40 protein-coding genes and 4 tRNA genes (2 of these 44 cut by a window edge) are annotated in these 57,671 nt (G+C 63.5%); 16 read left to right on the top strand and 28 right to left on the bottom strand.

All coding sequences use genetic code 11. The annotated features are described in order from the left end of the window. From FHS03_RS15055 to FHS03_RS15065, 3 genes are all read left to right on the top strand, one after another. On the top strand, nucleotides 1-445 hold the end of the coding sequence (locus tag FHS03_RS15055) for a glycosyltransferase (RefSeq protein ID WP_183441777.1). 812 nt of this gene lie to the left of the window's left edge; the window shows 445 of its 1,257 coding nt (coding positions 813-1,257); the start codon falls outside the window, past its left edge; the stop codon is at nucleotides 443-445. A gap of 68 nt (nucleotides 446-513) precedes the next feature. Then, nucleotides 514-1,014, top strand: coding sequence for a VOC family protein (locus FHS03_RS15060; RefSeq protein ID WP_183441778.1), 501 nt, complete (start codon nucleotides 514-516; stop codon nucleotides 1,012-1,014). An 81-nt stretch (nucleotides 1,015-1,095) separates the two neighbouring features. Further along, complete coding sequence (locus FHS03_RS15065) at nucleotides 1,096-1,452, top strand: translation initiation factor Sui1 (protein WP_183441779.1); 357 nt, start codon at nucleotides 1,096-1,098, stop codon at nucleotides 1,450-1,452. Between the two features lie 94 nt (nucleotides 1,453-1,546). Here the strand turns inward: FHS03_RS15065 and purL are convergent, their stop codons facing one another. Beyond that, the gene (gene purL / locus FHS03_RS15070) at nucleotides 1,547-5,593 is read right to left on the bottom strand and encodes a phosphoribosylformylglycinamidine synthase (RefSeq protein WP_183441780.1); all 4,047 of its coding nucleotides are present in this window, start codon (nucleotides 5,591-5,593) and stop codon (nucleotides 1,547-1,549) included. A 285-nt stretch (nucleotides 5,594-5,878) separates the two neighbouring features. On the opposite strand from purL, the gene FHS03_RS15075 reads away from it, so the two are divergent. Then, a complete protein-coding gene (locus FHS03_RS15075; protein ID WP_183441781.1) occupies nucleotides 5,879-7,516 on the top strand; it encodes a response regulator in 1,638 nt (545 codons plus the stop codon). Between the two features lie 62 nt (nucleotides 7,517-7,578). Here FHS03_RS15075 and FHS03_RS15080 read toward each other — a convergent pair whose 3' ends face one another. After that, nucleotides 7,579-11,160 (bottom strand): hydantoinase B/oxoprolinase family protein, encoded by a 3,582-nt coding sequence (locus FHS03_RS15080; RefSeq protein WP_183441782.1) that lies wholly within the window; start codon nucleotides 11,158-11,160, stop codon nucleotides 7,579-7,581. 135 nt (nucleotides 11,161-11,295) lie between these two features. Here FHS03_RS15080 and FHS03_RS15085 point away from each other — a divergent pair, with 135 nt between their 5' ends. Next, complete coding sequence (locus FHS03_RS15085; RefSeq protein ID WP_183441783.1) at nucleotides 11,296-12,804, top strand: NAD(P)H-hydrate dehydratase; 1,509 nt, start codon at nucleotides 11,296-11,298, stop codon at nucleotides 12,802-12,804. A gap of 8 nt (nucleotides 12,805-12,812) precedes the next feature. Here the strand turns inward: FHS03_RS15085 and FHS03_RS15090 are convergent, their stop codons facing one another. Further along, on the bottom strand, nucleotides 12,813-13,553 hold the full coding sequence (locus FHS03_RS15090) for an ABC transporter ATP-binding protein (RefSeq protein WP_183441784.1): 741 nt from the start codon (nucleotides 13,551-13,553) through the stop codon (nucleotides 12,813-12,815). Between FHS03_RS15090 and FHS03_RS15095 the strand changes: the two genes are divergently transcribed. Together FHS03_RS15095 and mnmH are read left to right on the top strand one after the other, a co-directional pair. Next, nucleotides 13,552-14,193, top strand: coding sequence for an arylesterase (locus tag FHS03_RS15095; RefSeq protein WP_229426233.1), 642 nt, complete (start codon nucleotides 13,552-13,554; stop codon nucleotides 14,191-14,193). The two genes, FHS03_RS15090 and FHS03_RS15095, sit on opposite strands and share 2 nt — an antisense overlap. Continuing rightward, entirely contained in the window at nucleotides 14,190-15,245 is a 1,056-nt protein-coding gene (gene mnmH, locus FHS03_RS15100) for a tRNA 2-selenouridine(34) synthase MnmH (RefSeq protein ID WP_183441786.1), read from the top strand. The genes FHS03_RS15095 and mnmH overlap by 4 nt, the downstream gene beginning before the upstream one ends. Before the next feature lie 188 nt (nucleotides 15,246-15,433). Here mnmH and FHS03_RS15105 read toward each other — a convergent pair whose 3' ends face one another. From FHS03_RS15105 to FHS03_RS15160, 12 genes are all read right to left on the bottom strand, one after another. Further along, entirely contained in the window at nucleotides 15,434-17,320 is a 1,887-nt protein-coding gene (locus FHS03_RS15105; RefSeq protein ID WP_229426234.1) for a SurA N-terminal domain-containing protein, read from the bottom strand. 238 nt (nucleotides 17,321-17,558) lie between these two features. Continuing rightward, nucleotides 17,559-17,635 (bottom strand) — tRNA-Asp (locus FHS03_RS15110). 29 nt (nucleotides 17,636-17,664) lie between these two features. After that, nucleotides 17,665-17,741 (bottom strand) — tRNA-Asp (locus tag FHS03_RS15115). A 32-nt stretch (nucleotides 17,742-17,773) separates the two neighbouring features. After that, nucleotides 17,774-17,849, bottom strand: a tRNA-Val gene (locus FHS03_RS15120). Nucleotides 17,850-17,889: 40 nt separating this feature from the next. After that, nucleotides 17,890-18,162, bottom strand: a complete 273-nt coding sequence (hbs, locus tag FHS03_RS15125; RefSeq protein WP_050412381.1) for a non-specific DNA-binding protein Hbs — start codon at nucleotides 18,160-18,162, stop codon at nucleotides 17,890-17,892. Nucleotides 18,163-18,369: 207 nt separating this feature from the next. Next, nucleotides 18,370-20,781 carry an endopeptidase La gene (gene lon / locus FHS03_RS15130; RefSeq protein ID WP_176349460.1) on the bottom strand — a complete coding sequence of 804 codons (2,412 nt, stop codon included), beginning with the start codon at nucleotides 20,779-20,781 and terminating at the stop codon, nucleotides 18,370-18,372. A gap of 281 nt (nucleotides 20,782-21,062) precedes the next feature. Next, nucleotides 21,063-22,331 (bottom strand): ATP-dependent Clp protease ATP-binding subunit ClpX, encoded by a 1,269-nt coding sequence (gene clpX, locus FHS03_RS15135; protein WP_050407902.1) that lies wholly within the window; start codon nucleotides 22,329-22,331, stop codon nucleotides 21,063-21,065. Nucleotides 22,332-22,486: 155 nt separating this feature from the next. Continuing rightward, nucleotides 22,487-23,104, bottom strand: coding sequence for an ATP-dependent Clp endopeptidase proteolytic subunit ClpP (clpP, locus tag FHS03_RS15140; protein WP_050407903.1), 618 nt, complete (start codon nucleotides 23,102-23,104; stop codon nucleotides 22,487-22,489). A gap of 76 nt (nucleotides 23,105-23,180) precedes the next feature. Then, nucleotides 23,181-24,521, bottom strand: coding sequence for a trigger factor (gene tig, locus FHS03_RS15145; protein ID WP_183441788.1), 1,341 nt, complete (start codon nucleotides 24,519-24,521; stop codon nucleotides 23,181-23,183). A gap of 31 nt (nucleotides 24,522-24,552) precedes the next feature. After that, a tRNA-Leu gene (locus FHS03_RS15150) sits at nucleotides 24,553-24,639 on the bottom strand. 197 nt (nucleotides 24,640-24,836) lie between these two features. Beyond that, entirely contained in the window at nucleotides 24,837-27,920 is a 3,084-nt protein-coding gene (locus tag FHS03_RS15155; RefSeq protein ID WP_183441789.1) for an efflux RND transporter permease subunit, read from the bottom strand. Further along, entirely contained in the window at nucleotides 27,917-29,053 is a 1,137-nt protein-coding gene (locus FHS03_RS15160) for an efflux RND transporter periplasmic adaptor subunit (RefSeq protein WP_183441790.1), read from the bottom strand. Before FHS03_RS15160 ends, FHS03_RS15155 begins: the two co-directional genes overlap by 4 nt. A 180-nt stretch (nucleotides 29,054-29,233) precedes the next feature. Here FHS03_RS15160 and hpnC point away from each other — a divergent pair, with 180 nt between their 5' ends. The 6 genes from hpnC to FHS03_RS15185 all read left to right on the top strand — a co-directional run bounded on the left by hpnC (nucleotide 29,234) and on the right by FHS03_RS15185 (nucleotide 34,181). Then, nucleotides 29,234-30,043, top strand: a complete 810-nt coding sequence (hpnC, locus tag FHS03_RS15165; RefSeq protein WP_183441791.1) for a squalene synthase HpnC — start codon at nucleotides 29,234-29,236, stop codon at nucleotides 30,041-30,043. Between the two features lie 55 nt (nucleotides 30,044-30,098). Beyond that, the gene (gene hpnD / locus FHS03_RS15170) at nucleotides 30,099-30,932 is read left to right on the top strand and encodes a presqualene diphosphate synthase HpnD (protein ID WP_183441792.1); all 834 of its coding nucleotides are present in this window, start codon (nucleotides 30,099-30,101) and stop codon (nucleotides 30,930-30,932) included. Beyond that, entirely contained in the window at nucleotides 30,925-32,298 is a 1,374-nt protein-coding gene (gene hpnE / locus FHS03_RS15175; protein WP_371871717.1) for a hydroxysqualene dehydroxylase HpnE, read from the top strand. Before hpnD ends, hpnE begins: the two co-directional genes overlap by 8 nt. A 139-nt stretch (nucleotides 32,299-32,437) precedes the next feature. Next, entirely contained in the window at nucleotides 32,438-32,569 is a 132-nt protein-coding gene (locus FHS03_RS28415; RefSeq protein ID WP_260110198.1) for a hypothetical protein, read from the top strand. 12 nt (nucleotides 32,570-32,581) lie between these two features. Then, a complete protein-coding gene (locus FHS03_RS15180; protein ID WP_183441793.1) occupies nucleotides 32,582-33,358 on the top strand; it encodes a DUF1700 domain-containing protein in 777 nt (258 codons plus the stop codon). Nucleotides 33,359-33,368: 10 nt separating this feature from the next. Further along, on the top strand, nucleotides 33,369-34,181 hold the full coding sequence (locus FHS03_RS15185; RefSeq protein WP_307729549.1) for a head GIN domain-containing protein: 813 nt from the start codon (nucleotides 33,369-33,371) through the stop codon (nucleotides 34,179-34,181). Here FHS03_RS15185 and FHS03_RS15190 read toward each other — a convergent pair. From FHS03_RS15190 to kbl, 8 genes are all read right to left on the bottom strand, one after another. Beyond that, nucleotides 34,178-35,428: a TIGR03862 family flavoprotein gene (locus FHS03_RS15190; protein ID WP_183441794.1), complete on the bottom strand. Its 1,251-nt coding sequence runs from the start codon at nucleotides 35,426-35,428 to the stop codon at nucleotides 34,178-34,180. The two genes, FHS03_RS15185 and FHS03_RS15190, sit on opposite strands and share 4 nt — an antisense overlap. Nucleotides 35,429-35,489: 61 nt before the next feature. Then, nucleotides 35,490-38,396: an EAL domain-containing protein gene (locus FHS03_RS15195; protein WP_183441795.1), complete on the bottom strand. Its 2,907-nt coding sequence runs from the start codon at nucleotides 38,394-38,396 to the stop codon at nucleotides 35,490-35,492. A 254-nt stretch (nucleotides 38,397-38,650) separates the two neighbouring features. Beyond that, nucleotides 38,651-38,908: a molybdopterin converting factor subunit 1 gene (gene moaD / locus FHS03_RS15200; RefSeq protein ID WP_183441934.1), complete on the bottom strand. Its 258-nt coding sequence runs from the start codon at nucleotides 38,906-38,908 to the stop codon at nucleotides 38,651-38,653. A 12-nt stretch (nucleotides 38,909-38,920) separates the two neighbouring features. Further along, nucleotides 38,921-40,147: a molybdopterin molybdotransferase MoeA gene (locus FHS03_RS15205; protein WP_183441796.1), complete on the bottom strand. Its 1,227-nt coding sequence runs from the start codon at nucleotides 40,145-40,147 to the stop codon at nucleotides 38,921-38,923. A gap of 3 nt (nucleotides 40,148-40,150) precedes the next feature. Further along, complete coding sequence (thrC, locus tag FHS03_RS15210) at nucleotides 40,151-41,626, bottom strand: threonine synthase (protein ID WP_183441935.1); 1,476 nt, start codon at nucleotides 41,624-41,626, stop codon at nucleotides 40,151-40,153. 241 nt (nucleotides 41,627-41,867) lie between these two features. Beyond that, nucleotides 41,868-43,247 carry an L-serine ammonia-lyase gene (locus FHS03_RS15215; RefSeq protein ID WP_183441797.1) on the bottom strand — a complete coding sequence of 460 codons (1,380 nt, stop codon included), beginning with the start codon at nucleotides 43,245-43,247 and terminating at the stop codon, nucleotides 41,868-41,870. 42 nt (nucleotides 43,248-43,289) lie between these two features. Then, the gene (locus FHS03_RS15220; RefSeq protein ID WP_183441798.1) at nucleotides 43,290-44,252 is read right to left on the bottom strand and encodes an NAD-dependent epimerase/dehydratase family protein; all 963 of its coding nucleotides are present in this window, start codon (nucleotides 44,250-44,252) and stop codon (nucleotides 43,290-43,292) included. 21 nt (nucleotides 44,253-44,273) lie between these two features. Then, nucleotides 44,274-45,479: a glycine C-acetyltransferase gene (gene kbl, locus FHS03_RS15225; RefSeq protein ID WP_176349475.1), complete on the bottom strand. Its 1,206-nt coding sequence runs from the start codon at nucleotides 45,477-45,479 to the stop codon at nucleotides 44,274-44,276. Between the two features lie 195 nt (nucleotides 45,480-45,674). Between kbl and FHS03_RS15230 the strand changes: the two genes are divergently transcribed. Continuing rightward, nucleotides 45,675-46,250, top strand: coding sequence for a helix-turn-helix domain-containing protein (locus FHS03_RS15230; protein WP_183441799.1), 576 nt, complete (start codon nucleotides 45,675-45,677; stop codon nucleotides 46,248-46,250). Nucleotides 46,251-46,404: 154 nt separating this feature from the next. Here FHS03_RS15230 and FHS03_RS15235 read toward each other — a convergent pair whose 3' ends face one another. The 4 genes from FHS03_RS15235 to FHS03_RS15250 form a co-directional block, all read right to left on the bottom strand. Then, nucleotides 46,405-48,825, bottom strand: a complete 2,421-nt coding sequence (locus FHS03_RS15235; RefSeq protein ID WP_183441800.1) for a zinc-dependent metalloprotease — start codon at nucleotides 48,823-48,825, stop codon at nucleotides 46,405-46,407. 67 nt (nucleotides 48,826-48,892) lie between these two features. Further along, nucleotides 48,893-51,088 (bottom strand): prolyl oligopeptidase family serine peptidase, encoded by a 2,196-nt coding sequence (locus tag FHS03_RS15240; RefSeq protein ID WP_183441801.1) that lies wholly within the window; start codon nucleotides 51,086-51,088, stop codon nucleotides 48,893-48,895. A gap of 119 nt (nucleotides 51,089-51,207) precedes the next feature. Further along, the gene (locus tag FHS03_RS15245) at nucleotides 51,208-53,628 is read right to left on the bottom strand and encodes a putative bifunctional diguanylate cyclase/phosphodiesterase (protein ID WP_183441802.1); all 2,421 of its coding nucleotides are present in this window, start codon (nucleotides 53,626-53,628) and stop codon (nucleotides 51,208-51,210) included. A gap of 16 nt (nucleotides 53,629-53,644) precedes the next feature. Then, nucleotides 53,645-54,298 carry a methylamine utilization protein gene (locus FHS03_RS15250; protein ID WP_183441803.1) on the bottom strand — a complete coding sequence of 218 codons (654 nt, stop codon included), beginning with the start codon at nucleotides 54,296-54,298 and terminating at the stop codon, nucleotides 53,645-53,647. Between the two features lie 266 nt (nucleotides 54,299-54,564). Here FHS03_RS15250 and FHS03_RS15255 point away from each other — a divergent pair, with 266 nt between their 5' ends. Then, a complete protein-coding gene (locus FHS03_RS15255) occupies nucleotides 54,565-56,328 on the top strand; it encodes a GGDEF domain-containing protein (protein ID WP_371871721.1) in 1,764 nt (587 codons plus the stop codon). 219 nt (nucleotides 56,329-56,547) lie between these two features. Continuing rightward, nucleotides 56,548-56,976 (top strand): hypothetical protein, encoded by a 429-nt coding sequence (locus FHS03_RS15260; RefSeq protein WP_183441805.1) that lies wholly within the window; start codon nucleotides 56,548-56,550, stop codon nucleotides 56,974-56,976. 21 nt (nucleotides 56,977-56,997) lie between these two features. Here the strand turns inward: FHS03_RS15260 and FHS03_RS15265 are convergent, their stop codons facing one another. After that, nucleotides 56,998-57,671 carry the 3' portion of a tetratricopeptide repeat protein gene (locus tag FHS03_RS15265; protein ID WP_183441806.1) on the bottom strand. 586 nt of this gene lie beyond the right edge of the window, so the window shows 674 of its 1,260 coding nt (coding positions 587-1,260); the start codon falls outside the window, past its right edge; the stop codon is at nucleotides 56,998-57,000.

Below are 57,671 nucleotides of genomic sequence, written 5' to 3' on the forward strand. Positions count from 1 at the left end.
GCTGGAACATGCCGCCTCGCTGGGCTTGAGCGATGTGGTGCGGATCACCGGCTGGCTGCCCAGCGCGGAAGCGTGGTCCCTGCTCACCAGCGCCGATGCCGCCATTTCCTATATTCCGCGCGGCACCTTGTACGATGTGAGCTCGCCGACCAAGCTGCTGGAATACCTGGCCCTGCAAGTGCCGTGCGTGGGCAACGACAATCCTGACCAGCAAAAAGTCCTGAGCGAGTCCGGCGCCGGCTGGCTGACGGAGAGTTCCCCTGCCGCCATGGCGAAGGCCATCTGCGAGATTTTTGGCGACAAGGCGGCGGCACGCCTCCGCGCCCAGGCTGGACCGGCATATATCGACGCCCACCGCAGCTACCGCGTCATCGCCGAGCGGACGGCACAAAGCTATTTCGCCTTCGGCGCGCCAAACCAGCTTGTCTCAAGCGCGCACGCTTGAATTCGCCAGTTTGAAACGTCGGGCGATCTGTGCCAGCATGGCTTCTTTCTTCGTGAAGGGGAACGGCCATGCCCAGTATTTCTCACAAGATTCAACCCTGTCTGTGGTTCGACAGCCAGGCGGAACAGGCGGCGCGCTATTACACTGGCATTTTCCCCGGCTCCAGTATTTCCAGCGTCAGCCTGTACACGGAAGCCGGCCAGGAAATCCATGGCCGGCCGCCCGGTTCGGTCATGGTGGTGGCCTTCGAACTCGCCGGCTGCCGTTTCACCGCGCTGAATGGCGGCCCCATCTTCAAATTCACTGAAGCCGTCTCGCTCATCATCAATTGCGACAACCAGGATGAAATCGATTACTACTGGCATCATCTGGGGGAAGGCGGCGATCCGGCGGCCCAGCAATGCGGCTGGCTCAAAGACAAATACGGCCTGTCGTGGCAGATCGTGCCTGCCGTCATCAGCGATATGATGCGCGATACCGAGTCCGGCAAAGCCCAGCGCGTCATGACGGCCTTGCTGAGAATGCGCAAGATCGATTTCGCCGAGCTGCAGCGGGCATACCGGGGTTAAGCGGCAAAGCCGGCGAACAACAGCGGCCACGGTATGCGGGCTGCCTGTTATGCTTGCGTTTTTTGCCGAAGACATCCAACCATGAGAAGTCAGTCCAGCGGCGGTCTCGTCTATTCGACCGAAGTCGGCCGCACCTGCCCCAGCTGCCGCCAGGCCATTGCCGCCTGCACCTGCCAAGCCCAGACCACTATTCTTGGCGACGGCCAGGTACGCGTTTCGCGCCAGACCAAGGGCCGCGGCGGCAAGACCGTCACGCTGGTCAAAGGCCTGGCTCTCGATACGCTCTCACTCGCACAGCTCGGCAAGCAATTGCGCAGCGCCTGCGGCTCGGGCGGCACGGTCAAGGACGGCGTCATCGAAATTCAAGGCGATCATTGCGATCTTGTGGTGGCAGCATTGGCCAAGCTAGGTCACAGCCCGAAACGCAGCGGCAATTGAGAACCTGTCCGAGCGATCCGCTCGCGGGCGGACATGAAAAAAGCCGGGATAACCCGGCTTTTTTCTTGACGCCCTGGCGGGCTGGCGGCGCTGCTTAGCCCACGAACTTGCGGGCGTTGCGGAACATGCGCATCCATGGGGAATGCTCGCCCCAGCTGTCGGGATGCCAGGATTGCTGCACCGTGCGGAAGACGCGCTCGGCGTGCGGCATCATCACGGTGAAGCGGCCGTCGGCCGTGGTCACCGACGTCAGGCCTTGCGGCGAGCCGTTCGGATTGTACGGATAGGCTTCGGTCGCCGCGCCCTTGTTGTCGATGAAGCGCAGCGCGCCGATGGCCTCGCCGATATTGCCGGTCTGGCTGAAGTCCGCATAGCCTTCGCCGTGGGCGATGGCGATGGCGCTCTGGGTGCCGGCCATGCCCTGGAAGAAGATGGACGGCGAGTCCAGCACTTCGACCATCGAGAAGCGCGCCTCGAATTTCTCCGACTTGTTGGTGGTGAACTTCGGCCAGGCATGGGCGCCGGGGATGATGGACTTCAGATTGCTCATCATCTGGCAACCGTTGCAGACGCCGAGACCGAAGCTGTCGGGACGCTGGAAGAAACGCGCGAACTGCTCGGCCAGGGCCGGGTTGAACAGGATGGACTTGGCCCAGCCTTCGCCCGCACCGAGCACGTCGCCGTAGGAGAAGCCGCCGACGGCGATGATGCCCTGGAAGTCGTCCAGCTTGACGCGGTCGGCAATCAGGTCGCTCATGTGCACGTCCACCGCCGCGAAGCCTGCCTGGTGCATGACCCAGGCGGTTTCGATATGCGAGTTGACGCCCTGCTCGCGCAGGATGGCGACGCGCGGACGCACGCCGGTGGCGAGGAAGGGCGCGGCCACGTCTTCGTTCAGGTCGAACGTGATCTTCGGCGTGATGCCTGGATCGGTTTCGTCCAACAGGCGGTCGTATTCCTGGTCGGCGCAAGCCGGGTTCTCGCGCAGGCGCGAGATGCGCCAGCTGGTTTCGCTCCACAGGCGGTGCAGCGCGGCACGCGGCTGGCTGTAGATGATCTTGGCGTCGCGCGTGAATTCGATCACGCCACGTTCGTTCGGCTTGCCGATGATATGGCTGCAGGCGCCCAGGTTGAAGCTGCGCAGCACGTCCATCACTTGCGACTTCTCTTCGGCGCGCACCTGGATCACGGCGCCCAGCTCTTCGCTGAACAGCGCGCGCAAGGTCAGCTCGTTGCGGCGCTCGGCCACCTGGCCGGCCCAGTTCTTGGCGTCGCCCCAGTCGGCGGCGTGTTCGCCTTCCAGCGTCAGCATGTCCAGATTGATGGACAGGCCGGCACGGCCGGCGAAGGCCATTTCCGTCAGCGTGGCATACAGGCCGCCGTCCGAACGGTCGTGGTAGGCCAGCAGCTTGCCGTCCTTGTTCAGTTGCTGGATGGCGTGGAAGAATGCTTTCAGGTCTTCCGCGCTGTCCACGTCCGGCACGTCGTTGCCGAGCTGGCCGATAACCTGGGCCAGGGCCGATGCGCCCATGCGGTTCTTGCCGCGTCCCAGGTCGATCAGGATGATCGAGGTTTCGCCCAGGTCGGTGCGGATTTGCGGGGTCAGCGACTTGCGCACATCGTACACCGGCGAGAAGCCGGAGACGATCAGCGACACCGGCGACACCACGGCCTTGTCCTCGCCCTCATCCTTCCAGGTGGTGCGCATGGACAGCGAGTCCTTGCCGACCGGGATGCTGATGCCCAGGGCCGGGCACAGGTCCATGCCGACCGCTTTCACGGTGTCGAACAGGGCCGCGTCCTGGCCAGGCTGGCCGCAAGCGGCCATCCAGTTGGCGGACAGTTTGATGCAGGAGATGTCTTCAATCGGCGCGGCGGCCAGATTGGTAATTGTCTCGCCCACGGCCATGCGGCCGGAAGCCGGCGCGTCGATCACGGCCAGCGGCGTGCGTTCGCCCATGGCCATCGCCTCGCCCAGATAGCCTTCATAGCTCATGGCGGTGACGGCGCAATCGGCCACCGGCACCTGCCATGGGCCGACCATCTGGTCGCGCACCGACATGGCGCCCACGCTGCGGTCGCCGATGGTGATCAGGAAGGACTTGTCGCCCACGGTCGGCAACAGCAGCACGCGCTTGGCCGCTTCTTCCAGTTCCAGGCCGGTCAGGTCGATGGCCGGGAAGTCGTTCTTCACATGGTGCACATCGCGCTGCATCTTCGGCGGTTTGCCGAGCAGGACGTCCATCGGCATATCGACCGGGGAATTGCCCAGCTCATTGTCCACCAGCTTCAGCTGGCGCTCTTCGGTCGCCACGCCAACCACGGCAAACGGGCAGCGTTCGCGTTCGCACAGCGCCTGGAACTGCGGCAGGTCTTGCGGCGCGATCGCCAGCACATAGCGTTCCTGCGATTCGTTACTCCAGATTTCCTTCGGCGCCATGCCGCTTTCTTCCAGCGGCACTTTGCGCAGATCGAAGATCGCGCCACGCTTGGCGTCGTTGGTGATTTCCGGGAAGGCGTTGGACAAGCCGCCCGCACCCACGTCGTGGATCGAGATGATCGGATTGGCTTCAGCCATCTGCCAGCAGCCGTTGATCACTTCCTGGGCGCGGCGTTCCATTTCCGGATTGCCGCGCTGGACCGAGTCGAAATCCAGATCGGCGGTATTGGTGCCGGTCGCCATCGAGGAGGCAGCCGAGCCACCCATGCCGATGCGCATGCCGGGACCGCCCAGCTGCACCAGCAGGCTGCCGACCGGGATGTCGTTCTTGTGCGTGTGCTTGGCCGAGATATTGCCGATGCCGCCGGCGATCATGATCGGTTTGTGGTAGCCGAACACGGTGTCGTGCGCGCCGGCGAACTGCTTGCCGATATTCTGTTCGTAAGTACGGAAGTAACCGCCCAGCACCGGACGGCCGAACTCATTCGAGAACGCGGCGCCGCCTAGCGGGCCTTCGATCATGATCTGCAGTGGCGAGGCGATGCGGTCAGGCTTGCCGTAGACCGTGGATTCGTTGCGCTTGCCGACCGGCGCGGTGACGTTGGCCGCGTTCTCCCAGGCCTGCACCGCTTCCGGCAGCATCAGGTTGGACACGGTGAAACCGGTCAGGCCGGCTTTCGGCTTGGCGCCACGGCCGGTCGCGCCCTCGTCGCGGATCTCGCCGCCGGCGCCGGTGGAGGCGCCAGGGAATGGGGAAATCGCGGTCGGGTGGTTGTGGGTTTCCACCTTCATCAGCGTGTGGGTCAGCTCGGTGGAAGCGCCATATTCATGATCGGCGCCGCGCGGATAGAAGCGCGTCACTTCCGCGCCTTCCATGATGGAGGAGTTGTCCGAGTACGCCACCACGGTGCCTTTCGGCTGCAGCTGGTGGGTGTTCTTGATCATCTTGAACAGGGACAGATCCTGCGCCACGCCGTCGATGGTCCAGTCGGCGTTGAAGATCTTGTGGCGGCAATGTTCGCTATTCGCCTGGGCGAACATCATCAGTTCGACGTCGGTCGGATTGCGCTTGGCCGCGGTGAAGGCGTCCAGCAGATAATCGATTTCGTCTTCCGACATGGCCAGGCCCAGGTCCGTATTGGCCTTTTCCAGCGCCATGCGGCCCGCGCCCAGCACATCGATCGACTCCAGCGGCTTGGCTTCCAGACTGCGGAACAGATCGGCCGCCTGGTCGGGGTGGCGCAGCACCGATTCAGTCATGCGGTCATGCAGCAGGGCCGCCACGGCTTGCGCCTCTTCCGGCGTCAGCTTCTTGGCGGCGCCAATGCTGCTGCCCAGGATGCCGGCCTTCAGGTTCACGCGATAAGCCACGCCGCGCTCGACGCGGTGGATGTGGGCCATGCCGCAGTTGTGAACGATGTCGGTGGCCTTGGAAGCCCAGGGCGAGATGGTGCCGAAGCGGGGAATGACGAAGAACTCTTCGACGTGTCCTTCGGCATGTTCCGGCAAGGCCGGTTCGCCGTAGGTCAGCAGGCCGTTGAGGCGATTGGTATCGTCAGTGGTGAGCGGGTTCGCGGCATCCACAAAGTGGACATAGCGGGCCTGCACCGACGAAATCGCGGGCAATACTGCTTGGAGTTGGGTTAAAAGACGTTGGCTACGAAATGCGGACAGGGCGTTGGAGCCCGGCAGAATCAACATGGTTGGGAGATGGTTGATGCAGCTTGGCTGCGGATTAAAAGAAGAATTGGCACGAGATTGCTGGTCTTGCTAGATTTCCTTTTGCCGGCATTATACTCTTTTACCCCCCCTATTCCCAGCCCTGAGTCAGCTTGGTCCAACCCCAAAAGCTGGCGTCAAAGCAACATTTAGGGGCATAAATCCGGGCTTTGCGCCCGTTCCGGGGCAAAAACCGCTGGTTTTGTGACATGTATTACTCAAGCTTGGAGTATGCTCACTGCTATATAAGCGATCCGTGCGAACACAATGCCAGACTATAGCGACTTGTCGGTGCTGATCGTCGACCCCAATCCCGGGATGCGGGCCAATCTGCACAATATGCTGAGCCAATGCTCGATCACCCGCATCGAATATGCGGTCAGCGCCGGCACGGCCATCCGCCACCTGGGCGCGCGCAGCTTCGATGTCATCCTGTGCGAATACGATCTGGGCAGCGGCAGCGGCGACAGCGGCCAGGATGGCCAGCAGTTGCTGGAAGACCTGCGCCACCATAAGCTGATCAGCGACTGGACCATCTTCATCATCCTCACCTCCGAGGGCGTGTACAGTAAGGTGATGAGCGCGGCCGAGCTGACGCCCACCGACTACGTGCTGAAGCCCTTCACCACCGATGTGCTGATGCAGCGCATCGTCAAGGCTATCGAAAAACGCGCCATATTCGCCCCGATCCATCTGCTGATCGCCCAGGGCAAGCTGCGCGAAGCAATCGACACCTGCACCGAGCTGCAAGGCGCCAATCCGCGTCATGCGGGCGATTTCAACCGCCTGCGCGCCGAACTGCATCTGCGCCTGGGCGACTTGCGCGACGCCGAGCTGCTATACCAGGGCATCCTGATGACGCGGCCGGTGGGCTGGGCGCATCTGGGCCTGGCCCAGTGCCAATTCCAGCAGCAGCGCTATGAAGAGGCGCAGCAGACGCTGGACAATGTGATCGAGCACAATTCGCAGCTGATGGCGGCCTACGACCTGCTGGCGCGCGTGCACGAAGCCATGGGGCAGAAGGTGCAGGCCAAGAAAGTGCTGGAAGACGCCGTCGCCATTTCGCCGCATATGGTGCGGCGGCTGCGCCATCTGGGTGAAGTAGCTTATGACAGCGGCGATCTGGGCATGGCGGAAAAGGCCTTCAAACAGGTCGTCGCCAAGGCCAAGTATTCCGAGTTCCGCGATCCGGAAGACCATGTGAACCTGGTGCGCGCGCTAGTGCGCAAGGGCGACGCCAACCAGGCCAGTGGCGTGATCCGCGACCTGGAGCGATCGATGCGCGCCAGCGCCGGCACCGAAGTGTGCAAGGCATTCTCCTCGGCGCTGCTGATGGACCTGATGGGCGAGGAAAACGAAGCGGCGGCCCAGCTCAGCACCGCCGCGCGCGCCGTGAATATGGCGCGCGGCCTGTCCAACCAGCTCAAAATGGGGCTGGTGTACAGCTGCCTGCAGCACCAGCTCGACCAGGAAGCGTCCGGCGTCATGCTGAATATGATGCATGACAGCGAGAGCGGCGTGACCATGGAGCAGGCCGTCGGCGTCTTCGAAAAAGCCGGCCGCCACGACCTGGCCCGCAGCATGGGAGAGCGCATCAGCAGCGAAGTGCAGGATCTGGTCAGCGACGCCGCCGCCAAGAGCGCCCAGGGCGAGCACCGCGCCGCCATCACCACGCTCAACAGCGCGCTGCGGCGCACGCCCGGCAACGTGCCGGTGCTGGTCGCCACCATCCAGGCCATGTTGCAGCAGCTTGACGAGCGCGGCTGGGAAACCCCGCTCGGCGAACAAGCCGCCCACCTGCTCGAACGCGCGCGCCGCCTCGACCCGGCCCACCCCAGCCTCGAAATCCTCGCCGGCCAATACAACGCCACCCAGCGCAAATACGGCATCTCCACCACCGCTTAAACCGCAGCACTACAGCCCAGCCCGTGTCCGATTTGGGGTCAGACCCCAAATCGGACACGGGTTCAACCGTAACCGCCGCCGCCGGGGGTTTCGATGATGAACAGGTCGCCGGGCAGCATCTGGGTTTTGCCGATGTGGCCGAGTTCCTCGACGCGGCCGTCGGCGCGCTGGACAGTGTTGCGGCCAACCGCGCCGGCGCCGCCGCCAGCCATGCCGAAGGGGGCGTAGCGGCGGTTGTTAGATAGGATGGCGGCGGTCATCTCTTCCAGGAAGCGAATCTTGCGGATGCCGCCATTGCCGCCCCGCCAGCGTCCCTTGCCGCCGGAGCCGGGACGGATGGCATAGCTCTCGACCCGCACGGGATAGCGGAATTCGAGGATTTCCGGGTCGGTCAGCCGCGAATTGGTCATATTCGTTTGCACCACGTCGGTGCCGTCAAAGCCTTTGCCCGCGCCGGAACCACCGCTGATGGTTTCGTAATACTGGTAGCGCGCATTACCGAAGGTGAAGTTGTTCATCGTGCCCTGGGACGCGCCCATCACGCCCAGCGCACCGTATAAGGCGTTGGTGATGCAGGTCGACGTTTCCACATTGCCGGAAACGACCGAGGCGGGGTAATGGGGATTGAGCATCGAACCGGGCGGGATCAGCACCTGCAAGGGTTTCAGGCAGCCGGCGTTGAGCGGAATGTCGTCATCGACCAGGGTGCGGAAGACGTACAGCACGGCCGCCATGCACACGGCGGATGGCGCGTTGAAGTTATTCTCCTGCTGGTCCGAGGTGCCGCTGAAGTCGATGACGGCGCTGCGGTCCGCCTGGTCAACCCGGATGGCGACGGCGATGCGGGCGCCATTATCCAGCTCCACCGTGTAAGCGCCGTCACGCAGCGCGCTGATGACGCGGCGCACCGCTTCCTCCGCATTATCCTGCACATGGCCCATATAGGCGCGCACCACGTCCAGACCGAAGTGGGCCACCATGCGCCGCAGCTCGTCCACGCCTTTCTGGTTGGCGGCGACCTGCGCGCGCAGGTCGGCCATATTCTGATCGGGATTGCGGGCCGGGTACGGCCCGCCAGCCAGCAAAGCGCGTGCCTCGGCGTCGCGCAGCCGGCCGCCATCCACCAGCTTGAAGTTATCGAACAGGACGCCCTCTTCCTCGATATGGCGCGAATCGGGCGGCATCGATCCCGGCGTGGTGCCGCCGATGTCGGCATGGTGGCCGCGCGAGCCCACATAGAACAGGATGCCCTGCCCCGCCTCATCAAAGACCGGCGAGATCACGGTGACGTCGGGCAGGTGGGTGCCGCCGTTGTATGGGTCGTTGAGCATGTACACATCGCCCGGCCGCATGCCGCCCGCATTCTTCCGCATCACAGCCTTGATGCTTTCGCCCATCGAGCCCAGATGCACCGGCATATGTGGCGCATTGGCGATCAGATTGCCCTGCTCATCAAAGATGGCGCAGCTGAAGTCCAGGCGCTCCTTGATATTCACCGAGTAGGCGGTGTTTTGCAGGCGCAGGCCCATTTGCTCGGCGATGGACATGAAGAGATTATTGAAAATCTCCAGCATCACCGGATCGGCCGTGGTGCCGATGGCGCGCCGTTCGGGCAGCGCTTCGACACGCTTCAGCAGCAAATGGTTCTGCGATGTGACTTCGGCCTGCCAGCCCGGCTCCAGCACGGTCGTCGCATTCGCCTCGGCGATGATGGCGGGACCGGAAACGATATCGCCCACGCGCAGATCGTCGCGCCGGAACAGCGCCGTTTCGCGCCAGCGCCCACCGGCATGCATGGGAATCATGGCATGCGGCTGCAAAGGCGTCTGGCGCGGCGCGGCCGCTTGCTGCATTTCGGCGGGCGCATCGGATTTGCCGATTGCCTCCACCGACACCGCTTCGACCATCAGCCCCCGCCCAGGCATCAGGAAGGAGAAGCGCTGCTTGTAGGCCGACTCAAACTGCTCCTGCATGCGCTGTGGCGTATCGAATGCGACGATCAGCGCGGTATCCGTGCCTTCATAGCGCAAATGGATGCGGCGCGCCAGCGCGATATGCTCGTCCGCCACGCCTTGGCTGCGCAACGCCGCAACCGCATCTTTTTCCAGCGCTTGCAGCCGCTGAACGATGCCATCCAGCGCCGACGCTTCCAGCCGCGCCTCGACCGCCATTTCGCGCATCACGCTCTGGTCGGCCAGGCCCATGCCATACGCCGACAGCACGCCGGCCAAGGAATGGATGAAGACAGTCTTCATGCCCAGCGCATCGGCCACCAGGCAGGCATGCTGGCCGCCGGCGCCGCCGAAACTGGTCAGGGTGTACTCGGTGACGTCATGGCCGCGCTGCACGGAAATCTGCTTGATGGCGTTCGCCATATTGCCGACGGCGATCTCGATAAAGCCTTCGGCGATCTGCTCCGGCGTCGCGGCTGTGGTGCCGGCGGCCTCCTGCGCCATGGCGGCAAAGCGTTCGCGCACAATGTCAGCATCAAGCTCCTGCGCGCCGTCGGCGCCGAATAACTTGGGAAAATATGCCGGCTGCAGCTTGCCCAGCATGACATTGCAGTCGGTGACGGTCAGCGGCCCGCCGCGCCGGTAGCTGGCGGGGCCGGGATTGGCGCCCGCGCTATCGGGGCCGACGCGAAAGCGGCTGCCGTCGAAATGCAGGATGGAGCCGCCGCCCGCCGCCACGGTATGGATGCTCATCATCGGCGCGCGCATGCGCACACCGGCTACCTGCGTTTCGAACACGCGCTCAAACTCGCCGAAGAAATGCGAAACATCGGTCGATGTGCCGCCCATATCGAAACCGATGATGCGCTCAAAGCCTGCCGCGCGGCTGGCGCGCACCATGCCGACGATCCCGCCGGCCGGGCCGCTCAGGATGCTGTCCTTGCCCTGGAAGGCGCGCGCGTCAGTCAAGCCGCCGTTCGACTGCATGAATTGCAGGTTCACGCCCGGTAGCTCGCGCGCCACCTGATCGACGTAGCGCCGCAGGATCGGCGAGAGATAGGCGTCGACCACCGTGGTATCGCCGCGCGCCACCAGTTTCATCATAGGGCTGATCTGGTGCGAGACCGATATCTGCGTGAAGCCGATCGCGCGCGCGATGCGCGCAACCGCCTGCTCATGCGCGCCGTAACGGTAGCCGTGCATGAAGACGATGGCCAGCGCGCGCAGCCCGGCATCATAGGCCGCTTGCAAGCCGGCGCGCGCGCCCTCCTCATCCAGCGCCCGCACCACCTCCCCATGCGCGCCCATGCGCTCATCGATCTCGACCACATGGCGGTACAGCAGCTCGGGCAGCACGATATTACGATCGAACAGGCGCGGACGGTTTTGGTAAGCGATGCGCAGCGCGTCGCCGAAGCCGCGCGTGATCGCCAGCGCTGTCGGCTCGCCCTTGCGCTCCAGCAGCGCATTGGTCGCCACCGTCGTCCCCATCTTCACCGCGCCGATACGCTCGACGGGAATGGACTGTTGCGTCTCCACCGCCAGCAGATGGCGGATGCCCGCCAGCGCCGCGTCGGCATAGTGTTCCGGATCTTCGGACAGCAGCTTGTGCGTGCGCAGACTGCCATCGGGCAGGCGCGCCACGATGTCGGTGAAAGTGCCGCCGCGATCGATCCAGAATTGCCAGTCCATTGCCAGCCTCGCTCCGTTCAGTGAAGCGCCCATTGTAGATGCGGGTACCAAGGCGCGGCGCAGGCCAGGCAAAATTATTTCGATGATAAAATTGAGCGAATCCCAATTGCACGGCTCCGGGCCGTCACCTCAGGCATGAATCCCCTCTACTCCGTCGCTGAAATCCGCCAGATCGAAGCGGCAGGCGCCGCCCGTCTTCCCGCCGGAGCACTGATGCAACGCGCCGGCCAAGCCGCGGCCAACGCCGCGCTGGACCTGCTGCCCTTTTCCACCAGCCGCGCCAGGGTGCTGGTGCTGGCCGGTCCCGGCAACAACGGCGGCGACGCGCTGGAAGCGGCCGCCCACCTGTCCCACGCCGGCGCGCAAGTGGCGATCCGTTACTTCGACAGCCCACGTCCACCCTCGCCCGAGCGCGCGCATGCGCTGGAGCGGGCGCGCAACAGCCCGGCGCGGTTTGTCGAACTGCAGCCGGAGGATATCGCCGCCGCGGAATGGAATCTGGTGGTCGACGGTCTGTTCGGCATCGGCCTGCAACGCGCCCTGGAGGGCGCCGCGCGCGAACTGGTCCTGGCCGTGAATGCGCTGGGCTGCCCGGTGCTCGCGCTCGACGTTCCCAGCGGCCTCGATGCCGACAGCGGCTGCATCGTCGGCGATGCCGACGGCGTCGCCATCCGCGCTAGCCACACCGTCACCTTCCTCGGCGACAAAGCAGGCTTGCACACGTGCGCGGGGCGCGATTACGCGGGCCTGGTCAGCGTCAACCGGCTGGAAGTGGACGATGCCGCCTTTCCACCGGCCAGCATGCATCTGAACGACGTCGCCTTCTTCGGCCGTAACACGCGAGCGCGCAACCACAACTCGCACAAAGGCAGCTTTGGCAATGTCGCCGTGATCGGCGGCGCGCGCGGCATGGGCGGCGCGCCCGTGCTGGCGGGCCGCGCCGCATTGATGAGTGGCGCGGGGCGCGTCTATCTCGGCTTCGCCGCCGACGCCCCGGCCTATGACAGTGCCCACCCGGAACTCATGTGCCGCAACGCCGCCGACATCGGCTTCGACGATGCCGTACTGGTGGTCGGGCCCGGTCTCGGCACCGCGCCCGCCGCGCGCACCCTGCTGCTGCGCGCCATCGACAGCACGCAAACCCTGCTGCTTGACGCCGACGCCCTCAACCTGCTGGCCGCCTCGCCCGAGCTCAAGGAACAATTAGCGCACCGCACCGCGCCCATCATACTCACCCCGCACCCGCTGGAAGCAGCCCGCCTGCTCGGCATCAGTGTCGCCGAGGTCCAGCGCGACCGCATCGGCAACGCGCGCGCCCTGGCTGCGCAGCTGCAAGCCTATATCGTATTAAAAGGTTCCGGCAGCGTAATCGCCGCGCCGGATGGACGCATCGTCATCAACACCACAGGCAATCCCGCCCTCGCCACCGCCGGCACCGGCGACGTCCTGGCCGGCCTATGCGGCAGCCTGCTGGCCCAAGGCTGGCCGGCGTGGGAAGCCACCCTCGCTGCCGTCTGGCTGCACGGCATGGCCGCCGACGTCCTGGTCGCCGACGGCTGCGGCCCGATCGGCCTCACCGCCAGCGAGCTGCTGCCCGCCATCCGCGTCGCCCACAACCGCATGGCCCACCACCACGGCCGCTAAACCAAGGGTCAAACGAGGCGGCCGGCGGCGATGGTGATGGTGCGCTTGCAGCGGGCGGCGATGGAGGAATCATGCGTGACCAGCACCAGGGTCGAGCCGTGCTCGCGATTGAGTTCGAACATGAGCTGGATGACGGCTTCGCCCGTGGCGGCGTCGAGGCTGCCGGTCGGTTCGTCGGCCAGCAGCAGCGGCGGCTGGCTGACGAAGGCGCGCGCCAGCGCCACGCGTTGCTGCTCGCCGCCGGACAGGTATTTGGGATAGTGCTTCAGGCGCGAGGACAGGCCGACCCGCCCCAACATCTCTTCGGCGCGGCGTTTGGCATTGCTCTCGCCGGACAGCTCCAGCGGCAGCATCACGTTTTCCACCGCCGTCAGATGCGGCAGCAGCTGGAAGGATTGGAAAACGAAACCCAGTTTTGCCTTGCGCAGCGCGGCGCGGCCATCCTCATCGAGCGCGAAGATATCGCTGCCGTCCAGCAGCACCTTGCCTTCGCTGGGCGTATCCAGGCCGGCCAGAAGCCCGAGCAGGGTCGATTTGCCGGAACCCGAGGCGCCGACGATGGCGAGCGTTTCCGCCTTTTGCACGGTAAAATCCACGCTATGCAGGATGGTCAGCTCGCCGCTGGCGTCGGCCACCCGCTTGCATAGGCCGGAAACGGCGATGGCCGCCGTCGCGGCACGCACTTCGGCGGCCGGGATGGCCGGCGAATCTGGAATAAAACTGCTGGACGCTATTGGGAATTCAGGCATGATCCTGTTTGAAAAGTTACGTCGTTGTCTGCTGCTGTCGCTGGCCTCCCTGCTGCTGGGCGGCGCGGCGCACGCCTATTCTGCACCAAAAACGGTTCTAGTGCTCGGTGATAGTCTCTCGGCCGAATACGGCCTGGCGCGCGGCACGGGCTGGGTGGCGCTGCTGGAACAGCGTCTCAAGTCGCAGAAGCTGGAAGCGACCCTGGTCAACGCCAGCGTCAGCGGCGAGACTACCAGCGGCGGACGCACGCGCCTCCCGGCCCTGCTCAAAAAGCACAAGCCCGACGTGGTGGTGATCGAACTGGGCGCCAATGACGGCCTGCGCGGCCTGCCGGTGGCGGCGGCCGAGGCCAATCTGCGCGCCATGGTGGGTGACGCGCGCCAAGCCGGCGCCAAGGTGCTCATCGTCGGCAACCGCGTGCCGCCCAATTACGGCCGCGATTACGCCGAAAAATTCTTCGCCATGTTCGGCGCCATCAGCAAGGACACCAAGTCCGGTCTGGCGCCCTTCATGCTCGATGGCGTGGCCGACAAGATCGAGCTGTTCCAGCCCGACCGCCTGCATCCGCTGGCCAGCGCCCACCCCATCATCCTCGGCAATATCTGGCCGCACCTGCTGCCTATTTTAAGGACCAAATGAAGTATCCCGAGCTCCTGAGTTTCGAAGACATCCTGCCGCGCCTGGGCGAGTTCGACACCATCATCGACGCGCGCAGTCCCGCCGAATACGCGCAGGACCATCTGCCGGACGCCATCAATTGCCCGGTGCTGGACGACGCCCAGCGCATCCGCATCGGCACCATGTACAAGCAGATCGGCGCCTTCGAAGCCAAGAAGCTGGGCGCCGCGCTGGTGGCCAAGAATATCGCCCACCATCTGGAGACGCTGTGGCTGGACAAGCCGCGCGAATGGCGGCCGCTGATTTACTGCTGGCGCGGCGGCAACCGCAGCGGCTCCATGGCCCACATCCTGGCCAAGATAGGCTGGCCGGTGGCGCAACTGGATGGCGGCTACAAAGCCTTCCGTGCCCACGTCAACAGCGCGCTGGAACAGGCGCCGGCGCTGGACTTCCGCGTCGTCTGCGGCCCCACTGGCAGCGGCAAGACCCGCCTGCTCGATACCCTGGAATCGGTCGGCGCCCAGGTGCTCGACCTGGAACAGCTGGCCGCGCACCGCGGCTCGGTGCTGGGCAAGCTGCCCTGCCAGCCGCAGCCCACGCAGAAAGCCTTTGAAACCGGCATCTGGGACCGCCTGCGCCGCTTTGATCCCGCGCGTCCCGTCTTCGTCGAATCCGAAAGCAAAAAGGTGGGCGACCTGCGCGTCCCCGGCCCGCTGATGGAGAAGATGCGCGCCTCGCCCTGCGTCGCCATCCAGCTGCCGCGCCCTGAACGCGTACGCCTGCTGATCGAAGACTACCAACACTTCGCCTGCAACGCGCCGGCCCTGAACCAGCAGCTCGAATATCTGGTCGGCCTGCACGGCAAGGAAAAGATCGCACGCTGGCAGGACATGGCCAGCGCCGGCGACATCACCCCGCTGGTCGAAGAGCTGCTGGCCGAGCACTACGACCCAGCCTACCAGCGCTCCATCCAACGCAACTTCAGCGCCTACGCCCAGGCCCAGGTACTGCACCTGGACGGTATCACCCCCGCCCACTTTCTCCTCGCCGCCCGCCAGCTGCACAGCAGCTGATCCCGTCGCCGTTTGCGCAAAATCAAAGAATGTCCAACCCTGGTGTCAGGCACCACGGTCGGACATTTCTTGATCTTTCTCAAAGAATGTCCTGCTCTGGTGCCTGACACCAGGGTGGGACATTCCTTGCGCTAAATCAAACAATAAAAAAGCCGCCCGAGGGCGGCTTTTCGTCGAGCGGAGACCCCTTATTTGGCGGTCTCGGACTTGGCGGCGCTGCTGGTGTGCAGCACTTTGGTCTTGGCTTTGCGCTTCAGCGCTTCGATGAAGTCGAACATTTCTTGCTGCGATTGGGCTTGGCTGATGCGCTCGGCTTCCATCTTGCGGCGGGCGTCGTCTTGCTGGGTCGGCTGCTGCACTTTGTTGATGCGGTAGACGCCGTAGCCTTGGCCTGGCACTTCCACGCCGACATACGCTGGGAGCTTGCTGGTATCGGCTTTCATCAGGGCAGCGGCGGCTTGCGGCGGTACGCTGTCGGCCTTGGCGCGCGAGATCAGACGGGCTTCGCTGAAGCCGGCGACGTCGTTCGATTTCTTGACGGCGGCCAGTTTCTCTTCACCGGCTTTGCGCGCCAGCTTGGCGGCTTCTTCGATGGTCACGCGCTGACGGATCTGGGCGTCGACTTCGGCCAGCGGACGTTTGCTCGCAGGCTTGTGTTCGACGATGCGGCCGGCGATCAGGGTGCTTGGCGCCACTTCCACCGCCTCCGTATTGCGCTTGTTCTTCAGGGCTTCGTCGTTGAACAGGGCTTTCAGGAATTTGGCGTTGTTGAACGGCGCGGTGCCCAGCATCGGCGATGGCTCGCGCGACAGGTGCTCGGCTGTCTCGATCTTCAGGCCCAGCTTGTCGGCCACCGGTTTCAGGCTGTCCGCCTGCTCGTACACGGTGTTGGTGAAGGTTTCAGCCATCTCGGAATACTGCTTGGCGGCTTTCTGCTTCTTCACTTCGGCCACGACTTCGGCTTTGGCTTCGTCCAGCGGCTTGACGCTGGCTGGCTTGAGCTGGGTCACGGTCAGCACGTGGAAGCCGAACTCGGATTCGACCACATTGCTGATCTCACCTTGCTTGAGCTGGAAGATGGCGTCTTCCACCGGCTTCACCAGCGAGCCTTTTTCGATCACGTTCAGGTCGCCGCCCACTTCGGCCGATACCGGGTCTTCCGATTTGGCCTTGGCGATCTTGGCGAAGTCGCCCGGATTCTTGCGCACGTCGGCCAGGATGGCTTCAGCCTTGGCCTTGGCGGCGCTCTTCTCGGCCGCGCTGGCGCCCTGCTTCAGCGCTACCAGGATATGGCTGGCGCGGCGGGTTTCCGGCGTGGTGAAGCGCTTTTCGTTCTGCTTGTAGAAGTTGGCGACTTCTTCGTCGGTGGCGGTCACGGAGGCGGCCACCGTGGCGGCGTTGAAGACCACGTATTCGATCTTGGCCTGCTCCGGCACTTCGAAGAACTTGCTGTTCTTGTCGTAGAAGGCTTTCACCATCTCGTCGCTCACTTTGACTTGCGACAGATACTGGGCGGCAGGCAGCACCAGTTCCTGCACCTCGCGCTCCTGGGCGCTGAAGTCGGACAGCAGCTTGGACACGGTGCGCGGCGCGAAGCCGGTCGCTTCAACCGATTCGGCCAGCTGGCCCATGGCCATACGGCGGCGCTGGTCGGCTTCATAGCCCTGCTCCGACAGGCCTTGCGCCGTCAGCAGCTTGCGATAGCGGTCGTAGTCAAACTTGCCGTCGTCGCCGGTCAGGCCGGGCGTTTCGAGAATGGTTTTCTGCAGCGTGGCGTCGGACACGCTCAGGTGGGCGCGCTTGACCTCGGCGGAGATGGCGCGTTCAGCGATCAGGTTTTCGAGCACATTGTTCTTGAACTCGGGCGTGTCGAACAGCTTCTGGTCGAACTGCGGGCCCATACGCTGGCGGAAGTTCTCCAGCTGGTTGCGCTGGGCAGCATCCCATTCCTGTTGGGTCAGAGCCTGACCATCGACCTTGGCCACGGTGTTGGCGTCGTCACCGAAACTCTGATAACCGCTGATGCCGACGAGGGCGAAGGACGGGATAATCAGGATCGCCAGTAAAATCTGCATCAAGCGTTGATGCGTGCGAATAAATTCAAACATTGCTCAGCCAATTCAGTTGAGGGATCACTACAAAAAAAAGGCGAACCCACGTTCGCCCCTCTGCTGCTCACGCGATTTTACAGCGCGCTCCCCTCTATAGCAAGACAGCTTTTTGAATTATCGGCAATATTGCGTCAACCACGAAACAGGCGGCGCGGAAAAAGAAAAACCCCGCAGCTCTTGCAAGCTGCGGGGTATCTTGTTCTGGCGGAGCGGACGGGGCTCGAACCCGCGACCCCCGGCGTGACAGGCCGGTATTCTAACCAACTGAACTACCGCTCCAGTTAGACGTTTTTGCTGTGTGTATTTGCTGGCGGAGCGGACGGGGCTCGAACCCGCGACCCCCGGCGTGACAGGCCGGTATTCTAACCAACTGAACTACCGCTCCTGCAAACACAACACGGTACTGCTTGATTTAACTGGTGGGCGCTGAGAGGCTCGAACTCCCGACCTAATCCTTGTAAGGGATCCGCTCTACCAACTGAGCTAAGCGCCCGGTTAAACCGGCCGGTGAGTCGTCAACTCACCGAAGGCCATTATTGTACAGCGTCTTTCAAAGCTTTACCAGCTTTAAATTTAGGAACTTTTGCTGCTTCAATTTTGATCTCTTCTTTGGTGCGCGGATTGCGGCCGGTACGGGCGGCGCGCTCGCTCACCGAGAAGGTGCCAAAGCCGACCAGGGTGACGCTGTCGTTCTTGGCCAGAGTAGTAGTAACACCATCGATCACCGCGTCCAGCGCGCGAGCAGCTGCCGCTTTCGAGATGTCAGCGGAAGTAGCGATATGGTCGATCAATTCAGTCTTGTTCACAAGCATCCCCGTCACAAAGGTTTATATCATTTTATACCGTTTTCATGCTTCTATATAAGGCATTTCAACGGGTAGAGAAAAATCTCAGGCCGTATTAAACAAGCCACACTAACAGTATGTCAAGGGATTTCCCCTAGAAAAACAGGGGCAAAACGCAAAACAGGCGCCGCATGGGCGCCTGTTTTGTGTACTGCGAGCCAAGAGGTATTAGTGTTTCACTACTTCGCTCTGGCCATCGGGCTTCGCGGCCGCTGCAGCCACCGCTTCCACGGCGGCCACTTCGGTGATCGGCTCGGGCTGACGCTCAAGCGCCACTTCCAGTACCTTGTCGATCCAGCGCACCGGCACGATTTCCAGCTTGTTCTTCACATTGTCCGGAATCTCGGCCAGGTCCTTGACGTTCTGCTCCGGGATCATCACGGTCTTGATGCCGCCGCGATGCGCCGCCAGCAGCTTCTCTTTCAGACCGCCGATCGGCAGCACTTCGCCGCGCAGCGTGATCTCGCCCGTCATCGCCACGTCGGCGCGCACAGGAATGCCCGTGAACACGGACACCATGGCGGTCGTCATCGCGATGCCGGCCGAAGGACCGTCTTTCGGCGTCGCGCCTTCCGGCACGTGGATGTGGATGTCGTTCTTCTCGAACACCTCGGCCTTGATGCCCAGGCGCGCGGCGCGGCTGCGCACCACGGTGCGCGCGGCTTCGATCGATTCCTTCATCACATCGCCCAGCGTGCCGGTGCGGATCACGCCGCCCTTGCCCGGAATGGCCACCGATTCGATGGTCAGCAGATCGCCGCCCACCTCGGTCCAGGCCAGACCCACCACCTGGCCGACCTGGTTTTCCTTCTCGGCCACGCCGAAGTCGTAGCGGCGCACGCCCAGGAATTTATCCAGGTTTTTCGGCGTGACGGCGACCTTCTTCTCGGTCTTTTTCAGCAGCAGCAGCTTGACCACCTTGCGGCAGATTTTCGACACTTCGCGTTCCAGCGAACGCACGCCGGCCTCGCGGGTGTAGTAGCGGATGATGTCGCGCAGGGCCGCTTCGCTGACGCTGATCTCGCCTTCCTTCAGACCATTGTTTTTGATCTGTTTCGGCAGCAGGTAGCGCTGGGCGATATTGGTCTTCTCGTCTTCCGTGTAGCCCGACAGGCGGATCACTTCCATCCGGTCCAGCAGCGCCGGCGGGATGTTGTAGGAATTCGAGGTCGCCACGAACATCACGTCCGACAGATCGAAGTCGACTTCGATGTAGTGGTCGGAGAAGGTGTGGTTCTGTTCAGGGTCCAGCACCTCCAGCAGGGCCGAGGAAGGATCGCCGCGGAAGTCCGCGCCCATCTTGTCGATCTCGTCGAGCAGGAAGAGCGGATTGCGCACGCCGACTTTCGACAGCGACTGCAGCACCTTGCCCGGCATGGAGCCGATATAGGTGCGGCGGTGGCCGCGGATCTCGGCTTCGTCGCGCACGCCGCCGAGCGCCATGCGCACGAACTTGCGGTTGGTGGCGCGGGCGATCGACTGGCCGAGCGAGGTCTTACCCACGCCAGGGGGACCGACGAAGCACAGGATCGGCGCTTTCAGCTTGTCCACGCGCTGCTGCACCGCGAGGTATTCCAAAATGCGTTCCTTGACCTTCTCCAGGCCATAGTGATCGCCTTCCAGCACTTTCTCGGCGTTCGCCAGGTCGTTGTTGACCTTGGATTTTTTCTTCCACGGCAGGCTGACCAGGGTGTCGATATAGTTGCGCACCACGGTCGCCTCGGCCGACATCGGCGACATCAGCTTGAGTTTTTTGAGTTCGGCGTTGGCCTTGTCCAGCGCCTCTTTCGGCATCTTGGCCGATGCGACTTTCTTTTCCAGCTCGTCGAGGTCCGCGCCCTCTTCGCCTTCGCCCAGCTCTTTCTGGATCGCTTTCACCTGTTCGTTCAGGTAGTACTCGCGCTGCGATTTCTCCATCTGGCGCTTGACGCGGCCACGGATGCGCTTCTCGACCTGCAGGATGTCCAGCTCGCCTTCCAGCTGACCGAGCAGATGCTCCAGGCGCTTGGCGACGTTGAAGATTTCCAGGATGACCTGCTTCTGCTCCAGCTTGAGCGGCAGGTGCGCGGCCACGGTGTCGGCCAGGCGGCCGGCGTCGTCGATGCCGGACAAGGAGGCCAGGATTTCCGGTGGAATCTTCTTGTTCAGTTTTACGTACTGGTCGAACTGCTGCACGATGGCGCGGCGCATGGCCTCGATTTCCGAATCGTCGCCGATTTCGGATTCCAGCGGCGTCAGATCGGCCACGAAATGGGATGGGGTGTCGCTGATGCGGCGGATGCGGGCGCGCTGGGCGCCTTCGACCAGCACCTTCACGGTGCCGTCCGGCAGCTTCAGCATCTGCAGGATGTTGGCGACGCAACCGATTTCATAAATATCGGTGGCGGAAGGCTCGTCCTTGGCGGCGGCTTTCTGCGCGGCAAGCATGATGCTCTTGCCTTGTTCCATAGCCGCTTCCAGCGCCTTGATCGATTTTGGGCGCCCGACGAACAGCGGTATCACCATATGCGGGAAAACTACGACATCCCGTAAAGGCAACAACGGCAGCTGAGTTTGCTCAGTGAGTTTGGAAGTTGTCATGGCGTACCTTATGTAAAAGCATGTTTATGATGTAGGCACTCGCAGCCGAATCACAAGTCCTGCGGCCAAAATAATTCCTGAGAATATCTTGCGTTGCCTGGAATATAGGCCGCTCTGCTCTAAAAATATGCAGGTTACAATAAGAAAAGCCACCGCGCGACTGGCGCCGCTGGTGGCTTTCCGAATGAAGCCCGATGCTTTTATTGAGATCGATTGTACCGCCTTGCCCTATGGATGCAAATGCCTTTTTCTCCGGGTGTGCAAGGCTGCTCAAGCTTTAATCAATTCTCGCCAGAAGCTTTCGGAGTTTCCTGATAAATCAGCAAAGGTTTCGCGCCGGAGGTGATGGTATTTTCATCGATCACCACTTTGCTGACATTTTGCTGGTTTGGCAGCTCATACATAATGTCGAGCAGCGCGTGTTCCAGGATCGAGCGCAGGCCGCGCGCGCCGGTTTTGCGCGCCAGCGCTTTCTTGGCGATGGCGTGCAGCGCGGCGGGACGGATCTCCAGTTCCGAGCCTTCCATTTCGAGCAGCTTGGAATACTGTTTGACCAGGGCGTTCTTCGGCTCCACCAGAATCTGGATCAGCGCTTCCTCGGTCAGCTCGTTGAGCGTGGCGACCACCGGCAGACGGCCCACCAGCTCCGGAATCAGGCCGAACTTGATCAAGTCTTCCGGTTCCGCGTCGAGCAGGATTTCACTGTTGGCGCGCTGCTCCTGGCTCTTCACCGTGGCCGAGAAGCCGATGCCGCTCTTCTCCGAACGGTTGGAGATGATCTTGGCCAGGCCGTCGAACGCGCCGCCGCAGATGAACATGATGTTGGTGGTGTCGATCTGCACGAAATCCTGGTTCGGATGCTTGCGGCCGCCCTGTGGCGGCACCGACGCCATGGTGCCTTCGATCAGTTTCAGCAGGGCTTGCTGCACGCCCTCGCCCGACACGTCGCGCGTGATGGACGGGTTGTCCGACTTGCGCGAAATCTTGTCGATCTCGTCAATATAGACGATGCCGCGCTGGGCTTTCTCGACGTCGTAGTTGCAGCTTTGCAGCAGCTTCTGAATGATGTTTTCCACGTCCTCGCCCACATAGCCGGCTTCGGTCAGCGTGGTGGCGTCGGCGATCACGAAAGGCACATTGAGCATGCGGGCCAGGGTCTGGGCCAGCAGGGTCTTGCCGGAGCCGGTCGGGCCCACCAGCAGGATATTGCTCTTGGCCAGCTCGACGTCATCCTTCTTGCCCAGGTGCTTGAGGCGCTTGTAGTGGTTGTACACGGCCACCGACAGGATGCGCTTGGCCGTCAGCTGGCCGATCACATATTGGTCGAGCAGTTCGCTGATTTCCTGCGGCGTCGGCAAGTCCGACTTGGCGCCCGTGACAGATTCGATACTGGACGTCTCGTCGCGGATGATGTCATTGCACAGGTCAATGCATTCGTCGCAGATGAAGACGGAGGGTCCGGCGATGAGCTTTTTCACTTCGTGCTGACTCTTGCCGCAGAACGAGCAGTACAGAAGTTTTTCGCCGCTGGAGGATTTTTTGTCTGACATGGGACTTTTCTTTAGTTGCAAGATTGGGTGCTGCAGGTTCAATGTGTATAGGGAAAGAAGTCCTGCACACAACCACCATGCTACCCGAAATAAATGCAAAACGCCCGAACGTTGTAGCGTCCGGGCGTTTTTTTAGCAATTCCGCTTGGGACGCATCAAGTACGGCTGGTCAACACTTTGTCGATCAGACCATATTCCGCGGCCTCGTCGGCGGACAGGAAGCGGTCGCGATCCGTGTCCTTGGCGATTTGCTCGACCGTCTGGCCGGTGCGCTCCGCCAGAATCGAATTCAGGCGGTGGCGCAAGTAAAGGATCTCTTTGGCCTGGATCTCGATGTCCGAGGCCTGGCCCTGCGAACCACCGGAAGGCTGGTGGATCATGATGCGCGAGTTCGGCAGCGAGAAGCGCTTGCCCTTGGCGCCGGCGGCCAGCAGGAAGGCGCCCATCGAGGCGGCCATGCCGGTGCACAGCGTCGACACGTCAGGCTTGATGAACTGCATCGTGTCGAAGATGGCCAGACCGGCCGATACCGAGCCGCCTGGGGAGTTAATGTAGAGCGAGATATCCTTGTCCGGATTTTCGCTTTCCAGGAAGAGCAGCTGCGCCACGATCAGATTGGCCATCTGGTCGTTGACCGGGCCCACCATGAAGATCACGCGCTCTTTCAGCAAACGCGAGTAGATGTCGTAGGAGCGCTCGCCGCGGCCGCTCTGTTCGATCACCATCGGCACCAGGCCGAGCATTTCAGTATCGAGTGCTGGATTACGGTTCATTCCAGTCCTTCCTTTTACTTGAGTGAAGCAGCGCCGGTTGCCCGGCGCTGGTTAAACGCAAGACCTAAGCTTGAACTCAAGCCTGCGCGGCGCTTCCCATCAGTTCGTCGAAGGCGATGTCTTTCGACGAAGATTTCGACAGGCCCAGCACGTAAGTAACGACGTTTTCTTCCAATACAAGGGCTTCCACTTCAGCCAGACGGCGGCGGTCGCTGTAGTAGTACTTCAGCACTTCGCGCGGGTCTTCGTAGCTTTGCGCGAAGTCTTCGATCTGCGCTTTCACCTGTTCAGGCGTGGCTTGCAGTTCGTTGTCGCCGACCAGTTTCGACAGGATCAGGCCCAGGCGCACGCGGCGCTCAGCTTTGTCCTGGAACAGTTCTGGTGGGAACGGCACGTCTTTCACGTTCATGCCGCGCGCAGCCATGTCCTGGCGGGTCATTTCGGCCAGGCGCTCGGTGTCCTGGGCGATCAGGGCTTGCGGCACGTCCAGGGTCGCGGTTTTCACCAGCGCTTCCATCACGGCTTCCTTGTTGCGTGCCTTGATGCGGCCGCTGACTTCGCGTTCCAGATTGACTTTGATGTCGTCGCGCATTTTAGCCAGGTCGCCATCGGCCACGCCCAGGGACTTGGCGAACTCGGCGTCCACTTCCGGCAGGTGCGCCCATTCCAGCTGTTTCAGGGTGATGGTGAACGAGGCGGTTTTGCCGGCCACATCCTTGCCATGGTAGTCCTCAGGGAAAGCCAGCGGGAAGGTCTTGGACTCGCCCACTTTCAGGCCGATGGTGGCGGCTTCGAATTCCGGCAGCATGCGGCCTTCGCCCAGCACGAAAGCGTAGTCGTCAGCTTTACCGCCTGGGAATTCCACGCCGTCGATGGAGCCGACGAAGTCCACGGTCACGCGGTCGCCGTTGGCGGCAATCGCCTCGCCACCGTCGCCGTGTTCGCCTTTTTCACCCTTGGTGTGGAAGTGCACGCGCTGTTTGCGCAGGATTTCGATGGTCTTGTCGATTTCGCTGTCGGTCACGGCCGATTTCACGGTTTCGACTTCCACTTTCGACAGGTCGCCGATTTCCACTTCCGGATAGATTTCGAAAGTAGCGTCGAAGGTCAGCTGGCCTTCTGGCGCGCCTTCTTTCGGCTCGATGCGCGGGAAACCAGCCACGCGCAGATTGTTCTCGTTGGCGGCGTCGTTGAAAGCGCGGCCCACTTTGTCATTCAGGACTTCAGTCTCGATTTGATAGCCGTATTGTGCAGCAACCATTTTCAGCGGCACTTTGCCTGGACGGAAGCCGGGAGCGCGTGCGCTGCGGGCTTGCACTTTCAGGCGCTTCTCCACTTCGGCGCGAACGTCCGACAGTGGGAAGGAAATCGTGAGACGGCGTTCGAGTTTGCCCAAGGTTTCGACAGCAGTTGCCATGTAAAAATCGTCCAAAAAATTAGAATACTGTTGGTGCGAGGAGGGGGACTCGAACCCCCACACCATTGCTGGCGTCAGGACCTAAACCTGGTGCGTCTACCAATTTCGCCATCCTCGCGCGTTTTTGCACAAAAGCAAAGGGCGACCATTAAGTGAAAACGGGTCGCCCTATCCTGCAATCGCAGGAGCTTTCAACTTCAACGCGGTATTTTACTGTTTTTTTCAGAGTGCGGTAGGGTTTTTTAACTTATGCACAACGAATGTGCAAACTCTTTTATTTCATCCCCGCCGCACGCCGTCCGTTTCAACTCTTTTTCAAGTCTTTTCCACGCGGAACCAGGCCGCATATAAAGCTGGAAGGAACAATAAAGTCAGCGCCGTCGCCAAGACCAGGCCACCCATGATCGCCACCGCCATCGGTCCCCAGAATACGGAACGCGACAAGGGAATCATGGCCAGCGCCGCGGCGGCGGCCGTCAGCAGGATCGGACGACAGCGGCGCACCGCCGCCTCCACCACCGCATCCCACGGCGGCGTGCCGGCCTTGATGTCCTGCTCGATCTGGTCGACCAGGATCACCGAGTTACGGATGATCATGCCGAACAGCGCGATGATGCCGAGGTTGGCCACGAAGCCCAGCGGACGATGCAGCAGCAGCAAGGCGAAGGCCGCGCCGGCCACGCCCAGCGGGCCGGTGAGGAAGACCAGCATCGAGCGCGAGAAGCTGTGCAGCTGCAGCATCAGCAAGGTGAAGATGATGAAGATCGCCAGCGGCAGATTGGCCGAGATCGATTGTTCCGCCTCGCCGCTGTCCGACGCCGCGCCTTTCACGGTGATGCGGTAGCCGGCCGGCAGCTTGGCGCGCAGCTCGTCGAGCTTCGGATCGATCTGGTCCGACACGGTCGGCCCCTGGATGCCCTCCTTCACGTCCGACTGCACGGTGATGGCCCATTCGCGGCCCTGGCGCCAGACCACGCCCGGCTCCCACACGAAGTGCGCGCGCGCGATCTGCGAGATCGTGATGGCCTTGCCGCTGGCCGTCGGCACGCTGGTATCGTTCAGCACCGAAATCGTCTTGCGTTCTTCCAGCGGCTGGCGCACCTGGATGTCGATCAGCTTATTGCCTTCTCGGTACTGGCCGACCTGGGTGCCGGACAGGATGGTGTTCGCCACCCGCATCACAGTCTGCGAAGTCACGCCCAGGGCGCGCATCTTGTCCTGGTCCAGGTCCAGGCGCAGCACCTTGACCGACTCGTTCCAGTTGTCGTTCACGCCGATGGTATTCGGGTTGGCGCGCATGACGTCCTTCACCTGGTCGGCGATGGCGCGCACCTTCTCCACCTCGGTGCCGGTGACGCGGAACTGCACTGGATACGGCACCGGCGGGCCGTTCGGCAGCAGCTTGACGCGGCCGCGCACTTCGGCGAAGTCGTTCTTGAATACTTCCTCGATCTTCTTGCGCAGCTCTTCGCGCGACTTCAGGTCCTTGGCCAGCACCACCATCTGCGACACGTTCGATTGCGGGAATATCTGGTCCAGCGGCAGATAGAAGCGCGGGCTGCCCGTGCCCACATAACTGGTCACGCTTTCCACGCCGGCCTGCTTGCTGATGAAGGCTTCGAACTTCTTCACCTGGATTTCATTGGCGGCGAAAGCCGTGCCTTCGGGCGACCACATCTCCACCATCAGTTCGGGGCGGCTGGAATCGGGGAAGAACTGCTTCTCGATGAAATTGAAACCGTAGACCCCAAGCGCGAAGATCGCGATGGTAGCGGCGATGGTGGTCTTGCGCCAGGTGACGCACCAGTTCACCAGCCTGCGGAAGCGCTGGTAGCCGGGGCCGTCGAACACATCGTGGCCATGTTCGCCTTCGGCATGCGGCTTCACTTTCAGCAGCACATAACCGATATACGGCGTGAACACCACGGCCACCACCCAGGACATGATCAGCGCAATCGCGTTCACCGAGAACAGCGAGAAGGTGTATTCGCCGGCGGCCGACTTGGCCAGGCCGATGGGCAGGAAGCCCGCCACGGTGATCAGGGTGCCGGTCAGCATCGGCATCGCGGTCGAGGTATAGGCGAAGGTCGCGGCATCGAAGCGCGAGAAGCCCTCTTCCATTTTGCGCACCATCATTTCGACGGCGATGATGGCGTCATCCACCAGCAGGCCCAGCGCGATGATCAGGGCGCCCAGCGAAATCTTGTGCAGGTCGATGTCGAGCATGCGCATGAAGAGGAAGGTCACGGCCAGCACCAGCGGGATGGTCAGCGCCACCACCAGGCCGGGACGCACGTCCAGGCGCAGCTTGGGTTTGGTATGCAGGCCGAGCGCGACGAAACTCACCGCCAGCACGATCAGCACGGCCTCGATCAGGGTGTGCACGAACTCGCCCACCGACCCCTTGACGGCCGCCGGCTGGTTCGACACGCGATCGAGCTCGATGCCGACCGGCAGCTTGCCCTTCAGTTCAGCCACGGTTTTTTCGAGATCCTTGCCCATCTCGATGATATTGCCGCCCTTCTCCATCGAGATGCCCAGGCCGATTACTTCCTTGCCGTTGAAGCGCATCTTTTCATGCGGCGGGTCCTGGTATTCGCGCTTGACGGTGGCGAAGTCGCCCAGGCGGAAAGTGGTGTTATTAGCGCGCAGTTCCAGGTCTTCCAGGTCCTTGATGGACTTCAGGGCGCCGGTCACGCGCACTTGCAGATTGTCGGTCGGCGTCACCAGCAGGCCGCTGGATTCGACCGCGTTCTGCGTGGCGATCTGGTTCACGATCTGCTCGAAAGGAATGCCCAACTGGGCGAACTTCTTGTGCGAGAACTCGATATTGACCTTCTCGTCCTGCACGCCGAACAGCTCGACCTTGGACACGCGCGCCACGCCCAGCAGCTGCTGGCGCACGAAGTCGGCGTAGTCCTTCATCTCGGCATAGGTGAAGCCGTCGCCCGAGAGCGCGATGATGGAACCGTAGGTGTCGCCGAATTCATCGTTGAAGAAGGGGCCGACCACGCCTTGCGGCAGGGTGCCGCGGATATCGCCGATCTTTTTTCGCACCTGGTACCAGGCCGCCGCCGTTTCCTTGGGCGGCGCCGATTCGCGCAGCTCCAGCATGATCAGCGCTTCGCCCGGCTTGGAATAGCTCTTGATCTCGTCGATGTACGGGGTTTCCTGGAGTTTTTTCTCCAGCTTGTCCGTCACCTGCTCGGCCACCTGCAAGGCCGTGGCGCCCGGCCACTTGGCGCTCACCACCATCACACGGAAGGTGAACGGCGGGTCTTCATCCTGGCCCAGATTGGCGTAGCTCAGCATGCCGCCGATCAGCAGCACGGCGATCAGGTAGCGCGTCAGCGGGATATGCTCCAGCGCCCAGCGCGAGAGATTGAATCCGTCCTTCATTTCGACGCTCCCGCCACGGCCTTAGTATTCGGCTGCGGCTGCGGCTGCGCCTTCTGCTGCGCCGGCTCGGCGTCCAGCACTTTGACTTTCTGGCCCGGTTTCAGCAGGTGCACGCCCGCCGTCACCACTTGCTGGCCGGCCTTGACGCCGCTGTTCAGCACCAGCTCATTGCCGGCCGCGCCGCCCACCGTCACCGGCACCAGCTTGACCGCGCCGTTTTCCACCACCCACACCGAGGTGGCGGATTTTTCATGGAACAGGGCCGTCAGCGGCACCTTGATCTGCGGCGCCGGCGTCTTCGACGCGAACTGCACCGAGGCCGTCATGCCCAGCTTGGCGTCGGCCATGCTCGGCGGGATCGTGACCTTGAAGGTATAGGTGCGGGTGGCGGGATCGGCCACCGGCGACACTTCGCGGATCTTGCCCGGCGCCGCTTCGTTCGGATTGGCCCACAGGCGCACCTGCACGTCCTCGATCTTGCGCAGCACGTCGACCTTGTCTTCCGGCACGCCGATCACGATTTCCTTCTCGCCCGACTTGGCCACGCGCACCACCGGCGTGCCGGGGGCGACCACCTGCCCCACTTCGGCATCGACCGCCGTCACCACGCCGTCGATATCGGCTTCCAGCGTCGAGTAGCCGGTCTGGTTGGCCTGGCCGGCCAGCACCGCCTTGGATGAATCGACCGTGGCTTCGGCCGCCTTGTAGGCCGAGCTCTTGGAGTCGAGGATGGCCTGGCTGACGAAATTCTTTTCGCGCAATTCCTGATAGCGCTTCAATTCGGCCAGCGCGAAATCGCGGTTGGTTTCGGCCGCGCGCAGGCTGGCCATGGCCTGGGTCTGGGCCAGCCGCAAATCCTGCGGGTCGAGCTGCATCAGCACCTGGCCGCGTTTGACCGGGGTGCCGACATCGACCTTGCGCGAAATGATCTTGCCGCCGACGCGGAAGCCCAGGCGCGATTCGACGCGCGGGCGCACCTCGCCGGAGAACTCGGCGTTCACGTCGACATCGCTGCTTTGCAGGACGATGGCGCGCACCGGCCGGATATCTTCCGTCTTTTCAGCGGGCTTGGAGCAGGCGGCCAGCAGAACTGCCGCTGCGGCCATCGCCGTCAATGAGAGGGGGTGAGGCATTTTTTTCAGGGAATACACGGTAATTTCCTTTACTATGCGGGCAGCTTGAATTGCAACGATAACAAATCGCCACTATTATTGCGTCTTGGAACTAACTGACTTTCCGTTTAGTAAAAAATTATAGCCGGGTCAACTCCATTTGCAAATGACTTTCGCGTCATTAACTTAAAAAACTTCTCTATGCCTGTTGACCACTACGAGAACTTTCCTGTCGCTTCCATCCTGATGCCGTCGCGGCTGCGGCCCGCGGTGGAAGCCATCTACGCCTTCGCCCGCAGCGCCGACGATCTGGCCGACGAAGGCGACGCCACGCCCGAGCAGCGCATCGCCGCGCTGGCAGCCTATGAAGCTGCGCTGGGCCGCATCGGCCGCGACGAAGCCGGGCTGGAGCCGCTGTTCGCGCGCCTGGCCGGCGCCGTCCACGCCCACGCCCTGCCCCTGCAACCGTTTTACGACCTGCTGTCGGCCTTCAAGCAGGACATCACGGTGACGCGCTACGCCACCTATGACAGCCTGCTCGACTATTGCGCGCGCTCGGCCAATCCGGTCGGCACGCTGATGCTGCACCTGTACGACGCGGCCGACGACGATAATCTACGCGATTCCGCCGCAATCTGCTCGGCCTTACAGATCATCAACTTCCTGCAGGATGTCGCCATCGATATGCAGAAGGAACGCATCTACCTGCCGCTGGAAGACCTGACGCGCTTCGCCGTCTCACCTGCCCACCTGGACCGCAAGGACAACCAGGCCAAGTGGCGCCAGCTGATGGCTTTCGAGGTGGAGCGGGCGCGCGCGCTGATGCTGTCCGGCGCGCCGCTGGCCAAGCGCCTCAAGGGCCGCATCGGCTTCGAACTGCGCCTGGTGATCCAGGGCGGCCTGCGCATCCTGGAAGCGATCGAGGCGGTGGAATACGATGTCTTCCGGCGCCGTCCCAAGCTGGAAAAACGCGACTGGATCAAAGTTTTCTGGCGCGCCCTTCGGATGTGAGGGTGCTTAGCTATACAATGGCGGCTTCGACAGCCAGAACCTTGTCTTTTTAGCCATGTCCCCCGACGAATATTGCCAACAGAAGGCCGCACAAAGCGGCTCCAGTTTCTACTACAGCTTCCTGTTCCTGCCGCCGGAGCGGCGCCGTGCCATCACCGCGCTGTACGCTTTCTGCCGCGAAGTGGACGATACGGTGGACGAATGCAGCGACGAATCGCTGGCGCGCGTGAAGCTGGGCTGGTGGCGCAAGGAAATCGCCGGCATGTACGAAGGCCAGCACACCCACCCGGTGACGCAGGCGCTGCAGCCGCATCTGCGCACCTACGACCTGAAACAGGAGCATCTGCAAGCCATCATCGACGGCATGGAGATGGACTTGAACCAGACCCGCTACCTGGACTATGCCGGCATGAGCAAATACTGCTGGCATGTGGCGAGCGTGGTGGGCATCCTGTCGGCCAGCATTTTCGGCGCCACGCGGCCGGAAACCCTGCAGTACGCGGAAAAGCTGGGCCATGCCTTCCAGCTCACGAATATCATCCGCGACGTCGGCGAAGATGCGCGCAAGGGCCGCATCTACCTGCCCGTCAACGAGCTGCAGCAGTTCAATGTGACGGCGGCCGACCTGCTCAATGCGCGCCACACCGAGAACTTCGTCAAGCTGATGGAATTCCAGACGGCGCGCGCCCAGCAAGCCTATGACGAAGCCTTCGCCCTGCTGCCGAAAGAAGACCGGCGCGCCCAGCGTCCCGGCCTGATCATGGCGGCCATCTACCGCACCCTGCTCAAGGAAATCCAGGACGACGGCTACCATGTGCTGAGCCAGCGCATCTCGCTGACGCCGATCCGCAAGCTGTGGCTGGCCTGGAAGACCTGGGTCCGTGGCTAAGCCGCAGCGCAAAACCGTCGCCGTCATCGGCGGCGGCTGGGCCGGCTGCGCGGCGGCCATGGAGCTGGCGCGCGCCGGCGTGCAAGTCACGCTGTTCGAAGCGGGCCGCATCCTGGGCGGGCGCGCGCGCCGTGTCGCCACCGACCGCCGCGAACTCGATAACGGCCAGCACATCCTGCTGGGCGCCTACAGCGAATCGCTGCGCCTGATGAAACTGGCCGGCGTCGATACCGGCCAAGCCTTGCTCAGGGCGCCGCTGCAGATGCGCTACCCGGCCGATTCGGACGGCATGGACTTCGTCGCGCCCAACCTGCCCCTGCCCGCCCCGCTGCACCTGCTGACCGCCCTGCTGTGCGCCAAGGGCTTGCAGCGCGAGGACAAGCTGGCCTTGGCGCGCTTCTCCACCACGGCGCGCTGGATGGGCTGGCGGCTGGACGTCGATTGCAGCGTCAGCGAACTGCTGGAGCGCTTCGACCAGACCCCGCGCCTGATCCGCCTGATGTGGCGCCCCCTGTGCCTGGCGGCCCTGAACACGCCACCGGAGCGCGCTTCGGCGCGCATCTTCCTGAATGTGCTGCGCGACAGCCTGGGCGCGCGCCGCGCCGCCTCCGACATGCTGCTGCCGCGCGCCGACCTGTCCGCGCTGTTCCCGCAAGCGGCCGCGCGCTATATCGAAGCGCATGGCGGCAGCGTGCGCAGTGGCGCCAAGGTGGCCGCCATCCGGCCCGGCGAAACGGCCCAAGGCCAGCAATGGGCGCTGGAAGCAAATGGTTCAGCCGTGGGCGGCAACTGGACCGCCTGGTTCGACGGCGTGGTGCTGGCCTGCGCGCCGGGCGCCTCGGCCGTCCTGCTCAACCAGCTGCCCGCCGCCGCCGGGCTGACCGCCCAGCTCACCGCTTTCGAAGCGGAAGCCATCACCACCTGCTATCTGCAATACAGCCCGGATACCCGCCTGGCCCTGCCCTTTTATGCCCTGGCCGAGGACGTGCATAACCACGCCTGGGGCCAATTCGTCTTCGACCGCGGCCAGCTCGACGCCAGCCAGGCCGGCTTGCTGGCCGTCGTCATCAGCGCCTCGGCCGAGGTGGCGGCCCAGGGCCAGGATTTGCTGGCCGAGGCGGTCGCCGTCCAGCTGGCGGTGGCGTTCCAGCGCCCGGAACTGGGCCGGCCCGAGTGGTTCAAGCTGATCACCGAGAAGCGCGCCACCTATGCCTGCACGCCCGGCCTGCAGCGCCCGGCCAACGCCACCGCGCTGCCGGGACTGGTGCTGGCTGGCGACTACACGGCCGGCGACTATCCCGCCACCCTGGAAATGGCGGTGCGCAGCGGCGTGGCGGCCGCCAGATTGCTGGTCAAGGGCGGCTGAAGGGTGCGCCGGCCTGTTCCGGCTATCCCCCGCATATGTCGCCTGCCCCGCCAATTTTGCAGCCTGTCGCACACCGATGGCCCGGCAGCGCCCCATTGCGTACAGTTTCATCATAGATAAAACGCTTTGGGGAATGAAAATGAAAACAGGTATTAGCACGCTCGTAGTCCTACTGCTGGTCGTCGCCAGCACGGTGGCGATCGTGGAATTCGACGAATTAACCAGTGCGCCGGGCGTGACCCTGGTCCAGACCGCGGCGCTGATCAATTAAGCGGGAGCGAGCATGAGCAAGTCGGACTACCTGAGCGCGCTCAGCAAGGCCCTGGCGGGACTGCCGCCGGACACGGTCGCCAAGACCCTGGCCTACTACGAGCAGCGTTTCATCGACGGCCTGGCAGTGGGCCGCAGCGAAGCCGAAATCGCTCAGGAACTCGACGAACCGCGCAAGATCGCCATGACCTTGCGCGCCAACGCCCACCTCCACGCTTTCGAAGAGAGACGCAGTCCGGCCAATCTGGCGCGCATGGCCATGTCCTTCCTCGGCCTGGCCGTGTTCAATCTGTTCATGGTGGTGCCGGCCGTGGTCTACAGCTCCATGCTGATGGCACTGTACGCCACCGCCTTTGCCTTTTACCTCAGCGGCATCGCCATCACGGCCAGCGGCCTGGCCGGCGCCAATGAGCTGGTATTGAATGGTCCGCTGCGCCATCTGGTGATTTTCGACGACGACGAGGACCGCAGCATGCAGACCCGCGTCTCCATCGGCGCCGACGGCTTGCAAGTGCAGCAGGAACCCTCGCCCGCCCTGCAGGCGGCGCTGGACGGCGAAACCAGCCGCTCCGGCCGGCTGATGGAAAAAGCCGAAGCCGTGGCCGAAAGCGGGGTGCGCATCTCGACCGACCTGGATGCCGAATCGCGCACGGCGCAAACGGCCATCGGCGTCAGCCTGATCCTGGGCGGCATCCTGCTTTGCCTGCTCAGCATCGTGGTGACGCGCTACACCGTGATCGGCATCCGCCGGTACATCGAAATGAATTTCTCCCTGTTGCGGGGCCGTTGAGGCGGAGCCAATGATGCGTGGACTGTTTAAAGTAGGCCTCGGCCTTCTGCTGCTGGCGATCTTGTTGACCGGCGTTTCCTACAGCGTGCTGCGGGCGCAGGGCATCGCCAACCCGTCCAGCGCCGCCGGCCGCTCGGCCGCCAGCGAAGAGCGCAAGGTCAGCGCCACCACCACCATGGTGGAATTGAGCGGGCCGATCGACCTCACGCTGCGCCAGGGCAGCAAGCCGATGCTGATCGTGCGCGGCGAACAGCGCATGCTGGGTAATGTGGACACCGAGCAGGAGGGCGCCACCCTGCACATCGGCATCAAGGGCATGCTGCTGCACCACCGCCGGCCCTTGCAGGTGGAACTGGTGCTGCCTTCGCTGAAAGAGCTGGAAGTGCATGGCAGCGGCGACAGCAGCGTGACGGGCTTTAGCGGCGATACGCTGTCGCTGCAGCTGCACGGTTCGGGCAATGTGAGTTTCAATGGCCGCTACCGCGAAGTCGAGGCGGGCGTGCATGGCAGCGGCGACCTGAATTTGAACACCGGCAGCAGCGAGAAGGTGGAATTGCAGATGGTCGGCTCGGGCCAGATCAAGTCCAGCGGCAGCTGCCGCGAACTGAGCGCCGAACTGACCGGCTCAGGCGACCTCGATGCGCGCCACCTGGCCTCGGACAAGGTCAGCGTCCACCTCAAGGGTTCGGGCACCACGCAAGTGTTTGCGCGCCACTCGGCCGAGCTGGTGCTGCGCGGCAGCGGCGACATCAGCGTGTTCGGCAACCCGGACATGCGCAATGTGAACCGCACCGGCTCCGGCGAGGTCAACTGGGAGCACTAAGCCTGGTTTGACGCCAGCCAGTCCAGCGCATCCTGGCCCGCCTGCCGGCCGCTGGCGAAGCAGGCAGTCAGCAGATAGCCGCCGGTCGGCGCTTCCCAATCCAGCATCTCGCCGGCGACAAAGACGCCGGGCAGCGCCTGCAGCATGGTGCCGTGCAGCGCCTCGAAACGCACCCCGCCCGCGCTGCTGATCGCCTCGTCGATAGGGCGCGGCGCGTTCAAACGCAGCGGCAAAGCCTTCAGCGCCTGCGCCAGACGCTGCGGATCGCCATATTCTTCCTTGCTCAGGCATTCGTGCAGCAGACCCGCTTTCACGCCCTTGACGCCTAAGCGCCCATGCAGATGGCTGGCCATGGAGCGCGAACCGCGCGGGTGCAGCACTTCGGCCAGCACGCGCTCGGGCGACAGGTCGGGCAGCAGGTCAAGTTCCAGCAAGGCGCTGCCATCGCGCTCGATCTGCTCGCGCAGGGCGGCCGACACGGCGTAAATCAGGCTGCCTTCGACGCCGCCGGCGGTGACCACGAACTGGCCCTGCTTGCGCTGCGGCCGGCCTTCGATGTCACGGTACAGGACCGCCACCGTGGTCAGCGGTTCGCCCGCATATTTGGCGCTGAAAAACTCGGTCCAGCGGACATCGAAACCGCAGTTGGCGGGCCGCAGCGGCGCCACCGGCACGCCCTGTTCGGCCAGCAGCGGCAGCCAGGCGCCATCCGATCCCAGCCGCGCCCAGCTCGCACCGCCCAGGGCCAGCACCACGGCGTCGGCCTGGATCGCCTGCTCGCCCTGCGGCGTGGCAAAGCGCAGCACGGCGCGCCCGTCGGCCCAGCCCAGCCAGCGGTAGCGCTGGTGGAAATGCACGCCGCTTTCGCGCAGGCGATGCAGCCAGGCGCGCAGCAGCGGAGCGGCTTTCATCTCGGTCGGAAACACGCGGCCGGAGGAACCGACGAAAGTCTCGATGCCCAGGCCATGGACCAGCGCGCGCACCTGCTCCGGCCCGAAGGCGTCCAGCATCGGACGCAGCTCGGTGGCGCGACGGCCGTAGCGCGTGATGAACTGCGCGTAGGGTTCGGCGTGGGTGATATTCATGCCGCCCTTCCCGGCCAGCAGGAATTTGCGGCCGACCGAGGGCATGGCGTCGTAGACATCGACGGCGTGGCCGGCGGCGGACAGGGTCTGGGCAGCCATCAGGCCGGCCGGGCCGCCGCCGATGACGGCCACGCGTTTGCGGTGAAGTGCGGGACTATTCATAAGGTGCAGCATTGTAGTCGAAAACAGCGCCCAGCCGGCCCCGCGCCGGCCAAGCCCAGGTTCAGGCGGCCAGCGGCAGCAGCCCTGCAAGCTGCCCCTCCGGCGCCAGCATACGCGCAAATTCCTCGGGCGGCATGGGGCGCGCGAAGTGGAAGCCCTGCACATCGTCGCAGCCCCACGAACGCAAGGCGGCAGCCTGCGCCGCGTCTTCCACGCCTTCGGCGATCACGCTCAGTTGCAGATTATGCGCCAGGTCGACAATGGCCTTGCAGATCGCCGCATCGGCCGCGTTGCTGCACAGATGGCGCACGAAAGCCTGGTCGATCTTCAGGTGGTCGATGGGCAGATGGCGCAGGCGGCTCAGCGAGGAATGGCCGGTGCCGAAATCATCCAGCGACAGACTGATGCCGAGCGACTTGAGCGCGTTGAGTTTGCAGCCCGCTTCGGCCGCATTGTCCATCACGGTCGATTCGGTGATTTCCATTTCAATGCAGGCGGCATCGAGCCCGTGATCGGACAGCGCGCGCCGGATCTCGTCCACCAGATGCTCGTCCTGGAACTGGCGCGGCGACAGATTCACCGCCACCACGGCCGTTTGCAGGCCGGCGTCGATCCAGGCGCGCTGCTGGCGGCACACCTCGCGGATCACCCAGGCGCCGAGCGGCACGATCAGACCCGAATTCTCCGCCAGCGCAATGAAGTCGCCCGGCGGCACCATGCCGCGCTGCGGATGGCGCCAGCGCACCAGCGCTTCGGCGCTGCGCACCGCGCCGCTTTCCAGGTTCACGCGCGGCTGGTAGTGCAAGCATAACTCACCCTGTTCGATGGCGCGCGCCAGGTCGGATTCCAGGGTGAACAGCTGCATGGCGCGCTCGTTCATTTCCGGCGCATAGAAGCGGAAGCGGTTGCCGCCCATGGCCTGGGCGCTGGCCATGGCCGCGTTGGCGCTGCACAGCAGGCTGGCGGCGTCCATGCCATCCTGCGGATACAGGCTGATGCCAACGCTGGCACTGCTCGCCACCGCCGCGCCGGCCCAGACAAAGGGCGCCTGCACCGCGCGCAGCAGGCGGGCCGCCGCGGCGCGCGCCTGCTCTCCCGTTTCCAGGTCGCCCAGCACCACCACGAACTCGTCGCCCGCCAGCCGCGCCAGCGTGTCGCCATCGCGCAACTCGGCCGACAACTGCTGGGCCGCATGCTGCAGCAAGGCGTTGCCGGCATCGTGGCCCAGGCTGTCCTTGACCTGGCGGTAGCGTTCCAGGCCGATCGCCAGCACCGCCAGTTGGCGGCCCATGCGCTCGGCCAGGGCGGCGCCCTGGCGCAGACGGTCGTTGAACAGATTGCGGTTAGCCAGCCCGGTCAGGGCGTCATGATTGGCCTGGTAGGCCAATTCCTGCTCGGCGCGCTGGCGGCGCTGCTCTTCGCGCAGGCTGTACATGCCGAAAGCCACATCGTCCACCAGTTCGCGCAGCAGGCCGATTTCGGCATCGTCGAAGGCCCCGGCCTGCGGCGCCACGATGCAGATGGCGCCCAGCAGCTCGCCGCGGCACTTCAGCGGCAGCACCAGGCAGTTGGCGGATTCCGCCGCGCCGTCGCCCGCCGGGCGGAGTCCCGCCAGCGCCAGCGCCACCTGCCGTCGGCCCGGCAGTTCGGTCCCCGGCGCAGCGCCCGCCTGGGCCGCCACGGCCACCGCGCCGGCGCTGTTTTGCATGCCCACCCACACCAAGGGATAGCCGCCCTCGCCGACCATATGGGCGCAGATCAGGTCCAGCAATTGCGCTTCATCGTTCACCCTCACCATCGCCTCGTTGCAGCGCGAGCGCAGGCGCAGGGTGCGGTTCAGGCCAATCAGCTCCGCCGTCCGGCCTTGCTCGCGCAGGTAGGCCTGCTGCAGATTGTCGGCCATGGCGTTGAGCGAAACCGACAGCTCGGCAAATTCGCGCGTGCCGCCTTGCGGCAGGCGCACGCTCCAATCACCGGCGGCCAGCTGGCGCGCAAAGCGCACGCCGGCGGCGGCTGATCTTTCGATATTGCGCATCAACAGGCGGGCAATGTACAGGCCAATCAGCATGGAAGCGGCGCCGCCAACCAGGATGATGGCGCTTACGCTGCTATTCGCCTTGCGCACCGAGCTGCGCGTCTCCTGCAAGGCCTGGTCGGCCTGCGCCCGCAGCGCCAGCAAGGCCGGTTCGATGCGCCGCACGGCTTCGTTGTAGGCGGTCGATGCCTGGCCGATTTCAGCCAGCGTATTCTGATAGCCGCGGAATGCGGCCAGATGGCGTTCCAGCAGCTGCTGCGCGGCCAGCTTCTGCGCCGGCGCCAGCGCCGTTTGCGCAAGCACGGCCTGCAAGGCCTCGCCTCTTTGCAGCAAGGTGCTCGCGCTGGCCTGCTCGCCATGCACGGCAAAAGCCACTTCCTGGCTTTGCATGGACAAAAATGCCTTGCGCGGCGCTTCGGCCTGCAGCAGCATCAGCATGCGCTCCAGCTCCTGGCCGCTGCCGCGGAAGGCCGCCTCCTGTCCCTGCTCGCGGTTGCCGAGCAGCTCATACTGCGCGGCCAGGCGCTGGAAACTGTCCTCATACAAGCCCAGTGCCGCTTCCACCGCGCGCACTTCGCGCTCCACCGCCCCGCCCTGTTTCAGGCGGCGAATCTCGGCCATGCTGGAGCGCACCACCTTCAGCTCCTTGCCGACCAGGGCGCTGTAGCGCGTCTTGGCTTCGCCGACGGGCAGCACGCGCGCCTCCAGCAGAAAATCCTTCTTGAAGCGGCGCGCCCGCTCCAGCGCCATCAGGCTGTTCGAACTAAGGTCGGCCATGCGGTCTTCGCTGTCGAAGTAATGGTCCACCGCCGCCAGCGCGCGCTCGTGGCCGAACATCAGCGTCATATCGCCCAGGCACATCAGGACGATGACCGTGCCGAAACCCAGTGCCAGCTTGAGGCGCAATCCCAGCCTGTCGATAAAGGCAAACATGCTCACTCCTCGCGGGAAAGCGGCAAAAGCGCTTCCAGCCATATGCATCAAACAAGGGAGCCGCGAGGAATGGGCGACGGGAGAAAGGGGATGCGTGGTCTTCCGGCACGGATTAGGCCATGGAAGCTGGCGGCCGGGAAGACCACCAAAGGCATCACCAACTCAGTATAGCCCGCGTGCCCCGCCGTCTTGCATTTATTTGCCCAAAATCAAGGCGAATGTTGCGATCGCGCAATACGAACCCAGGCAGGCGCTCAACCGCCGGTCACGGGCGGGAAGAAAGCCACTTCGCAGCCATCGGCAATCGCGGTCGATGGCTGGGCCATCACCTGGTTGCAGGCCATGCGCAGGGCGCGCCCTTCGGCCAGGGCCTGTTCCCAGGCGCCGCCGCGCCGCACCAGATGGGCGCGCAGCGCGCCCACCGTGTCCACGCCGGCCGGCAGAACGATGGTTTCGGAAGAGGTGCCAAGGCTTTCGCGCACGCTGGCAAAGAAACGCAGCGTAATCATTATTTCAACATCCTATTAATACAGCAGTTCATTAAATGGAATGAAACGCACCTGGTCGCCGGCGCGTATCAGATTGCCGGGCGGATTATCGATCACGCCATCGGCCCAGACGGTGGAGGTCAGCACGCCCGAACCCTGGTTCGGGAACAGATCGAGCCCGCCCTCGCGGTTCAGACGCGCGCGCAGGAATTCGTTGCGGCGGTCGGCCTTGGGCAAGTCGAAATCGGCGCGCAGGCTGTAGACGCGCGGCGCCAGCGCGGCCGGATCGCCGACGCCCTGCAGGCGCAGCACGAAGGGCCGCACGAACAGCATGAAGGTGATCAGGCTGGAAACCGGATTGCCCGGCAGGCCGATAAAGAAGCTGCGTCCCACCTCGCCGAAAGCCAGCGGCTTGCCCGGCTTGATGGCGATTTGCCACAGGTTCAAGCGCCCTTCCGCCTCCACGGCCGGACGGATATGGTCTTCCTCGCCCACCGACACGCCGCCCGAGGTGATGATCAGGTCATTGCCTTGCGCGGCCTGGCGCAGCACGTTGCGCGTGGCGGCCAGGGTGTCCGGCACGATGCCCAGGTCGACGATTTCGCAACCCAGGTTTTCCAGCAAGGCGCGCAGGGTGAAGCGGTTGGAATTGTAAATGGCGCCCGGGGCCAGCGGCTCGCCCGGCATGGCCAGTTCGTCGCCGGTAAAGAAGACGGCCACGCGCAGCCTGCGGCGCACCGGCAGCTCGGCCAGGCCAACCGAAGCGGCCAGGCCCAGCTCCTGGCTGCGCAAGCGGGTGCCCGCCGGCAGGATCACGCTGCCATGGGTGATGTCCTCGCCGGCGCGGCGTATCCACTCGCCGGGACGCGGCGCATGGCGGATGGTGACGATTTTTTCATGCAGCTCGCACTGCTCCTGCATCACCACGGCGTCCGCCCCTTCCGGGATCAGGGCGCCGGTGAAGATGCGCGCCGCCGTGCCGGGCAGCAGGGGCTGGCCCACATGGCCGGCCGGGATGCGCTGCGACACGGTCAGCGTGGCCGCGCCGCTGGCGCAGTCGGCCGAACGCACCGCATAGCCATCCATCTGGGTATTGTCCTGGCCCGGCACATTCATGCCCGAGACCTGGGACTTGGCCAGCACGCGGCCATTGGCGGCCAGCGTGGGCAGGGTTTCCACCTCTTCCACCGGGCGCGCCGCACCCAGCAGGAAGTCCAGCGCCTCGCGGGCAGACAGCATCGGCTGCGGCTGGAAAGCATTCATGGTTTACAGTCCCGTGTTGGCGGCGATATACGCCTTCATCTTCTCCACATCGGCCGGCATCACCACGAAGCGCTGCGGCAGCGCTTCGATATTCTCGAAGCCGGCGGGGCGCTCGGCATCCTCGCCCAGCGCGTCCAGAATGGTTTCATTGAACTTGGCCGCCAACGCCGTCTCCAGAACGATCATCGGCACGCCCTCTTCCACCTGCTCGCGGGCGACCTTGATGCCGTCGGCGGTGTGGGTATCGATCACGATGCCGTAATCGTCGGCCACGTCGCGGATGGTCGCCAGACGGTCCTCGTGGGTGGATTTGCCGGACTTGAAGCCGTAGTTTGCCACCAGTTTGAATTCGTCGCCATCGCTGCCCGGCTTGCCCGACAGGTCGAAGCCGCCATGGGTTTCCACCTTCTGGAACAGGGCGCGGGTGCGCGCCGCGTCGCGGCCCACCAGATCGTAGACGAAGCGCTCGAAATTCGACGCCTTCGAGATATCCATCGACGGGCTGCTGGTGTGGTAAGTTTCCGACGATTTGCGCACGCGATACACACCGGTGCGGAAGAATTCGTCGAGCACATCGTTTTCATTGGTTGCCGCCACCAGCTTGTCGATGGGAAGGCCCATCATGCGCGCGATATGGCCGGCGCAGATATTGCCGAAGTTCCCCGACGGGACGGTGAAGGACACCTTTTGCTCATTGCTGGTGGTAGCCGCCAGATAGCCGCGGAAGTAGTACACCACCTGGGCCACCACGCGCGCCCAGTTGATCGAATTGACGGTGCCGATTTTTTGCCTGGCCTTGAATTCCAGGTCATTCGACACGGCTTTCACCATATCCTGGCAATCGTCGAACACGCCTTCCACGGCGATATTGAAGATATTCGGATCTTGAAGGCTGAACATCTGCGCGGTCTGGAAAGCGCTCATCTTCTTGTGCGGCGACAGCATGAAGACACGGATGCCCTTCTTGCCGCGCATCGCGTACTCGGCGGCGCTGCCGGTATCGCCCGACGTCGCGCCGAAGATATTCAACTGCGCATCCTGCTTGGCCAGCGCGTACTCGAACAGATTGCCCAGCAGCTGCATGGCCATATCCTTGAACGCCAGGGTCGGGCCGTTGGACAGCGCCTGCAGCACCAGCTTCTTGCCATTGCTGTCTTCCAGCACGCGCAGCGGCGTAATGGCGAGCGCGCTCTCGTCGTGGCGCGCGTTGCGGTACACCTCGGGCGTATAAGTCTTGGCCGCCAGCGCGCGCAGATCGGCTTCTGGAATATCGGTCGCAAACTTGCGCAGAATCTCAAACGCCAAGTCTGCATAGGACAATTTACGCCAAGCATCCAGCTCAGCGCCAGTCACCTGCGGATACTCAGCCGGCAAGAACAAACCGCCATCGGCAGCCAGGCCGCCCAGCAGGATATCGGAAAAGGAGTGAGGAGACTGCGAAGCGGCCGGCGAAGCGGCCCGGGTGGACACGTAATGCATAGACAAGGAAACCCATTGAGCGTTGCGATCGGACACCTATTATAGTGCGCCCGGAGTTTCTATGTAAATTCAGTCAATTCCCGCAATTTTCTGCGGCTTTGATCTTCCTCAACAAATGTCCCACCCTGGTGTCAGGCACTGGGGTAGGACATTTACTGATCTAGATCAAAGAATGTCCTGCTCTGGTGCCTGACACCAGGGTGGGACATTGTTTGATTTGGCGCAAACGCGGGAGGCGGGGTCAGCAGGCGGCGTGGTTGACGGTGACGACGTGGATGGCGAGGCCGCCAAGCGAGGTTTCTTTGTATTTGGCCTGCATGTCGGCGCCGGTCTGGCGCATGGTTTCGATCACTTCGTCGAGGCTGACGAAGTGGGTGCCGTCGCCTTTCAGCGAGAGCGAGGCGGCGGTGATGGCTTTGACGGCGCCCATGCCGTTGCGCTCGATGCAGGGGATCTGCACCAGGCCGCCGATCGGGTCGCAGGTCATGCCGAGATGATGTTCGATGCCGATTTCGGCGGCGTTTTCGATCTGGGCGTTGCTGCCGCCCAGCGCGGCCACCAGGCCGGCGGCGGCCATGGCGCAGGCGACGCCGACTTCGCCCTGGCAGCCGACTTCGGCGCCCGAGATGGAGGCATTGCGCTTGCACAGCATGCCAATCGCGGCGGCCGTCAGCAGGAAATTGCGCACGCCGGTCACAGGGTCGAGCGGCTTGCAGTCTTCGGCGTAGTATTTGAGCACGGCGGGAATGATGCCGGCCGCGCCATTGGTCGGGGCGGTCACCACGCGACCACCGGCGGCGTTTTCTTCATTGACGGCCATGGCGTACAGGCTGACGCCGTTCAGCGCATCATGCGGCAGATCGTTGGCGCGGTCGCCGCCCTTGGCTTGGCGCCACAGATCGGCGGCGCGGCGTTTTACCTTCAGACCGCCCGGCAGTTGGCCGGCCGTTTCCAGGCCGTGCGCGATGCAGCCGCGCATGACGTGCCAGATGCGGTCCAGGCCCGCATCCAGCTTGGCCTCGTCGATCTTGGCCAGCTCGTTCGCGCGCAGCATTTGCGGGATGGTCTTGCCGCTTGCTTCGCCATGGGCCAGCAGATCGGCCATGGTGTCGAAGGGATAGGGAATGGCGGCGGCCGGACCTTTGTCGGTCGCGGCGCTCTCGCCTTCGGCGCGGATAAAGCCGCCGCCGACGGAGTAAAACACCTTATGCACGGTGCTGCCGTCGGCGCGCTTGAGCGTGAAGCTCATGCCGTTTGGATGCTCGGGCAAGGTTTCGTTCATGTGGAAAATCAGGCCCGTGGCGGCGGTGAAAGGCACGGCCTTCGCGCCCAGCAGCTTGATTTCCTTACGCTCTTCGACCTCGGCCAGCTTGGCGTCGACCAGGTCGGGATTGATGTCCTGCGGGGTCTCGCCCATCAGGCCGAGGATCACGGCCTTGTCAGTGCCGTGGCCGACGCCGGTCAGGGCCAGCGAGCCATACAGCGCGGATTCCACCGCCACCACATCATCCAATGGACCGGCTTCGATCAGGAAACGGCGCGCCGCCACCATCGGTCCCACGGTGTGGGAACTGGATGGGCCAATGCCAATTTTGAACAGATCGAAAACACTCATATCCATCGGATGTCTCTTTATAGTGATGTTGATGTCGCGCCGCTTTATTTATGCGGCCTTGCTTAAGCTGACATCGATATTGGCCAGCATGTCCTTGACCATTTCTTCGATGCCGATGCTTGCTTTCCAGCCCCAGTCGGCCGTGGCGGTCGCATCGTCCAGGCTTTTCGGCCAGGTGTCGGCGATGGCCTGGCGGCTATCCGGTTTGTAGCTGATCTTGAACTCGGGCAGCTTGGCGCTGATGGCAGCGGCCAGCTGTTCCGGGTTGAACGATACGCCGGCGACATTATAGGACGAACGGACCTTGATTTGCGAGGCCGGCGCATCCATCAATTCGATAGTGGCGCGGATGGCGTCGGGCATATAGATCATCGGCAGCGAGGTTTGCGGGCCGAGGAAGCATTCATAGCGCTCGCCGCGCAGCGCCGAGTGGAAGATGGCGATGGCGTAATCAGTGGTGCCGCCGCCGGGAGGCGATTTGAAGCTGATGATGCCGGGGTAGCGGATGCTGCGCACGTCCACGCCGTATTTCAGGAAGTAGTACTCGCACAGGCGCTCGCCGGCCAGCTTGCTGATGCCGTAGATGGTGGTCGGGTCCATCACCGTCATCTGCGGGGTGTTGTCGGCTGGGGTGTTCGGGCCAAAGGCGGCGATCGACGAAGGCCAGAACAGGCGCAGCGGCTTGCCTGCCTCGCCGCGCTCGCGCGCCACTTCGAGGATATTGAGCAGGCCATCCATGTTCAGCGACCAGGCTTTCAGCGGGGCCGCTTCGCCGGTGGCCGACAGCATCGCCGCCAGCTGGTATACCTGGGTGATGTTCTCGTCGGCCACCAACTGAGCCAAGGCGGCGCGGTTCATCACGTCCAGCACCTGGTAGTTGGCGGCGTTGTACAGGTTTTTCGGGCTGATATCGGTGGCGATCACATTTTGCGCGCCATGCTGTTTGGCCAGCGCTTCCACCAGTTCGCTGCCAATTTGACCGTTGGCGCCGATGACTAAGATACGTTCCATTGCTGTTCTTCCTGAATCCAATTAATTCTTCAAAATGCCGAGTTCACGGCCTGCCTGTTCGAATGCGGCGAGCACCTTGTCGAGCTGCTCACGGGTGTGCGCGGCGGAGAGCTGAACGCGCACGCGCGCCTGCCCCATCGGCACCACCGGGTAGAAGAAGCCGCTGAGCAGAACGCCCAGCTCATACATTCGTGCCGCAAACTTCTGGGCCACCGGCGCATCGAACAGCATCACGGGCACGACCGGGTGGGTGCCGGGCTTGATGGTGAAGCCGATGCGCTCGATCTCCTTGCGGAAGTAGGCGGTGTTTTCATGCAGGCGGTCGCGCAGCTCGGTCGATTCGGACAGGCGCTTCAGCACTTCCAGCGAAGCACCGGCAATCGACGGCGCCAAGGTGTTGGAGAACAGATAAGGACGCGATTTCTGGCGCAGCGTGTCGATCACTTCCTTGCGGCCGGAGGTGAAGCCGCCCATCGCGCCGCCCAGGGCTTTGCCCAGGGTGCCGGTGATGATGTCGATCTTGCCCAGCACATTGTGGTGCTCGTGGGTGCCGCGGCCGGTCTTGCCCATGAAGCCGGAGGCGTGGCATTCATCGATCATCACCAGGGCGCCGTACTGCTCGGCCAGGGCCACGATCTTGTCCAGCTGGGCGATGGTGCCGTCCATCGAGAACACGCCATCGGTGACGATGATCTTGTGGCGCTTGTCGGCGGCGGCTTTCAATTGGGCTTCCAGGTCGGCCATATCGTTGTGGGCGTAGCGGAAGCGCGCGGCCTTGCACAGGCGGATGCCGTCGATGATGGAGGCGTGGTTCAGGGCGTCGGAGATGATGGCGTCGTTCTCGTCGAACAGCGGCTCGAACACGCCGCCGTTGGCGTCGAAGGCGGCGGCGTAGAGGATGGTGTCTTCGGTGCCGAGGAATTTCGAGATCGCCTGCTCCAGTTGCTTGTGCACGGTCTGGGTGCCGCAGATGAAGCGCACCGAGGACAGGCCATAGCCGTATTTTTCGGTGGCGTCGATGGACGCCTGCGCCACCCACTCCTGGCCGGACAGGCCGAGGTAGTTGTTGGCGCACATATTGATCAGGGTGCGGCCGTCTTCACCCTGCACTTCGGAACCCTGGCGGGAGGCAAGCACGCGCTCCGGCTTGTACAGACCCTGCTCGCGCAGTTTTTCCAGGTTCTGTTGCAGGCCGCCGTAAAACGCATTTTTCGCTTGCTCGCTCATGATCTTCCTCTATATAGATGGTGAAGGCCGCCGCTTGACCGGCTGTTGCCTATGTTGTACCGTGACTGAAGCTGAAACCGATATGAAAGTCTACTCTCTTTCCTCTATCGCTTCCGAATTCCATTATTTTGAACACAGATTCAATATACTGAATACTACATAAGCATATTGAACTTTGCAAGCGATCTTTCCTCCATGAAGCCATCTGTTTCGACCAATGCCCCGCCCGAGGTGGGCGCCGCCCTGCAACGACTGCGCCTGGCGCGCGGTTTGACGCTGGAAGACCTGTCGCGCATCGCCGGCGTCTCCAAATCCATGCTGTCGCAGATCGAACGCGAGAAAGCCAATCCGACCATCGCCATCACCTGGCGCCTGGCCAACGCCCTCGGTGTCGCCATCGGCGAGCTGCTGGCCGACGTCGAAAAGAATGTCGAAACAATCAGGGTGCTGGACGCCCACGAAACGCCAACCCTGCCCGGCGCGCATGCCGGCTACATACTGCGCATCCTCGGCCCGATGGAACTAGCCGGCAAATACGAATGGTACGAGCTGACCCTGGCCCCGGGCGGCGAACTGGCCTCCCAGGCGCACGACCCCGGCACCCACGAACACCTGACCCTGCTGCACGGCAGCATGGAGCTGGAAGTCGGCAGTGCCAAGAAAAAGATCAAGCTCGGCAGCACCGCCCGCTATCCCGCCGACCAGCAGCACGCCATCCGCAACCTCGGCAAAACCGAAGCCAAAGCCCTGCTCGTCGTCATCCACCGCTAAACCCGCCACCCCAGTTTGATCTAAAACAAAAAATGTCCCACCCTGGTGTCAGGCACCAGGGTGGGACATTCTTTGATTTAGATCAGTAAATGTCTGACCTTCGTGCCTGACACCAGGGTGGGACATTTTTTGATTTGGCGCAAAGCCGGGGGGCTTAGATGGGGGCGCCGGGGGGAATCGGCGGGGCGGGACGCAGTTTGACGCTGCGCGGGTCGGCGAGGTAGCGCTGGATGTGGCTGGCGGCTTGTTGGCGGCTGGCGTCGCTGCTTGGGGCTTTCTTCAACCAGGCGGCGAGGTCGGCGCTTTGCTGGCGCAGCTCGGCTTCGGCGGCGGCGTGCAGCTGGTTGCCGTTCAGCAGCCGCAGCAGCGCGTCGAGGACGACCCAGTTGGCGCTGAGTTGCACGGCTTCGCTGCCGGCCTGGGTCGGCGGCGCGGCCGGGCGTTTCCAGGTGCGCTGCAGGACTTGGGTCATCAAATCGGCGATGCCGGGCTGGCCGGGATCGCGGGCGTGCTGCCAGTACAGGCGGTTGACGCGGCCGGCGTCGAACAGGAAGCCGGCCGTGTGGGCGGCGCCCGCTTCCACCGCCGACAAGGCGTCGAAGACGCTGTTCATGCGGGTTTCGAAATATTCCTTATTGCGTTCGTAGCCGGTGGCTGGTGGCGTCAGCAGGTCCAGCACCTTGGGCGGCAGGGCGAGGTATTCAGCGCTCAAGGTGTCGGCGAGCCTGGCTAGCGCCTGGCGCTGGCTGGCGGCTGGTACGGCGCGCACGCCGCTCCGGGCGCGGCCGGCTTTGACGTCGCCGCTGGTGCTGTAGTCGAATTCGCCGCCGCCGATCAGGCGGGCCAGGGCTTCGGCCTGGTAGCGCTGCAGCAGATAGACGGGAACCAGGCGCGCTTCGATTTCGCCGGTCTGGCGTTCGTTGGGCAGCACGTCGAGCGAGAAGCGCTGCAAGGCTTGGCGGCGGATGGCGCCCAGCTGGTCCCAGGTTTTCAGCGAGTCGGGGCCGAAGTCCCACAGCAATCCATTCGGATGGCTGGCGCCGGGCGTGCGCGCGTCGCTGTCGCTGACGTATTGCATGCCGGCCGCATTGGCCCGGGCGCGCAGCTGCGCCAGTTCATCGTCCGTCAATTCGCCGTAGATGTGCTGCACGATGTAGTCGTCCCAGGGACCGACACCGGCGCTGTAGGCTTCCTGCAGGCCGATGCGGCCATCCGTTTCGAGCTTGAGCACGGGATGGGGGTAGTCCATCACCGAACCATTGCCTTGCCGGCTGGCGGCGAAGTTGTGCGAGAAGCCCAGGGTGTGGCCGACTTCATGCGCGGCCAGCTGGCGCAGGCGCGCCAGGGCCATCTGCTCGGCCATCTTCTGCAATTCGGGATTGCCGGCTTTGCCGTAGGGCGCGAGCAGGCTTTCGGCGATCAGGATGTCCTGCCGCACGCGCTGCGATCCGAGCGTGACGGCGCCGCGGATGATTTCTCCGGTGCGCGGGTCGGCCAGCGCATTGCCGTAGGACCAGCCGCGCGTGGCGCGGTGCACCCAGCTGATGACGTTGTAGCGCACATCCATCGCGTCCGCGCCTTCCGGCAGCAGTTCGACGCGGAATGCGTCCTTGAAGCCGGCCTTTTCAAAGGCGCTGGACCACCAGCGCGCGCCTTCCAGCAGGGCGGAACGCACCGGCTCCGGCGCGCCCCGGTCGAGGTAATAGACGATGGGCTTTTTCACGGCGCTGGGCGCGGCGCCCGGCACGGTCTTTTCGAGCCGGTGCCGCAACTGCCAGCGCACATCGAGGCTGCTGGCCAGCGGTGCGGCGAAATCGTAGTAGCCGGTATCGAAACCGCCCGAGGCGGGATGGAAGGCGCGTGCCTTGTAGCCCTGGTCCGGCAGCCGCACCATGCTGATGTGCTGGCGCAGCGACAGGCTGGCCGGATCGGCCGCCACCTGGCGCACATATTCGCCCTGCCCCGCGCCCGAGAAAGTCAGCAGTGCTTCCAGCTCCACATTGTCGGGAAAGGCTTTTGCCAGCGCAGGCAAAACGGCACTGCGCTTTTCGTCGACCTTGTACGCGCCCTGCTTGCTGTCGCCGAGACGCTGGGCCACGCCATGCTGGTCGGCCAGCAGGAAGCTGGAGAAGTCGATCAGATAGCGTCCATTCTCGCTGGCGAGGATGTCGCCCGACCACAGCACCGCGGCGGCAAAGGATTCGGCCACGGCGTTGCGCTCGTCGGCATCGGCGGAGCGCGCGACGTAGCGCGTATTCTCCTGCACCAGGAAGATGCGCATTCCATGCTTCTGAAAACGCACCAATTTCATCTCGCCCGGCTGGCCGCGATCCAGACCCACATCGTTGGAACCCAGCGCGTAAGGCAGCGAGGACAGCATCAGGAAGGGCTGGTCCAGCGCCGCCACGGACAGCAGCACCCTGCCCTTTTCTTCGTCGCGCCAAAGATCGATGAAGCCGGGCTGCGCCTGCAAGGCCCGGGTTTGTTCGGCCAGCGTGCGCGGCGCATCGACAGCCCATGCGCCTGGCGCAAGCGCCAGCAGGGAAAGGGCAAGAATGGTTTCGGTCGGCTTCATCGGCATGCGGAAAGGAGTAAGAAAAAACGCGCCCCGAAGGGCGCGTTGTGTCGCTGTCAGCGTGGCCTTATTTGGCGCCGCTGACCGGTGCGCCCGCCGCTTTCGGCTGCACCGCAACATCGGCGGCCGGGGTCATGCCCAGGGCGCGGCCCAGGAAGCCCCAGCGGTCGGCCACTTCCTCGATCTGTTTCGAGGTCGGTTTGCCGGCGCCGTGGCCTGCCTTGGTTTCGATGCGGATCAGAACCGGCGCCGGGCCGCCCTGGGCTGCCTGGGCGGCGGCGGCGAACTTGAAGCTGTGCGCCGGCACCACGCGGTCGTCATGGTCGGCCGTCATCACCATGGTGGCCGGATAGCAGCCGCCCGCCTTCAGGTTATGCAGCGGCGAGTATTTGACCAGGGCCTTGAATTCGTCGGCGTTGTCGGACGAACCATAGTCCGAAGTCCAGGCCCAGCCGATGGTGAATTTGTGGAAGCGCAGCATGTCGAGCACGCCCACGGCAGGGATGGCCGCCGCGAACAGGTCGGGACGCTGGGTCATGGTGGCGCCGACCAGCAGGCCGCCGTTGCTGCCGCCGCCGATCGACAGCTTGGCTGGCGAGGTGACCTTGGTGGCGATCAGGTGCTCGGCAGCGCCGATGAAGTCGTCGAACACGTTCTGCTTCTGCAGCTTGGTGCCAGCCTTGTGCCAGGCTTCGCCGTACTCGCCGCCGCCGCGCAGATTGGCCATCACGTACACGCCACCCATTTCCACCCAGGCCAGGTTGGCGACGGAGAAGGATGGGGTCAGCGCGACATTGAAGCCGCCGTAGCCGTACAGATAGGTCGGGTTGCTGCCGTCCAGCTTCATGCCCTTCTTGGACACGATGAACATCGGCACCTTGGTGCCGTCGCGGCTGGTGAAGAATTCCTGGCGCGTTTCAAAGGCGCTCGGGTCGAAATCGACCTTCGGCTGGCGGTATACGCTGCTCTTGCCGCTCTTCGCGTCGTAGCGGTAGACGGTGGTCGGCGTGGTGAAGCTGGTGAAGGAGTAGAAGGTTTCGCTGTCGTTACGCTTGCCGCCAAAGCCTGAAGCCGAACCAATGCCGGGCAGCGCCAGCTCGCGTACCAGCTTGCCGCGCAGGTCGAACACCTTGACGGCGCTGTGCGCGTCGGTCAGGTAGTTCAACACCAGCTGTTTGTTGACGATATTGGCCGAGACCAGGGTCTGGGCGCTTTCCGGCACCAGCTCTTTCCATTGGTCCGGGGCCGGCTTGCGGATATCGATGGCGATCACACGCGATTTCGGCGCGTTCTTGTCGGTGGAGAAGTAGAAAATCGGACCGTCGTTGTCGATGAAGTTATACGCCGCGTCGAAGTTCTCCAGCAGGCCGACAACCTTGCTGTCCTTCTTGCCCAGATCCTTGTAGAAGATGCGGTTCTTGCGCTCGGTGCCCTGGCGGTTGGCGATGATGAGGTAGCGGCCATCGTCGCTCACATGGGCGCCGAAGCCCCACTCTTTCTGGTCGGGACGGTCGTACACCAGCTGGTCGGCGCTTTGCGGCGTGCCCAGTTTGTGGAAGTACAGCTTCTGGAAGTAGTTCACGCCGGCCAGCTTGGCGGCTTCGCTCGGCTCGTCGTAGCGGCTGTAATAGAAGCCGGAACCGTCGTGGGCCCAGGCGGTATTGGAGAATTTCACCCACTTGATATGGTCTTCGGTATCGACGCCGGTATCGATATTGCGCACCTTGATCTCGTTCCAGTCGGAGCCGGAAGCGGCGGTGCTGTAGGCCATGAACTTGCCGTTCGGGCCGACCGAGATATCGGCCAGCGCCACCGTGCCGTCGGACGACAGGGTGTTCGGGTCGAGCAGCACGCGCGGCTTGTCGTTCAAGGATTTCATGGTGTACAGCACGGACTGGTTTTGCAGGCCGTCGTTACGGCTATAGAAATAGCGGCCGCCTTCACGGAACGGCGTGCTGAAACGCTCATAATTCCACAGCTTGGTCAAACGCTGCTTGATCGCTTCACGGTTCGGGATCTGCTGCAGGTAGCCTTGGGTCAGCTTATTCTGCTCTTCCACCCAGGCCTTGGTTTCGGCACTGTTGGCGTCTTCCAGCCAACGATAAGGGTCGGCCACGGTGGTGCCGTGATAGTTATCCTGCTGGTCCACTTTTTTCGTGACTGGGTAGCTCAGAGGGTTGCCGGCCGGGCAGGTTTGCGCCAGGGCGTTGCCGCTGAAGGCGGCGAGCAGCGAGAGTACCAGTGAAGCGCGTTTAAATTGCATTGTTCTTCCGTAGTGTCATGAATGGGGAAAGGGCAGCCCTGTCGTGCAGGGTTGCGTCAAAGGATCATATCGTGGTTTGTGACAAATATGAAATGTTCCAAGCGCCCGCTTGACGCTTTTTATTTGGCAGGAACTGTGCTGTTTTCTTCTACACGGCTGGCGGCAGCGGCGCTGTCCGGCGCGCGCCAGCGGCCGATCCAGTCGCCCAGCTCCGTGGCCGGGATCGGACGGCTCATGAAATAGCCCTGGCCCTGGTCGCAGCCCATGCGCTTCAAGAGTGCCCATACGGCTTCGCTTTCCAGCCCTTCCGCCACCACGCGCAAACCCATATTGTGGCCAAGGTCGATGGTCGAACGCACGATCTTGGCGTCGCCCACGTCCTGCTCCATATTGAGGACGAAGGATTTGTCGATCTTCAGTTCGTCCACGGGCAAGCGTTTCAGATAGGCCAGCGAAGAGTAGCCTGTGCCGAAATCGTCAATCGAGAGGTCGGCGCCCATGGCGTGCAGGCGCTCCAGCGTGTGCTGGGCGCGCACCGGGTCGTCCATGATGGCGCTTTCGGTGATTTCCAGGCAGAAGGCGCCAGGCGAAACCTGGTGGCGGTGCAGGATCTCGGCGAATTTGCCCGGCAAATCCTGGTCCATCAGGTCGCGCGTGGACAGGTTGACCGAGATTTTCAGATGCACGCCGCGCTGCGCCAACTGGCGGCTCAGCATGGCCGACTGCTCCAGTACCCAGCGCGTCAGCACGCGGATAAAGCCGGTCTGCTCGGCGAAGGGAATGAACTGGTCGGGGAAGACATTGCCGCGCTCCGGATGCGCCCAGCGCACCAGCGCCTCGGCCCCGCTCACGACGCCGCTGGCGAGGGTGATCTTGGGCTGGACGAACAGGCGCAGCTCGTCGCGCTCCACGGCGTTGCGCAGTTCCGTCAGCAGCGACAGGCTCTTGGCGCTGCTCTGGTCGAACACGGCGTCGTACACCACCGCGCCGTCGCGGCGCTGCTTGGCCGTGTACATCGCCACTTCGGCCATGCTGAGCAGGGATTCGCCATCCTGCCCATGCTCGGGGTAGCCGGCGATGCCCAGGCCGGCGCCGATATCGACGGTCTGCTCGTCCAGCGACAGCGGCGTCTCCAGCGCCTGTAGCACTGCCGCCGCCAGGCCGATGGCGTGATCCAGGTCGGCGCCCGGCAGCAGGATGGCGAATTCGTCGCCGCCCAGCCGGGCCAATTGGGCCGAGCTCTGGCCGCGCTGCACCATCAGCGCCAGCAGGCGTTCCGCCACCTGGCGCAGCAGCGCGTCGCCGAACTGGTGGCCCAGCACATCATTCACATGCTTGAAGCGGTCCAGGTCCATCATCAGCACCCAGACCTGGTTGCCCAGCGTTGCCGCCTGCGCCAGCGATTCGTTCAGGTGCAGCAGGAACTGGGCGCGGTTGGGCAGGCTGGTCAGCGTATCCCAATACGCGAGGCGGCGGATTTCCTGCTCGCGGCGGGCGATCCCGTCGCGCATGCTGTCCAGCGCCTGGGCCAGGGCGCCCACCTCGTCGCGCCGCTCGACCGCGATGCGGCCCTTGTAGTCACCACGCTCCAGGCGCTTGGCGGTGCGCGCCAGCTGGCTCAAAGGCTGGGCGATGCGCTTGGCCGTCAGCGCCGCCGCCACACCGGAGACGATGATGCCGAGCGCCGTCAGCGCCAGCAGCCAGCGTTCCAGGCGCGCATATTCGGCCGTGGCCTCGTCCAGCGAGCGTCCCAGAACCACCACCGCGCGCTGGCCGCCGTCGGTGCCGATCTCCATCTCGCGCAGGCTGTAGCTGGCGCCGCCGATCTCCATTTCGAAGCTGTTGCCGGCCTCTTTGCCGCGCGCCTGCATCTGCGCCGCCAAGCTGCCGGCCGCCAGCCGCGGCAAGGTGGAATCCACGGACAGCCAGTTGCCGGCGGCATTGCGCGTCATGATGGTGGCCTGCAGCGCGCTGATTTCATGCATCACGCCGGCTTGCTGCTTATCGATGGGGAAGGTCATCACCACCCAGCCGATGGTGACCGGCGCCTTCACCGGCATCACCACCACCTGGTAAGGGCGCTGTTCGATGATGGCGATGCCGCTAGCGCCATCGGCCCGCTCGGCGCGCTCCAGCATGCCCTTGATCAGATTTACCAATCCGGGCGGCCGATAGGGACTGGTGGACGCGCTGATCTGGCCCTCGGCATTGACCAGCATCGTCAGCGAGGCCTTGATGCGCCCACCGTGGTTGGCCAGCGCCGACTCGATCGTCTCGCGGTCATCCTCCTCGTTATTGCCGATGGCGGCCACGAACGCGGTGTCGCGCGCCAGCAGACGGGCGCCGAAACGCAGGGTTTCCGCATTCTGCTCCAGCACGCGGCTGAAGACTTTGCTGCCATTGATCAGCTCTGCCGTGACGGCGTTGCGCGCATTGTTCTCGATGCCGCGCTGGATCAGGAGCAAGCCCGTAACCTGGACCGCGATCAGCAGCAGCAGGAAGAGCGTGGCGATCCGGCTTTCCAGGCTTCGAAAGCGCATGCTGGCCCCCGCCCCTTCAATACGAGCTGGCCGGCGCGTCGGCCGCGGCGGGCTTCAGCGCCAGCTTGAACACGGCGCCGAGCAGCGCGTCGCCGCCCTTCACCACAACGGCCTGCTCGGCCGGCTGGGCGCTGACAGCATTGTAGTGCCAGGCTTTCAGCACATACTTGCCGGCCGGGACATCGAGGCGCACCACGCCGCTGTCATCGGTCTTGGCGAAATACGGCGTATCGACCACGCGCACATAGGCCAGCATCTTGTCGTGGATATTGCAGCCCAGGACCACGGTGCCGGCCTTTTCGAAAGTCTGCGGCTCGGCGGTGGTGCCGGAATACAGCTTCTGGTCGAATTTATGCGCCGGCGAGAAGGAATAGATGTGGTGGCGCACCTTGTCGTTATTCGGAAAGAAGATCTTGCTGCCGCTCTGGACCGCTGTGACCAGGGGGATGAATTTCAAGCCTTTCTGGCTGATCTCGCCCGGCTTCAGGGTCTTGGGCGGGGCTTGCCCGCCATCCGCCTCGGCATACACGATCACGTCCGCCAAGGGCTTGTTGCCCTCGTCGCTGACCTGCACGGTAATGCCGGAGGCGGCTGCGCTGCTGGCAGCCAGGAACAGGCCAGTGCACAACAGAACCGGCGCGGCGTGACGAAGAGTATGCGGCTTAGGCATCGGGTCTCCTTATTATCAGCCTATTGTAGCCCCAGCATATCGCAGCGAAAAGCGCGCCGGCGCCCAGACGGCATCAAGGAATTACAATAAAACAACTTTGTTTTCCAAAATTCATCGTCCTGTCATAAATGTCATATATGCTGGGCCGCTCTCCCACCCCGAGCCCATATATCGTGAGCCAAGCGACCTTACTGCCTGCCCAGTCCGTCCAGCACGCCCCGCAGCGCCCGCCCGCGCCGCCGCCGCAGCCCAGCGTTTCCGACGAGCTGCTGGGCCAGCATCTGCTCGATATCATCGGTCGGCGGCAGTTAAGCGCGCTGTTCCAGCCCATCATCCAGATGCAGACGGGCGAGATCGTGGCCTACGAAGGGTTGATACGGGGGCCCTCGGACAGCCCGCTGCATGCGCCGATGAATCTGTTCAAGGTGGCGCGGGCGAATAATCTGACCCAGGAAGTCGAGCATCTATGCCGGCGCGTGGTGCTGGAACGCTTTGCCGAGCTGAATCTGCCCGGCAAGCTGTTTCTGAACGTCAGCCCGGAATGCCTGATGCCGCAGCGCCACGGCGCGCGCGGCGAAACGCTGGAAACCATCCAGCAGATCGGCCTGCACCCCGACCGCGTCATCATCGAGCTGACGGAAAACCAGCCGACCTACGACTACGAGCTGATGCGCGAAGCCGTGCTGCATTACCGCAATATGGGCTTTCGCATCGCCATCGACGACCTGGGCGAAGGCTTTTCCAGCCTGCGCCTGTGGTCGGAGTTGCGCCCCGAGTATGTGAAGATCGACATGCACTTCATCCAGGGCATCAACAACGATCCCGTGAAGCTGCAATTCGTGCGCTCCATCCAGGAGATTGCCGACAAATCCGATACCCTGGTCATCGCCGAGGGCATCGAAAGCCAGGCCGAACTGCTCGTGCTGCGCGACCTGGGGGTGGCCTACGCCCAGGGTTATCATCTGGGCCGGCCGCACGCCAGTCCAGCCAAGGCCCTGCCGGGCGAAGTGGTGAAGACGCTCAGTCGCAATGGCGTGGCGGTCTACCCCCAACGCAGTATCGAGAAAAATGCCGTGAGCATCCTGAAACTGCTGCACCGCGTGGCGGCCGTGCCGCCGAGCATGAATAACAACGATGTGTACGAAATCTTCAAGGCCGATCCCAAGCTCTTGATCATTCCCGTGGTCGAGAAGGACGTGCCGCTGGGCCTGATTTCGCGCTTCGTCATGATCGATCACTTCGCCCGCCCCTATCAGCGCGAGCTGTACGGCAAGAAGTCCTGCAAGCAATTCATGGATGGGCGGCCGCTGATCGCGGACAAGGACACCAGCCTGCAGGAGCTATCCTTCCGCATGGCCGAATCGGCGGCGCACCACCTGTTCAACGGCTTCATCATCACCGACCAGGGCCGCTACCTGGGCATGGGCACCGGCCACGACCTGATGCGCGAAATCACCCAGATGCAGATCCACGCGGCGCGCTACGCCAATCCCCTGACCCAGCTGCCGGGCAATGTGCCGATCAACGAGCATATCGACCGCCTGCTGCAGAGCGATACGCGCTTCTGGGTCTGCTATTGCGACCTCGACCACTTCAAGCCGTTTAACGATGTCTACGGCTACCGGCGCGGCGACGATGTGATCCAGCTGACCGGCAGCATCCTGAGCGCCCATTGCGATCCGAACCGCGACTTCATCGGCCACATCGGCGGCGACGATTTCATGATCCAGTTCCAGAGCGAAGACTGGCGCGAGCGCTGCCAGGCCATCCTCGACGACTTCGGCACGCGCATCCTGGACTACTACAGCATCGAAGACCGCGAGCGCGGCGGCTATATCAGCGAAGACCGGCAAGGCAAGAAAGTGTTTTATTCGCTGATGAGCTTATCGCTGGGCGTGATCAAGGTGGAGCCGAGCCAGTACTACTCCCACCACCAGATCGCCACCGCCGCCGCCGAAGCGAAGAAGCAGGCCAAGAAAATCCACGGCAACAGCCTGTTCCTCGACCGCCGCCAGGAACCGCAGCGCTAAGCCTTGCTTTCGCGGCGCAGCTTGCGCCGCAGCCGGAAGTTATCGGCCATCAAGGTCAGCACGACCATGGTCAGCAAGGCGTCGGCCGCAGCGTAGGACTGTTCGAGAAACCTGGGTTGAGAAGGATCGCCAAATAGCCGGGTGCAACGGCCTTGCTTCTTTGCCTTTTCTACATCTTCATGCGAGCATACGGCGTGTCTACATTTCAGAGGGTGAAATATGGCTGACTACAACGTCGCGTTGTTGCTTGGAGCCGCGCTGAGCGCGCTTGCGGCGCTTTTGCACCTGGGGATTATCTTAGGCGGACCATCCTGGTATCGCTTCTTCGGCGCGGGTGAGCGCATGGCGACGATGGCGCAACAGGGCAAGCTGTATCCCACCCTGCTTACCCTGGGCATCGCCGCCGTGCTGGCGGCGTGGGCAGCGTATGCGCTGTCGGGTGCCGGGTTGCTGGCGCCACTGCCTTGGCTGAAGACCGGGCTGTGCGTGATCGCCGCCGTGTATCTGCTGCGCGGCCTGGCCATCGTGCCGCTGTTGACGATCGCCCGGTCGAAGTCGACGCCCTTCCTGGTCTGGAGTTCGCTGATCTGCCTTGGCTACGGCATCGTGCACGCCATCGGGCTGCAACAGATCTGGAGCGCGCTGTAAAAAGCGTCCATTAAGCTACGCTCAGACCCGGTGCGTCTCGCGCCAATGGCGCGTCAAGGCGCGGGCGGAGCCGAGTTCCTCGGCGGAGAGCTTGCCTTCGATCAAAGCGCGGCTATTGCAAGCGGCGGCGTCGCCCGCATCGGCAGCCAGCGAAATCCACATATAGGAACGCACCTGATCCGGCTCGACGCCGCGTCCGGCCTGGTACATGCCGCTCAGGTTGTACTGGGCCAAGGCATGGCCCTGCTCGGCGGCCTCGCCATACCAGCGCACGGCCTCGGCCTCATCCTGTTCCACGCCCTGGCCGTTGGCATACATGACGCCCAGATTGTTTTGCGCGCTGGCGTCGCCCTGTTCGGCCGCCAAGCGATACCAGACCGCGGCGCACTCTTCGTCCTGCGCCACGCCCTGGCCATTCGCATACATCAGTCCCAAATTGAACTGGGCGTTGGCCGCGCCTTTTTCGGCCGCCTGACGGAAATACTCCAAAGCCCGTTGCGGGTCGCGGCCCACGCCGCGTCCGTGCACATACATGCTGCCCAGGCTGTACTGGGCGTCCGCATCGCCGTACTGGGCGGCCAGGCTGAACCAGGTGAAAGCGCGCTCCTGGTCGGATTTGATGCCGCGCCCCTCGGCATAGGCGGCGCCGACCTGGAACTGGGCCCTGGGCAAGCCTTGCGCCGCCGCCAGTCGGA

The organism is Pseudoduganella violacea, assembly GCF_014191875.1.
GTDB classification, from domain to species: domain Bacteria; phylum Pseudomonadota; class Gammaproteobacteria; order Burkholderiales; family Burkholderiaceae_D; genus Rugamonas; species Rugamonas violacea_A.

What these genes read in the sequence shown, in the direction of transcription:
- FHS03_RS15060 (WP_183441778.1), top strand. Translation starts at nt 514, where the DNA reads ATGCCCAGTATTTCTCACAAGATTCAACCCTGTCTGTGGTTCGACAGC.
- FHS03_RS15065 (WP_183441779.1), top strand. Translation starts at nt 1,096, where the DNA reads ATGAGAAGTCAGTCCAGCGGCGGTCTCGTCTATTCGACCGAAGTCGGC.
- purL (WP_183441780.1), bottom strand. Translation starts at nt 5,593, where the DNA reads ATGTTGATTCTGCCGGGCTCCAACGCCCTGTCCGCATTTCGTAGCCAA.
- FHS03_RS15075 (WP_183441781.1), top strand. Translation starts at nt 5,879, where the DNA reads ATGCCAGACTATAGCGACTTGTCGGTGCTGATCGTCGACCCCAATCCC.
- FHS03_RS15080 (WP_183441782.1), bottom strand. Translation starts at nt 11,160, where the DNA reads ATGGACTGGCAATTCTGGATCGATCGCGGCGGCACTTTCACCGACATC.
- FHS03_RS15085 (WP_183441783.1), top strand. Translation starts at nt 11,296, where the DNA reads ATGAATCCCCTCTACTCCGTCGCTGAAATCCGCCAGATCGAAGCGGCA.
- FHS03_RS15095 (WP_229426233.1), top strand. Translation starts at nt 13,552, where the DNA reads ATGATCCTGTTTGAAAAGTTACGTCGTTGTCTGCTGCTGTCGCTGGCC.
- FHS03_RS15090 (WP_183441784.1), bottom strand. Translation starts at nt 13,553, where the DNA reads ATGCCTGAATTCCCAATAGCGTCCAGCAGTTTTATTCCAGATTCGCCG.
- mnmH (WP_183441786.1), top strand. Translation starts at nt 14,190, where the DNA reads ATGAAGTATCCCGAGCTCCTGAGTTTCGAAGACATCCTGCCGCGCCTG.
- FHS03_RS15105 (WP_229426234.1), bottom strand. Translation starts at nt 17,320, where the DNA reads ATGCAGATTTTACTGGCGATCCTGATTATCCCGTCCTTCGCCCTCGTC.
- lon (WP_176349460.1), bottom strand. Translation starts at nt 20,781, where the DNA reads ATGACAACTTCCAAACTCACTGAGCAAACTCAGCTGCCGTTGTTGCCT.
- clpX (WP_050407902.1), bottom strand. Translation starts at nt 22,331, where the DNA reads ATGTCAGACAAAAAATCCTCCAGCGGCGAAAAACTTCTGTACTGCTCG.
- clpP (WP_050407903.1), bottom strand. Translation starts at nt 23,104, where the DNA reads ATGAACCGTAATCCAGCACTCGATACTGAAATGCTCGGCCTGGTGCCG.
- tig (WP_183441788.1), bottom strand. Translation starts at nt 24,521, where the DNA reads ATGGCAACTGCTGTCGAAACCTTGGGCAAACTCGAACGCCGTCTCACG.
- FHS03_RS15155 (WP_183441789.1), bottom strand. Translation starts at nt 27,920, where the DNA reads ATGAAGGACGGATTCAATCTCTCGCGCTGGGCGCTGGAGCATATCCCG.
- FHS03_RS15160 (WP_183441790.1), bottom strand. Translation starts at nt 29,053, where the DNA reads ATGCCTCACCCCCTCTCATTGACGGCGATGGCCGCAGCGGCAGTTCTG.
- hpnC (WP_183441791.1), top strand. Translation starts at nt 29,234, where the DNA reads ATGCCTGTTGACCACTACGAGAACTTTCCTGTCGCTTCCATCCTGATG.
- hpnD (WP_183441792.1), top strand. Translation starts at nt 30,099, where the DNA reads ATGTCCCCCGACGAATATTGCCAACAGAAGGCCGCACAAAGCGGCTCC.
- FHS03_RS28415 (WP_260110198.1), top strand. Translation starts at nt 32,438, where the DNA reads ATGAAAACAGGTATTAGCACGCTCGTAGTCCTACTGCTGGTCGTCGCC.
- FHS03_RS15180 (WP_183441793.1), top strand. Translation starts at nt 32,582, where the DNA reads ATGAGCAAGTCGGACTACCTGAGCGCGCTCAGCAAGGCCCTGGCGGGA.
- FHS03_RS15185 (WP_307729549.1), top strand. Translation starts at nt 33,369, where the DNA reads ATGATGCGTGGACTGTTTAAAGTAGGCCTCGGCCTTCTGCTGCTGGCG.
- FHS03_RS15190 (WP_183441794.1), bottom strand. Translation starts at nt 35,428, where the DNA reads ATGAATAGTCCCGCACTTCACCGCAAACGCGTGGCCGTCATCGGCGGC.
- FHS03_RS15195 (WP_183441795.1), bottom strand. Translation starts at nt 38,396, where the DNA reads ATGTTTGCCTTTATCGACAGGCTGGGATTGCGCCTCAAGCTGGCACTG.
- FHS03_RS15205 (WP_183441796.1), bottom strand. Translation starts at nt 40,147, where the DNA reads ATGAATGCTTTCCAGCCGCAGCCGATGCTGTCTGCCCGCGAGGCGCTG.
- thrC (WP_183441935.1), bottom strand. Translation starts at nt 41,626, where the DNA reads ATGCATTACGTGTCCACCCGGGCCGCTTCGCCGGCCGCTTCGCAGTCT.
- FHS03_RS15215 (WP_183441797.1), bottom strand. Translation starts at nt 43,247, where the DNA reads ATGGATATGAGTGTTTTCGATCTGTTCAAAATTGGCATTGGCCCATCC.
- FHS03_RS15220 (WP_183441798.1), bottom strand. Translation starts at nt 44,252, where the DNA reads ATGGAACGTATCTTAGTCATCGGCGCCAACGGTCAAATTGGCAGCGAA.
- kbl (WP_176349475.1), bottom strand. Translation starts at nt 45,479, where the DNA reads ATGAGCGAGCAAGCGAAAAATGCGTTTTACGGCGGCCTGCAACAGAAC.
- FHS03_RS15230 (WP_183441799.1), top strand. Translation starts at nt 45,675, where the DNA reads ATGAAGCCATCTGTTTCGACCAATGCCCCGCCCGAGGTGGGCGCCGCC.
- FHS03_RS15235 (WP_183441800.1), bottom strand. Translation starts at nt 48,825, where the DNA reads ATGAAGCCGACCGAAACCATTCTTGCCCTTTCCCTGCTGGCGCTTGCG.
- FHS03_RS15240 (WP_183441801.1), bottom strand. Translation starts at nt 51,088, where the DNA reads ATGCAATTTAAACGCGCTTCACTGGTACTCTCGCTGCTCGCCGCCTTC.
- FHS03_RS15245 (WP_183441802.1), bottom strand. Translation starts at nt 53,628, where the DNA reads ATGCGCTTTCGAAGCCTGGAAAGCCGGATCGCCACGCTCTTCCTGCTG.
- FHS03_RS15250 (WP_183441803.1), bottom strand. Translation starts at nt 54,298, where the DNA reads ATGCCTAAGCCGCATACTCTTCGTCACGCCGCGCCGGTTCTGTTGTGC.
- FHS03_RS15260 (WP_183441805.1), top strand. Translation starts at nt 56,548, where the DNA reads ATGGCTGACTACAACGTCGCGTTGTTGCTTGGAGCCGCGCTGAGCGCG.